Annotated in this window: 54 protein-coding genes, 3 tRNA genes and 1 other annotated feature (1 of these 58 only partly in view); of the genes, 51 read left to right on the top strand and 6 right to left on the bottom strand. The window is 44.1% G+C overall.

What is annotated here, in order from left to right; genetic code table 11:
* The first annotated feature begins 1 nt into the window (after position 1).
* From E4T82_RS03675 to E4T82_RS03610, 14 genes are all read left to right on the top strand, one after another.
* Positions 2-1459 carry an LCP family protein gene (locus E4T82_RS03675; RefSeq protein ID WP_135181522.1) on the top strand — a complete coding sequence of 486 codons (1458 nt, stop codon included), beginning with the start codon at positions 2-4 and terminating at the stop codon, positions 1457-1459.
* A gap of 199 nt (positions 1460-1658) precedes the next feature.
* Positions 1659-3464 (top strand): polysaccharide biosynthesis protein, encoded by a 1806-nt coding sequence (locus tag E4T82_RS03670; RefSeq protein ID WP_135181521.1) that lies wholly within the window; start codon positions 1659-1661, stop codon positions 3462-3464.
* A gap of 2 nt (positions 3465-3466) precedes the next feature.
* Positions 3467-4156, top strand: coding sequence for a sugar transferase (locus E4T82_RS03665; protein ID WP_135181520.1), 690 nt, complete (start codon positions 3467-3469; stop codon positions 4154-4156).
* An 8-nt stretch (positions 4157-4164) separates the two neighbouring features.
* Positions 4165-5385: a DegT/DnrJ/EryC1/StrS family aminotransferase gene (locus tag E4T82_RS03660; protein ID WP_135181519.1), complete on the top strand. Its 1221-nt coding sequence runs from the start codon at positions 4165-4167 to the stop codon at positions 5383-5385.
* Positions 5382-6233 carry a glycosyltransferase gene (locus E4T82_RS03655; RefSeq protein WP_135181518.1) on the top strand — a complete coding sequence of 284 codons (852 nt, stop codon included), beginning with the start codon at positions 5382-5384 and terminating at the stop codon, positions 6231-6233. The genes E4T82_RS03660 and E4T82_RS03655 overlap by 4 nt, the downstream gene beginning before the upstream one ends.
* 100 nt (positions 6234-6333) lie before the next feature.
* Positions 6334-7167: a LicD family protein gene (locus tag E4T82_RS03650; protein WP_135181517.1), complete on the top strand. Its 834-nt coding sequence runs from the start codon at positions 6334-6336 to the stop codon at positions 7165-7167.
* Positions 7149-8069, top strand: coding sequence for a glycosyltransferase family 2 protein (locus E4T82_RS03645; RefSeq protein ID WP_135181516.1), 921 nt, complete (start codon positions 7149-7151; stop codon positions 8067-8069). The genes E4T82_RS03650 and E4T82_RS03645 overlap by 19 nt, the downstream gene beginning before the upstream one ends.
* A 41-nt stretch (positions 8070-8110) precedes the next feature.
* Positions 8111-9421 (top strand): O-antigen polymerase, encoded by a 1311-nt coding sequence (locus E4T82_RS03640; RefSeq protein WP_135181515.1) that lies wholly within the window; start codon positions 8111-8113, stop codon positions 9419-9421.
* Positions 9408-10136 (top strand): 2-C-methyl-D-erythritol 4-phosphate cytidylyltransferase, encoded by a 729-nt coding sequence (gene ispD / locus E4T82_RS03635; RefSeq protein WP_135181514.1) that lies wholly within the window; start codon positions 9408-9410, stop codon positions 10134-10136. Before E4T82_RS03640 ends, ispD begins: the two co-directional genes overlap by 14 nt.
* A 2-nt stretch (positions 10137-10138) precedes the next feature.
* Complete coding sequence (locus E4T82_RS03630; protein WP_135181513.1) at positions 10139-11203, top strand: NAD-dependent epimerase/dehydratase family protein; 1065 nt, start codon at positions 10139-10141, stop codon at positions 11201-11203.
* Complete coding sequence (locus tag E4T82_RS03625) at positions 11193-12608, top strand: hypothetical protein (protein WP_135181512.1); 1416 nt, start codon at positions 11193-11195, stop codon at positions 12606-12608. The genes E4T82_RS03630 and E4T82_RS03625 overlap by 11 nt, the downstream gene beginning before the upstream one ends.
* 22 nt (positions 12609-12630) lie before the next feature.
* On the top strand, positions 12631-12777 hold the full coding sequence (locus tag E4T82_RS12445) for a hypothetical protein (protein WP_167753551.1): 147 nt from the start codon (positions 12631-12633) through the stop codon (positions 12775-12777).
* Positions 12778-13147: 370 nt separating this feature from the next.
* Positions 13148-13615, top strand: coding sequence for an 8-oxo-dGTP diphosphatase (locus tag E4T82_RS03615; RefSeq protein ID WP_135181511.1), 468 nt, complete (start codon positions 13148-13150; stop codon positions 13613-13615).
* 253 nt (positions 13616-13868) lie between these two features.
* Positions 13869-14678, top strand: coding sequence for a transporter substrate-binding domain-containing protein (locus E4T82_RS03610; protein ID WP_135181550.1), 810 nt, complete (start codon positions 13869-13871; stop codon positions 14676-14678).
* Positions 14679-14749: 71 nt separating this feature from the next.
* Here the strand turns inward: E4T82_RS03610 and glgB are convergent, their stop codons facing one another.
* From glgB to E4T82_RS03585, 5 genes are all read right to left on the bottom strand, one after another.
* Positions 14750-16594: a 1,4-alpha-glucan branching protein GlgB gene (gene glgB / locus E4T82_RS03605; RefSeq protein ID WP_135181510.1), complete on the bottom strand. Its 1845-nt coding sequence runs from the start codon at positions 16592-16594 to the stop codon at positions 14750-14752.
* A gap of 298 nt (positions 16595-16892) precedes the next feature.
* Complete coding sequence (gene glgA / locus E4T82_RS03600) at positions 16893-18338, bottom strand: glycogen synthase GlgA (RefSeq protein WP_135181509.1); 1446 nt, start codon at positions 18336-18338, stop codon at positions 16893-16895.
* A gap of 8 nt (positions 18339-18346) precedes the next feature.
* Positions 18347-19462 (bottom strand): glucose-1-phosphate adenylyltransferase subunit GlgD, encoded by a 1116-nt coding sequence (gene glgD / locus E4T82_RS03595; protein ID WP_135181508.1) that lies wholly within the window; start codon positions 19460-19462, stop codon positions 18347-18349.
* Positions 19463-19474: 12 nt separating this feature from the next.
* Positions 19475-20602 carry a glucose-1-phosphate adenylyltransferase gene (locus E4T82_RS03590; RefSeq protein ID WP_135181507.1) on the bottom strand — a complete coding sequence of 376 codons (1128 nt, stop codon included), beginning with the start codon at positions 20600-20602 and terminating at the stop codon, positions 19475-19477.
* Positions 20603-20755: 153 nt separating this feature from the next.
* Positions 20756-21667: a LysR family transcriptional regulator gene (locus E4T82_RS03585; RefSeq protein WP_135181506.1), complete on the bottom strand. Its 912-nt coding sequence runs from the start codon at positions 21665-21667 to the stop codon at positions 20756-20758.
* Between the two features lie 405 nt (positions 21668-22072).
* Here E4T82_RS03585 and E4T82_RS03580 point away from each other — a divergent pair, with 405 nt between their 5' ends.
* From E4T82_RS03580 to E4T82_RS03535, 10 genes are all read left to right on the top strand, one after another.
* The gene (locus E4T82_RS03580) at positions 22073-22846 is read left to right on the top strand and encodes a dihydroorotate dehydrogenase electron transfer subunit (protein WP_135181505.1); all 774 of its coding nucleotides are present in this window, start codon (positions 22073-22075) and stop codon (positions 22844-22846) included.
* 14 nt (positions 22847-22860) lie between these two features.
* Complete coding sequence (locus E4T82_RS03575) at positions 22861-23811, top strand: dihydroorotate dehydrogenase (RefSeq protein WP_135181504.1); 951 nt, start codon at positions 22861-22863, stop codon at positions 23809-23811.
* 175 nt (positions 23812-23986) lie between these two features.
* On the top strand, positions 23987-24682 hold the full coding sequence (gene pyrF, locus E4T82_RS03570) for an orotidine-5'-phosphate decarboxylase (RefSeq protein ID WP_135181503.1): 696 nt from the start codon (positions 23987-23989) through the stop codon (positions 24680-24682).
* 42 nt (positions 24683-24724) lie between these two features.
* A complete protein-coding gene (gene pyrE, locus E4T82_RS03565; RefSeq protein ID WP_135181502.1) occupies positions 24725-25354 on the top strand; it encodes an orotate phosphoribosyltransferase in 630 nt (209 codons plus the stop codon).
* A gap of 102 nt (positions 25355-25456) precedes the next feature.
* The gene (locus E4T82_RS03560; RefSeq protein ID WP_135181501.1) at positions 25457-26944 is read left to right on the top strand and encodes a glycosyltransferase family 39 protein; all 1488 of its coding nucleotides are present in this window, start codon (positions 25457-25459) and stop codon (positions 26942-26944) included.
* Entirely contained in the window at positions 26941-27876 is a 936-nt protein-coding gene (locus tag E4T82_RS03555; RefSeq protein WP_135181500.1) for a glycosyltransferase family 2 protein, read from the top strand. Before E4T82_RS03560 ends, E4T82_RS03555 begins: the two co-directional genes overlap by 4 nt.
* The gene (locus tag E4T82_RS03550) at positions 27876-28529 is read left to right on the top strand and encodes a uracil-DNA glycosylase (RefSeq protein WP_135181499.1); all 654 of its coding nucleotides are present in this window, start codon (positions 27876-27878) and stop codon (positions 28527-28529) included. The genes E4T82_RS03555 and E4T82_RS03550 overlap by 1 nt, the downstream gene beginning before the upstream one ends.
* An 8-nt stretch (positions 28530-28537) precedes the next feature.
* Positions 28538-29002, top strand: coding sequence for an NUDIX hydrolase (locus E4T82_RS03545; RefSeq protein ID WP_135181498.1), 465 nt, complete (start codon positions 28538-28540; stop codon positions 29000-29002).
* 10 nt (positions 29003-29012) lie between these two features.
* Positions 29013-30293 carry a dihydroorotase gene (locus E4T82_RS03540; protein WP_135181497.1) on the top strand — a complete coding sequence of 427 codons (1281 nt, stop codon included), beginning with the start codon at positions 29013-29015 and terminating at the stop codon, positions 30291-30293.
* A gap of 44 nt (positions 30294-30337) precedes the next feature.
* Positions 30338-31051 (top strand): class I SAM-dependent methyltransferase, encoded by a 714-nt coding sequence (locus tag E4T82_RS03535; protein ID WP_135181496.1) that lies wholly within the window; start codon positions 30338-30340, stop codon positions 31049-31051.
* Between the two features lie 101 nt (positions 31052-31152).
* Here E4T82_RS03535 and plsY read toward each other — a convergent pair whose 3' ends face one another.
* Entirely contained in the window at positions 31153-31791 is a 639-nt protein-coding gene (gene plsY / locus E4T82_RS03530) for a glycerol-3-phosphate 1-O-acyltransferase PlsY (protein ID WP_135181495.1), read from the bottom strand.
* Between the two features lie 150 nt (positions 31792-31941).
* Between plsY and parE the strand changes: the two genes are divergently transcribed.
* The 27 genes from parE to rpsP all read left to right on the top strand — a co-directional run.
* Positions 31942-33891 (top strand): DNA topoisomerase IV subunit B, encoded by a 1950-nt coding sequence (gene parE / locus E4T82_RS03525; protein ID WP_135181494.1) that lies wholly within the window; start codon positions 31942-31944, stop codon positions 33889-33891.
* A 21-nt stretch (positions 33892-33912) separates the two neighbouring features.
* On the top strand, positions 33913-34524 hold the full coding sequence (gene fic / locus E4T82_RS03520; RefSeq protein ID WP_135181493.1) for a protein adenylyltransferase Fic: 612 nt from the start codon (positions 33913-33915) through the stop codon (positions 34522-34524).
* A 76-nt stretch (positions 34525-34600) separates the two neighbouring features.
* Entirely contained in the window at positions 34601-37054 is a 2454-nt protein-coding gene (gene parC / locus E4T82_RS03515; RefSeq protein WP_135181492.1) for a DNA topoisomerase IV subunit A, read from the top strand.
* A gap of 228 nt (positions 37055-37282) precedes the next feature.
* Complete coding sequence (locus tag E4T82_RS03510) at positions 37283-38329, top strand: branched-chain amino acid aminotransferase (RefSeq protein WP_265588295.1); 1047 nt, start codon at positions 37283-37285, stop codon at positions 38327-38329.
* A 58-nt stretch (positions 38330-38387) separates the two neighbouring features.
* The gene (locus E4T82_RS03505) at positions 38388-38621 is read left to right on the top strand and encodes a DUF2969 domain-containing protein (protein ID WP_135181490.1); all 234 of its coding nucleotides are present in this window, start codon (positions 38388-38390) and stop codon (positions 38619-38621) included.
* A 51-nt stretch (positions 38622-38672) separates the two neighbouring features.
* A tRNA-Tyr gene (locus E4T82_RS03500) sits at positions 38673-38753 on the top strand.
* Positions 38754-38984: 231 nt separating this feature from the next.
* Positions 38985-39056, top strand: a tRNA-Gln gene (locus tag E4T82_RS03495).
* 122 nt (positions 39057-39178) lie between these two features.
* The gene (gene rpsA / locus E4T82_RS03490; protein WP_135181489.1) at positions 39179-40384 is read left to right on the top strand and encodes a 30S ribosomal protein S1; all 1206 of its coding nucleotides are present in this window, start codon (positions 39179-39181) and stop codon (positions 40382-40384) included.
* A 34-nt stretch (positions 40385-40418) separates the two neighbouring features.
* Positions 40419-40490, top strand: a tRNA-Arg gene (locus E4T82_RS03485).
* A gap of 65 nt (positions 40491-40555) precedes the next feature.
* A complete protein-coding gene (locus E4T82_RS03480; protein WP_135181488.1) occupies positions 40556-41584 on the top strand; it encodes a threonine aldolase family protein in 1029 nt (342 codons plus the stop codon).
* A 96-nt stretch (positions 41585-41680) separates the two neighbouring features.
* Positions 41681-42823, top strand: coding sequence for a cysteine desulfurase family protein (locus E4T82_RS03475; protein WP_135181487.1), 1143 nt, complete (start codon positions 41681-41683; stop codon positions 42821-42823).
* A gap of 11 nt (positions 42824-42834) precedes the next feature.
* Complete coding sequence (thiI, locus tag E4T82_RS03470; protein ID WP_135181486.1) at positions 42835-44049, top strand: tRNA uracil 4-sulfurtransferase ThiI; 1215 nt, start codon at positions 42835-42837, stop codon at positions 44047-44049.
* A 139-nt stretch (positions 44050-44188) separates the two neighbouring features.
* Positions 44189-44259 (top strand) — a sequence feature (ribosomal protein L21 leader region).
* Positions 44260-44295: 36 nt separating this feature from the next.
* Complete coding sequence (gene rplU / locus E4T82_RS03465; protein WP_008808969.1) at positions 44296-44610, top strand: 50S ribosomal protein L21; 315 nt, start codon at positions 44296-44298, stop codon at positions 44608-44610.
* A gap of 50 nt (positions 44611-44660) precedes the next feature.
* Positions 44661-44954 (top strand): 50S ribosomal protein L27, encoded by a 294-nt coding sequence (rpmA, locus tag E4T82_RS03460; RefSeq protein WP_135181485.1) that lies wholly within the window; start codon positions 44661-44663, stop codon positions 44952-44954.
* Positions 44955-45038: 84 nt separating this feature from the next.
* Positions 45039-45902, top strand: a complete 864-nt coding sequence (locus tag E4T82_RS03455) for a GNAT family N-acetyltransferase (RefSeq protein ID WP_135181484.1) — start codon at positions 45039-45041, stop codon at positions 45900-45902.
* Between the two features lie 329 nt (positions 45903-46231).
* Entirely contained in the window at positions 46232-47137 is a 906-nt protein-coding gene (locus E4T82_RS03450; RefSeq protein WP_135181483.1) for a LysR family transcriptional regulator, read from the top strand.
* Position 47138: 1 nt separating this feature from the next.
* Positions 47139-47603: a signal peptidase II gene (lspA, locus tag E4T82_RS03445; protein ID WP_135181482.1), complete on the top strand. Its 465-nt coding sequence runs from the start codon at positions 47139-47141 to the stop codon at positions 47601-47603.
* Positions 47587-48486: an RluA family pseudouridine synthase gene (locus tag E4T82_RS03440; protein WP_135181481.1), complete on the top strand. Its 900-nt coding sequence runs from the start codon at positions 47587-47589 to the stop codon at positions 48484-48486. The genes lspA and E4T82_RS03440 overlap by 17 nt, the downstream gene beginning before the upstream one ends.
* Positions 48487-48635: 149 nt before the next feature.
* Positions 48636-48971: a zinc ribbon domain-containing protein YjdM gene (locus tag E4T82_RS03435; protein WP_135181480.1), complete on the top strand. Its 336-nt coding sequence runs from the start codon at positions 48636-48638 to the stop codon at positions 48969-48971.
* A gap of 78 nt (positions 48972-49049) precedes the next feature.
* Entirely contained in the window at positions 49050-49694 is a 645-nt protein-coding gene (locus E4T82_RS03430; RefSeq protein ID WP_135181479.1) for a Pr6Pr family membrane protein, read from the top strand.
* 325 nt (positions 49695-50019) lie between these two features.
* Positions 50020-50550, top strand: coding sequence for a bifunctional pyr operon transcriptional regulator/uracil phosphoribosyltransferase PyrR (gene pyrR / locus E4T82_RS03425; RefSeq protein ID WP_135181478.1), 531 nt, complete (start codon positions 50020-50022; stop codon positions 50548-50550).
* Positions 50551-50561: 11 nt separating this feature from the next.
* Entirely contained in the window at positions 50562-51494 is a 933-nt protein-coding gene (locus E4T82_RS03420; RefSeq protein ID WP_135181477.1) for an aspartate carbamoyltransferase catalytic subunit, read from the top strand.
* A gap of 50 nt (positions 51495-51544) precedes the next feature.
* Complete coding sequence (locus tag E4T82_RS03415) at positions 51545-52633, top strand: carbamoyl phosphate synthase small subunit (RefSeq protein WP_135181476.1); 1089 nt, start codon at positions 51545-51547, stop codon at positions 52631-52633.
* A gap of 361 nt (positions 52634-52994) precedes the next feature.
* Positions 52995-56174, top strand: coding sequence for a carbamoyl-phosphate synthase large subunit (gene carB, locus E4T82_RS03410; protein WP_135181475.1), 3180 nt, complete (start codon positions 52995-52997; stop codon positions 56172-56174).
* Between the two features lie 23 nt (positions 56175-56197).
* Positions 56198-56512, top strand: coding sequence for a hypothetical protein (locus E4T82_RS03405; protein WP_135181474.1), 315 nt, complete (start codon positions 56198-56200; stop codon positions 56510-56512).
* A 54-nt stretch (positions 56513-56566) separates the two neighbouring features.
* The gene (locus tag E4T82_RS03400) at positions 56567-57337 is read left to right on the top strand and encodes a class I SAM-dependent methyltransferase (protein WP_135181473.1); all 771 of its coding nucleotides are present in this window, start codon (positions 56567-56569) and stop codon (positions 57335-57337) included.
* Between the two features lie 165 nt (positions 57338-57502).
* Positions 57503-57671, top strand: the 5' portion of a protein-coding gene (gene rpsP / locus E4T82_RS03395) for a 30S ribosomal protein S16 (protein WP_075104699.1). The gene runs 104 nt beyond the window's last position; the window shows 169 of its 273 coding nt (coding positions 1-169); it begins with the start codon at positions 57503-57505; its stop codon lies off the right edge, out of view.

Here is a 57671-nt window from a genome sequence, read left to right as displayed (position 1 = left end):
AATGGAACAGCGTTCGAGAAGAAGAGCAACATACAAAGAAAGACAGCAGGGTGGTAAGTTGAGTGTCGTCAATCGTGTACTCGCGCTTATTTTTACAGTTATGGCAGCGATTGTAATCTTTGCCATTTATCGGTATAATCTACTGGCTTTCCGTTATTTGAATATCATCGCAACAGCGGTTTTAGCTTTTTCTGTGCTACTCTTTGGGGGCTTGGCTATCAAAAAGAAAGCACCACGTTTTACCGTGATATTTCTGATTTTGGCTACTCTAGTGAGTGGGGCAACCTTGTTTGCGATTCGAGAGGCAACGAGTTTTTCGGATAAGCTAAATTCTACCGCTAAATACTCAGAATACGAAATGAGTGTCATGGTACTTGCAGATAGCGATATGACAGATATTAGTCAGGTAACCAATGTCCTAGCACCAACTGGGACAGACGCCGAAAATATCACGAGGTTGACAGAGAGCCTCCAACAGGAAAAGCAGGTATCTTTGACAGTAGATGAGGCACCCTCTTATTTATCAGCCTATCAATCGTTGATGAACAAAGAAGCCAAAGCAATTATTTTAAACAGTGTGTTTGAAAATATTATCGCCGATTATGATGCTTCAAAAATCAAAAAGCTCTATACCTTTAAGGTGAGCAAAAAGGTAGAAAGTATTCAAGGAACCGAAATTAGTGGTGATGCGTTTAATATCTATGTGAGTGGTATTGATACCTATGGACCCATTTCGTCCGTTTCTCGTTCAGACGTGAATATCATCATGACGGTGAACCTTAAGACCAAAAAAGTCTTGCTAACAACTACTCCACGGGATGCCTATGTTCCAATTGCAGACGGTGGAAATGGTCAGAACGATAAGTTGACCCATGCGGGTATTTATGGTGTTGAAGCCTCTATTCATACGCTTGAGAATCTCTATGATATTCAGACAAACTATTATGTGCGTTTGAATTTTACCTCTTTCCTAAAACTGATTGATGTGGTTGGGGGAGTAGATGTCACAAATGACCAAGAGTTTACAGGCTATGATGGAACCTACTTCCCAGTGGGACAAGTACACCTGACTTCTAATCAGGCCTTGGAATTTGTACGTGAACGCTACTCTTTACAAGGTGGGGACAATGACCGTGGTAAAAATCAGGAGAAGGTGATTGCGGGCTTGATCAATAAATTAAGCTCACCAGCTGTCTTGAAAAACTACAATGAGATTTTGAATGGTATTCAAGATTCTGTTCAAACCAATATGAGCCTTGAAACAATGATGACCTTAATCAATGGTCAGTTGGAATCGGGTGGAAGTTACAACGTTACCTCACAGGCCTTAACGGGAACAGGTACTATGGGCTTACCGTCTTATGCCATGCCTGATGCTACTCTTTACATGATGGAAGTGGACCAGGAAAGTTTGAATGCTGCCAAAGCAGCAATCCAAGACGTCATGGCTGGTAAGTAGGAGCTATCAGCTAGCCTATCTCTTGGATAAGGTTGCTGTCCTAACTGGTAAGAATTATCACAGAAAGAAAAGTGAATGATGTTCAAGAAATCGTTTTTGAACGTCATTCATTGAATTTTACAGGGGCTTATCCTTGTTTTTCAAGGAACCTAGGAGGAACTTGTAAGAGAACCTCGGACTGTAAGAGGGGGAATATAAATTGACACGTGGTCAAAAACGTTTTATTTTAATTGTGGTAGATGCCCTCATTATCTATGCGAGCGGCTTTATCACTCAGTTTTTCTTAGAGAATTACATTGACCTATCCTTGCAACGCATGTTGGTATTCTTGACTGCGATTTGGTTGGTCTATCTGATATGTGGCTATGCGACACATGTTTACTCTATCTTAAATCGGTTTACAGATTATATTGCCCTTTGGCAAATGACCAAAAATCTTCTGATTAGTTATACGATCTCAGTGATTGTCATTTTTAGTCAGAGAATCGTATTTAGTTATCGCTTCATTTTACTAAGCTACATTTTCTCCCTATTACTCATTGGTGCATCGCGCTTGATTTGGCGGATGACCTATGAGTTGAAGGACGTTGATTTAATGGGGGGAGCTAAGTCTATCAAGGCGAAACGAACATTGGTAGTTGGAGCAGGACAGGGGGCTGATTTATTCTTAAAAACAGCCATGCGCTCATTCAAAGATATTGATGTTATCGGAATTGTTGACAAGGATCCCGTCAAGTGGCAAACCCTCTTACACGGTGTGCGCGTACTAGGTTCAGAGGAGCAGATTCCTGAGATTGTCAAAAATTATGAAATTGATCAAATCGTGATTGCCATTCCGTCTCTCAATTTAGAAGAATACGCCCGCGTCTATGATATTTGTAAAAAAACAAGGGTGAAAGTCTATTCGATTCCGAAACAGGAAGATATTTTATCTGGTCAAGTGAGTGTCAGCAAATTACGGGAAATTGATATTGTTGATTTACTTGGTCGGCAAGAAGTGGAACTGGATCAATCCAGTCTTTACTCTAATATCCAAGGGAAAACGATTTTGGTAACGGGTGCTGGAGGTTCCATTGGTTCAGAGCTCTGTCGGCAACTGATTCGTTTCTCACCTGCTAGAATGTTGCTTCTAGGTCACGGAGAAAATTCTATCTATCTGATTCACAAAGAATTGTCAATGAGTTATCGCAACAATATTGAGATTATTCCAATCATTGCTGATATTCAAGATAGGGAGCGAATTTTCCAAATCATGGCTCAGTATCATCCGGATCGTGTTTACCATGCAGCAGCCCATAAGCATGTGCCGTTAATGGAGTACAATCCAACAGAAGCAGTCAAAAATAATATTTTCGGGACCAAGAATGTGGCAGAAGCAGCCAAGGAATATGGCGTCGAAAAATTTGTTATGATTTCAACCGATAAGGCTGTAAATCCTCCGAATATTATGGGGGCAACTAAACGGGTGGCAGAAATGATTGTGACCAGTCTCAACGAATCGGGGAAGACCCGTTTTGCGGCTGTTCGTTTTGGAAATGTTTTGGGAAGTCGTGGCAGTGTGGTTCCGCTATTTAAGGAGCAAATCGCCAAGGGCGGTCCAGTAACCGTGACGGATTTCCGCATGACCCGCTTTTTCATGACCATTCCAGAAGCTAGTCGCTTGGTAATTCAGGCGGGTGCCTTGATGAATGGGGGCGAGATTTTCATTTTAGACATGGGCGAGCCTGTCAAAATTCTGGATCTTGCTAAAAAAATTATTTCCCTTAGTGGCTATTCAGAAGAAGAAATCGGGATTGTGGAGAGTGGGATTCGACCGGGAGAAAAGTTATATGAAGAGCTTCTAGCAACGAAAGAACGCACATCCGATCAGATTTATGAGAAGATTTTTGTAGGACGTGTTACCTATAAACAACCAGAGGAAATTGAAGAATTTATTAGCAGCCTATTAGACGAGGATTTCGAAAAACTAAAAGATAGGTTGCTAGAATTTGCAAAACAGGAGTAAGGATGAACACTGAGAGGTTGAAGGAGAAGGAGGGGACGGCTGCACTGACACCCTATCGTACGATTCTTGCAAGTAAAAAAGTAGATCTCGCTTGCAAATGTGTATTTGATAGGGTATTGGCGCTTCTTTTGATTATATTCTTTTCCCCCCTATTATTGTTTTTTGTCATTTGGATACGATTAGATAGTCCAGGTTCTGTCTTTTATCGCCAAGAGCGGATTACGCAGTATGGCAGGAAATTTAAGATTTATAAATTTCGAACAATGGTTGCAGATGCCGATAAAAAAGGTAGTTTAGTAACGGTCGGAAATGACAGCCGTATTACACGAGTCGGTAGCTTGATTCGGAAGTATCGCCTAGATGAAATTCCCCAACTCTTTAATGTGTTGGCAGGCGATATGAGCTTTGTCGGTGTAAGGCCAGAAGTTGAAAGATATACCAACTGTTACACGGAGGAGATGAAAGCGACTTTGCTCTTGCCAGCCGGCATTACCTCTCCTGCCAGTATCGCTTATAAAGACGAAGATATGCTCATGGAGCACTACACTAGTCTTGGGATGACTGCAGATGAGGCCTATCTTCAGAAAGTGTTGCCCGACAAGATGAGGTATAACTTAGAGTACATTCGGACCTTTTCATTTTGGAACGATCTTCGGATTATGGTTCAGACAGTTATCAAAGTAGTAAAGTGAGAGAAGCAATGAAAAAGAAAAATATCCCCTTTTCTCCTCCTGATATTACAGAGGAAGAAATAGCAGAGGTGGCCGATAGCCTACGTTCAGGTTGGATTACAACTGGACCGAAAACCAAACGATTTGAACAAGAGTTATCAGCCTATACCCAAACCAATAAGACAGTCTGTCTCAATTCAGCGACTGCGGGCTTGGAACTTGTCTTGCGGGTACTAGGAGTGGGGCCTGGCGATGAAGTGATCGTTCCAGCCATGACCTATACGGCATCCTGCAGTGTGATTGAGCATGTCGGTGCACGGCCGGTGATTGTAGACATTCAAGCGGACCGTTTTGAAATGGATTATGATGCGGTGGAAAAAGCCATTACAGCTCACACGAAGGTCATCATTCCGGTTGAGTTAGCGGGAATCCCTTGTGATTATGACCGAATTTATGAGATTGTAGAGAGCCAGCGTTCAAGATTTGTAGCGGCAACCCCCTTACAAGAAGCCTATGGACGGATTGTTGTATTGTCAGACAGCGCCCACGCTTTTGGAGCTTCTTATAAGGGCAGAAAAATTGGCAGTGTTGCAGACTTTACTGCCTTCTCTTTCCATGCAGTTAAAAATTTGACAACGGCAGAAGGTGGAGCAGTCACTTGGGCATCTCATCCAAAGGTAGATGATGAGGAGCTGTATCGTCAATTTCAAATCTTCTCTCTCCATGGGCAAACCAAGGACGCCTTGGCTAAAACCCAGCTGGGAGCTTGGGAGTACGACATTGTGATTCCGGGTTTCAAATGCAATATGACGGATATTATGGCATCGATTGGTCTTGTTCAGTTGAGACGCTATGCGGGATTGTTGGAGCGTCGGGCAGAAATTGTGGCAGCCTACAATCAGGCATTTGAAGGAACAAGGATTCAGCCCCTCCAGCATATCCATTCAGACTATGTCTCTTCTATGCACTTGTATATTACGCATATTGAGGGAGTTACGTTAGCAGAACGGAATCAAATCATTGAGAAAATGGCAGAAGCTGGCATTGCTTGCAATGTCCACTATAAACCTCTGCCCCTTTTGACAGCTTATGCCAACATGGGGTTTGACATCCAAGATTACCCAAATGCTTACCATTATTTTGAACGGACCCTCACCCTACCTCTTCATACCCAACTAAGCGATGAGGATGTGACCTATATTACAGACAAGCTAACAGAGATTGTAGCGAGTGCGAAAGGAAGCGTATGATAGGGGAAGTAGATAAAAAGTTTAGTGTCTTACTCTCGTTATATGTCAAAGAAAACCCTCTATACTTGCAGGAGTGTCTTGAAAGTTTAGTAAGTCAAACAAGGCCGGCATCAGAGTGGGTCATTGTTGAGGATGGTCCACTTTCTCAGGAGCTCTATCAAGTATTGGATTCCTATCAAGAACGATATCCAGACTTAATCAAGCGAGTGCCTCTGGAGCAGAATGTCGGCCTAGGCTTGGCATTGCGAGAAGGAATGCTACATTGTAGCTATGAACTGGTTGCACGAATGGATACTGATGATATTGCGCGGACAGACCGATTTGAGAGGCAACTGGTTTGTTTTGAGCAAGATCCAACACTGGATATTTGCGGCAGTCATATTTTGGAATTTGATATAGACCCACAGCACCCTACTGCAGTGCGTAAGGTTCCGCTCTTACATGATGATATTGTCAACTACCAGAAAAGCCGAAGTGCCTTTAATCACATGACTGTTATGTTTAAAAAGAGCAGTGTAGTAAAAGCAGGAAATTATGAAGATGCCCCCTTAATGGAAGATGATATGTTGTGGGTTAGAATGTTTCTCTCTGGCGCTAAGGGCATGAATATAGATGATTATCTAGTGGATGTCCGAACAGGTGCTGGCATGATTGAAAGACGGGGAGGCCTTTCCTATTTGAAAAAATACCGTGCTGGTCGCAAAAAGATTTTAGAAACAGGATTTATTAGCCGATTTGATTACTATAAAACGGTGGGTATTCAGTCAATAGTAGCTCTAGTACCTCATAAAATTCGCTTTCTGATTTTCACGCAGTTATTACGTAATAAAAAGGAATTATCAGAATGATAGAGCAGAGTAAGATAGGAAGGCTATAAGTAAGAGAATAAATGAGATGTAAAGTTGGAGATGACCAACTAGTAAAGAATATAAGAAGGTATCAATACTAATGGAAGAACTAGAGTTACAGGAAGTCCAGAGAGTCGCTCTTGACCTACTAATCGAATTTGATAAGATTTGTAAAGCACATTCTTTTCGCTATTCATTAGGGGGTGGTACACTACTGGGAGCAATTCGTCATGGCGGTTTTATCCCGTGGGATGATGATATCGATCTGATGATGCCCCGTCCTGACTACGAAAAATTTATAGACTACTGCCATGATCATGATTGTGGGTTTGATTGCTTGTCTTTGAAGTATACGGATCATTATTTTGATTTATTTAGTCGATTAAGTGATAGAAGCACTCAGATTATTGATGAGACAAAAGACTTGGATCACCAGATAGGGGTTACGATTGATATTTTTCCGATTGATGGTCTAGGAGCTGATAAAAATGAAGCTCTCAAGCGTTTCAATAACAGTCGTTTGAAACGAGAGTTACTTGTTGCAGCAAAATGGAAAACCTATTTTAGAAGTAAAACACGCTCATGGTTGGTTGAACCAGTACGTTTTGGTTTATTTTTAATGAGCCGTTTTATCAACAAAGAAAAACTGTACAAAGAAGTTGATCGACTGTGTCAGCAGTATGATTTTGAAACCTCCGAGTTTGCAGCTTGTATCAGCGGTGTATATCGTGAAAAAGAGATTATGCCAACATCTACTTTTAAAAACTATACTTCTGTGAATTTTGAGGAATATGAGTTTGATAGTATCGCAGAATACGATGCATATCTAACAAAACACTATGGTGATTATATGACGTTACCATCTAAGGAAAAGAGGGTTTCACATCATAGTGCTACATTTTATTGGAGAGAAGAATGGCAAGAAAAAGAGTAGCAGTCATAATGAGTACGTATAATGGCGAAAACTACTTACGAGAGCAGATTGAAAGTTTGGTGCAACAAGAGGGCGTTGAAATCAGGATTTTTGTGCGAGATGACGGTTCTCAAGATAGGACGCCGGAGATACTAGCATCCTACAAGGAGCACCTTGCTGTGATAGAGAATGAAGGACAGAATCTTGGAGTTGGCAATAGCTTTATGGAAACTCTCTATCAAGCAGGAACGGAATATGATTATTATGCCTTTTGTGATCAGGATGATGTGTGGCTACCGAATAAGTTGCTGGAAGCAGTGGAGAGTATTGGAAACACTCCTAAGCCAACCTTGTATTGCTCCAATCAAACCTTGGTAAGGAAAGATTTAGAACCGATTGGTCTACGCCATGCACAGCCGATCAATACCAGCAGCCTTCAAATTTTAAATGATAATCCAGTAACAGGATGCACCATGGTATGGAATCGGGAACTCCAAGAGATTCTCCACCAGCCCAAAAATAGACCGTCTCGTGATGTACTCAAGGTTCGGATTCATGATGTCTGGGTGGCTATGGTAGCTAGTACCGTTGGGGATATCATCTATGATACAAGTTCCTACATCTATTATCGTCAACATGAACATAATGTTGTAGGTGTTAGAAAAGAAAATATCTATGTGAACTGGTACAAAAAGTTCCGCGATAAGTCAAAAAGAAATGGCAGAAGTCTATTAGCCAAGGAAATAGTTGAAAAATTTAGTGATAGGATAGGGGAGGGGACCCTATCTGACTTAAAAATCGTCAGTGGCTATCAGAGGAACTTTTCGGCAAAAATGGCCTTGATACGACATAGTCATCTATTTTCCTTATCGAATGAGTCTAAGTGGGCGATTAGAGCGAAAATTCTGTTGAATCTGATTTAGGTCAGAAATACGTGACGAACATACTATACTGAAGGAGAATTATGATTTATTTATTATTGATTGTTTCTTTCGCCTTACTGGGGCTTGATTTCTATCGCTGGAGAAGTTTGATAAGGCCAACCATTCTATTTCTATTATCGTTTGTACTAGCTTCAAGCATTATTATGTTCAACCAGAGAAATTGGGATGTGGTCCTGAGCGATCGTTTTATGGTGTATACGCTCACAGCTATCGGCTCCTTTTATCTCGGAACTCTCCTGATTGATTATCTTCCTTTCAGAAAGAAGTCTCCTAGACCTCTATCGACTCATTCCACGGAGGATTTATCTATTCTAGCTGAGCCTAGTAAGGTCTTGTTTGGTCTGGCTATCATCGCCATGATTGCTTATATTCTTCTTATTTTTAGAGGGATTGAGTTATCAACGGATGTCAGCTTTATGTTACGGCAAATCTATGATCGAAACGTTGAACATAATGGTTCCAATACCTTTATCGTGAACCAATTAGTGAAACTATTGACAGCCATTGCAAATATTAGTTTTTTCCAATTCTTATTAGATACCTACGTGGTAAAAACGAGAAAACATCAGTGGACGCACGGGGTGATCATCATGCTATTTTTACTCATGGCTGTTATTTCAACGGATCGAAATATCCTCCTGCGTTTCTTCATCTACTGTGCTGTTCTTTGGATCTTATTTTTTACAGCGACTAGTAAGGGAAAAATCACCCGTGCTCATTTTAAACCACTGTTAAGATTGGCCTTATATCTATTAATCACCGTTGGCATATTTTATCTTTTTGGAAAATTAAAGGGCTATAAGTCAGATTTTGGACGTGCTATCAGTCTCTACGGTGGGTCAGGTTTGTATAATTTCAATCTTTATATTGAAAAATTTATTCCTAATCATCTTCACTGGGGTGCTACTACATTTAAGTCGTTTTTGGGGATTCTAGGACGTTTGGGGTTTGTTCAATTTGTCCATAAGGGAGCATCATTTTCTGAATATATCACGTATACATCGAGTACAGGCGCTTTCTATCATTCCAATATCTATTCTGCTATGAGGCCTTTTGTAGATGATTTTGCCTATGTTGGTGTCTTAATTTTTCCTTTTGTAATGGGCATTACGTTTGAAACTCTTTACGGTTTAACCCAAAAACAGAAGTACAGTTTTTCTTGGATTTTCTACTCTTTGACAGTGTATCCGCTAGCTTACTTCACAATTGCTGAACAGTTTTTTGCTCGTATGCACTTAGGACTTGTATATGAAATCGGTTGGGTTCTTATTTTATATTGGTATATTCGTAACAGAAGAATGATGAAGGAGAAGCTACATGAGTGGAAGTAATTCAGTCGTTATATTTGCCGGTGGAACCGGTACAAGAATGAAGTTAACAACGAAGCCCAAGCAATTTTTGGAGCTACACGGCAAACCGATTATTATTCATACAATTGAACATTTTGAAAATCATCCGAAGATTGATCATATTGTGGTTGTCTGTGTAGAGGGCTGGCATGATTATTTAAGAAGTTTGTTGACGAAATTTCGCATATCAAAGGTGAGGGAGATTGTATCAGGTGGTAGCACGGGGCAATTGTCTATCTTTAATGGTTTAGAGGCTGTTCAGAAATTAGTCACCAGCGACGATGATATTGTCTTAATCCATGACGGAGTACGTCCCCTTATTGATGCGGATATTATTAGCAAGAATGTCGAAAGTGTTCGGAAATATGGCGCAACTGTTACGGTTAAGCCTGTTATTGAAACCGTGATACAGGTTGATGAACATAACTCCATTACAAATGTCGTCGATCGGGATAGCTGCCAAACAGCTGTAGCTCCTCAGACATTCTTCTTTAAAGATATTTTCCAATTACATCTACAGGCCCAGCAGGATCATCTGCTGAATATGACAGATTCTGCAACCTTAGTACGGCATTATGGGATGCCATTATATACGGTAATGGGGGGAGCAGAGAATATTAAAATAACGACCCCTTCTGATTTTTATATTTTTAAAGCGATCTATGATTCCAGAGAAAATGAACAGGTATTCGGGTAAAAATGGTTGATAAATATGTACTAACAGAGATAGAAAACCTAGTGTCTGAAAACAAAGCTCTCTTTGAACAACTGCATACAAGGAGAGTGTTTGTCACAGGGGCTACGGGTTTGATTGGTTCACAAATCGTTCTTGCCTTTCTAATGGCAAATGAGAAGTACAGTTTGGAGATACGAATAACAGTCTTGGTTCGTTCGCTAGCAAAAGCTCAGGCTATTTTTGGAGACGATATAGAAAGGCTTCAGGTAGTAATCGGAGATGTGAGAGACCGGCTCGAAGTGAAAGACCCTATTGATTATGTCATTCATGGGGCAAGTGTGACAAACTCCTTGGATTTTGTTCAAAAGCCAGTCGATACAATCTATACAGTTGTTGATGGTACTCGTAACGTATTAGAGTTGGCGAAAGAACAGACAATTAAGGGATTTGTCTTCCTATCCTCCCTAGAGGTTTACGGTTCTTTCGAGGGGCAAAAAGATGTTTCGGAGAATGATTTTGGCCATTTGAATCCAGCGAATGCGCGCAGTAGCTATTCAGAAGGGAAGCGTTTAGCTGAAAGCCTCTGTATATCGTATGCCGCGCAATATCACCTACCTGTAAAAATTGCTCGCTTGTGTCAAACCTTTGGTCCTGGAGTAGACTATCAAGATAATCGTGTCTTTGCACAATTTGCGCGTTCAGTTATCGAAAAACAAGACATTATCCTCCATACTACTGGAGGAACGGAGAGGAACTACTGTTCCATTAAAGACGCCATTGCTGGTATCTTGCACATATTGCTATTAGGGCAAAGTGGAGAAGCCTACAATGTAGCAAATGAAAACACCCTTATTTCGATTAAAGATATGGCGGAGTTGGTCGCTTCACTGGATGCTTCTGCGGCTATAAACGTAGTTGTTGATCTCCAAGATATTCAGAAGTTTGGCTATAATCCAGAGGTGAAGTTGAAATTGTTGACGAAGAAGCTGGCAGATCTGGGGTGGAAACCGACCGTTGACCTCCCTACTATGTTTGCTGGGGTGATTGAATCTATGAAATACAGTCGAGTGAAGCACGATGAACAATAAACTAAAAAATATAATCGTTAATTCGGGCTATGCTATCTTTTCCAATTTGCTCAGTATGCTGGTTTCGACCTTGGTGATTTTGGTTCTGCCAAAATTGATAGGAGTAGAGAGTTATGGCTACTGGCAGTTGTACTTATTTTATGTGAGTTACGTTGGCTTTTTTCACCTTGGCTGGATTGATGGCATTTATTTAAAGTACGGTGGGGCACATTTTGAGGAGTTAGACAAGGAAAAGTTCTACTCACAATTTGTGATGTATACGCTCTTTCAAGCCATTATCGCTCTGTTGATTGTTGCCTATGGTTCTGTTTGGGTAGAAGATAGTGATAAACAATTTATCTTTGAACAATTGGGCATTACCTTGCTATTAACCAATCTGCGCTTTTTTGTCATTTACATCTTACAGACAACCAATCGAATCAAGCAAAGTTCAGCTATTACGATTTTAGACCGCTTTCTCTATGCCCTTTTGCTGATAGGCTTCATCCTAGTAGATAGGACAGACTATCGAATGATGATCTATGTAGATGTCCTTGCAAGGCTCCTTTCATTAGTGTATGGTCTATATCTCTGTCGCTCTGTTTTATTAAAAAATATCTCCTATTTTAAATTAGATTTTTTTGAAATGATAGATAACATAAAGGTTGGAAGTAATCTCATGTTATCAAATGTGGCTAGTCTCTTGATTATTGGCCTGGTTCGGATTGGGATTGAACGGCAATGGGACATTGCAACCTTTGGGAAGGTGTCCCTCACGCTCAGTATCTCTAATCTGATGATGATTTTCATCAATGCTGTCGGTATTGTCATCTTTCCAATGTTAAAACGCTTGGAACGCTCTAAGTTACCACTTTTGTATATCAGTCTACGAAATGTACTAATGCCTCTTATGTTAGGCATTTTGCTTCTGTACTATCCCTTAAAATTGGTACTCGTCAACTGGCTCCCTCACTATTTGGAAAGTATCAAATATATGGTACTCATTTTCCCAATGGCGATTTATGAAGGGAAAATGTCCTTGCTCATCAATACCTATTTAAAGGCTCTGCGACTGGAGAAGTACATCCTCAAGGTGAATATTCAAACAGTCTGTCTCAGTTTGGGCTTGACCCTGCTTACGACGCTGGTGTTTCAAAACTTAGATTTAGCAATAGTGAGTATCGTGATTCTATTAGCGTTTAGATGTGTGGTCGCTGAAAGAGTAGTTGCCGGAGAGTTGGGGATAGAGGTTAAAAAGGACACCTATCTTGAAGTGCTATTGACAATCATCTTTAGTGTAGCAGGCTGGTTTTTACCGTCCCTGTTCGCTATTATCCTATATGTCATTTGCTATGGGGTGTATGTAGTTCTAAAAAAAGATTCCCTCTCTCATACCGTTGCGAATTTTAAGCAATTACTCTCCTAAGAAGAGATTTAAGAAGAGATTTTTGAAGAGTATGATTCTTGCTCAAGGGGGAATTTTCATGCTCACCATTGTTCCGATGTTGACGGATTGCGAAAAAGAGGGCAAGGCTATGTTCACTGGAAGGCCTGGCAAGAAGCCTATGCTCCCCTATTACCAGCAGTATTTTTAGCAGCCCGCTCGCTAGAGTATTATCGAAAATTTCCGCAAAATACCTTTGTGGCTAAGAGTGATGACAGGGGAGTAGGATTTATTTGTTGCGTAGCTTCCCAGTAAACAGATGTGGTAGAGGTAGGGGAAGTCTATGCTCTTTATGTTTTAGAAGCATACCACGTCAGCAGATTGGTTATCGTTTGATGCAGGTTGCTTTAGAAGAGTTAAAGGATTTTTCACACATTATTCTCTGAGTCTTAGCTGAAAATGAGCGAGCCATTCGCTTTTATGAGCGTATCGGTTTTCGTTTTGACGGATTCAGTACGTTCGTCTGTCTAGGCAAGGAGATGCTGGAAAAGAGAATGATGTATAGAAAGTAAGGAGGACCTATGTCGCGTAAAGAACTAGTTACGCTGACCAATATGTGTCTCATTGAAGATAGCAAGGGACGTGTCGTTGTGCAGCGCAGAGACCCAGCATTGTATCGCTGGTCGGGATTGGCATTTCCAGGAGGTCATATTGAAGCGGGAGAGAATTTTCATGACGCTGTGGTTCGAGAGGTTGAGGAAGAAACAGGCTTGACCATTGAACATCCCCAGCTGGTTGGGATCAAACATTGGCCAGATAAGGAGGGGCACCGCTACATCGTCTTTCTATACAAGGTGACAACCTTTTCAGGTCAGCTCCGATCAAGCGATGAGGGCGAAGTTTTCTGGCTTCCAAAATCAGACCTACCGCTGCTAGAGTTAGCCTATGACCTTCTTGAAGTGTTAAAAGTAATGGATGATCCGACCCTTTCAGAATTCTTTTATCGGAAAAAAGATGAAGAGGGCGGATGGGATAAGCATTTTCGATAAAAAGGAAGAGGACTTGGCAGGAATGCTGGGTCTTTTTGAGTGTTTTTGTATCTTTTTACAAAAAAACGAATAAAAATACAAAAAGATGATTGACAATTGCATAAAAATACCTTACAATAGGATTATCTTTTGAAAAAAGGAGAAAATAAGATGAAAATGATTGTAAAAGTCCGATGACGCCCTTGCAAGATGGACATAATGATAGCAAACAGAAGTGAATACCAACAATAGAAAAAGAGGAAGAAATATGAAATTGAAAAAAATGATGACAGCAGCAGTATCCCTTGTAGCAGGATTGACCTTGGTAGCGTGTGGTACAGGTGACAAGGATGCAGCAATAGCACCCTTGGACAAGATTAAAGAAAAAGGGACCTTGGTCGTTGCGACCAGTCCTGACTATGCCCCCTTTGAATTCCAGACCTTGGTAGATGGCAAGAACAAGGTTGTTGGTGCGGATATTTTAATGGCAGAGAAAATTGCTGAAAAATTAGGTGTTAAGCTAGAAGTATCTTCGATGAGCTTTGACAATGTCTTAAACAGTGTCCAAAATGGCAAGGCGGATATTGCGATTGCAGGGCTATCTGTTTCAGAAGATCGGATGAAAGTCTTTGATTTCTCAGATGCTTACTACCATGTTCAAGATGTCTTGTTGGTCAAAAAAGATGGAGCAAGTAGCTATACTTCTACTGATAGCCTAGCAGGGAAAAAAGTAGCAGTTCAAAAAGGAACCACTCAAGAAGTCTATGCCAAAGAGAATTTGAAAGATGCGAGCATTATCTCTTTAACCCAAATGGGCGAAGCCATCAATGAGTTGAAATCTGGTCAGGTCGATGCGGTCTTGCTTGATTCGCCAGTAGCCTTGGGCTATGCTTCTCAAAATAAAGATCTTGCAGTAGCAGATATCAAGTTCCCAGAGACAGATGCCAATACAAAAGCGATTGTCATGCCAAAAGATAGCGGTAGCTTGAAAGAAGAAATCGATAAAATCGTGAAAGAATTGGTTGAAACAGGTGAATACGAAAACTACTTGAAAGAAGTAGCAAACTATACAGCCGTTGAATAGAATAAAATCCCAATCCAGCATGTTGGATTGGGATTTTATCTATCAGCTGCATCTACCTCAATGGATCGATTTCAATCCTTTTTGATGTGTTCAGGATTGGTTCGTTCGAGGTAATAGGTTGTAAGGCGCGGAATGGTGATATGGGCGCTGTCCTTATCTGCTGTAATCGTAAAATCGTCTGTTGGAATGGCATTGGAAGAGAAGACCAGTCGGTAGGTTGCTCCTTCTGGTAAATCAAGCGGTAGGTCATAGATTTCTTGGTCGTTGAAATTATTGACCACGAGAATTTCTTCCTCATCGCTATAACGGCAGAAGGCGTAGCAATTGGCTTCTTCTGAAATTTTGGACCATTTAAAGCCTTTTTCGTGGGCTTGATAGTCGTATTTCCAGAAGGCATCGTGGGTACGGTAGAAGTTGGTGAGGAACTTCATCATCTGGGCAAAGGATTGGTGGATGGGGAAATCTAGCAGATTCCAGTCCATTTGCGTATACTCGTGCCATTCTCTGATATGTCCCCATTCATTTCCCATGAAGAGGAGTTTTTTGCCGGGATGGGCAAAGAAATAGCTGTAATAGGCACGCGCCAAGTGGAATTTGTCCTCATAATTGCCATTCATTTTGTTGACAATGGAGAGTTTGCCGTGGACGACTTCGTCATGTGAGAGCGGGAGGATAAACTGCTCGCTCGGATTGTAGTACATGCCAAAGGTGATTTCGTTGGAATGGTGCTTGCGGTAGATGGAGGGGCGTTCCATGTGTTTGAGGGTATCGTTCATCCAGCCCAAGTCCCACTTCATGTCAAATCCAAGTCCGCCATCTTCTAGCGCATGGGTCACCTTAGGATAGCTAGACGAATCTTCAGCAATCATCACCACACCCTTAAATTCAGTATGGATCAGCGCATTGACTCGCTTGATAAAGTCGATAGCTGTATGGTTGAGCTTGTCTTCTTCGGTCTCTCCCCGCCAATAAAGGAGGTAGGACAGCGCATCAACACGAATACCGTCAAAATGAAATTCCTGCAACCAATACCTGATATTGGAGAGGAGGAAGGAGCGGGTCACCCCTTTGCCGAGGTCGAAATTGGCTGTCCCCCACTGTTGATTTTCTCGGTCGCCCTCCATCTCATATTCATAGAGCCAGCTGCCATCAAATTGGTAGAGTCCATGGGCGTCTTTGCAGAAATGAAGTGGTACCCAGTCGAGAATGACCCCGATTCCTGCTTGGTGGCATTGATCGATGAGGTATTTCAATTCATCAGGCTTGCCATAGCGACTGGTCGGGCTGTAGTAGCCGGTCACTTGGTAGCCCCAAGAAGCATCGAGCGGATGTTCTGTAATTGGCAGGAGTTCTATATGGGTAAATTGGTGTTCCTTGACATAGTCGATGAGGAGCGGTGCGATTTCCTTATAGGAATAAAAGCGATCAGCCCTATCTTCTCCAGTTCCTTTTTGTAGCCACGAGCCCAAGTGGACTTCGTAGACAGAAAATGGTTTCTCCCTAAAATCATAGTTGACCCTGTGATACATCCAAGTGTCGTCCTTGAATTTGTAGCGGAAATTGTAGGTGCTGGAGGCAGTATTGGGGCGTAGCTGGCTAAAGAAGGCGTAGGGATCCGCCTTGTAGAGTTCTCTACTATCGTGGGTCACGATGAGGTACTTATAGACTTCAAGTGATTTTAAGCCGTCCACATAGAGGTGAAAGACGCCGTCTTGTTCAACCTGCATGGGGTGGGTCTTTTGCCAGTGGTTAAATTCACCCACCAGAAAAACAGATTGCGCATGAGGGGCAAAGACCCGAAACTCGGTACCAAGGATTTTATTGCCCTTCTTGATGGTGTGGGCGCCGAATTTTTCGTAGAGACTGGTGTGCTCACCAGTATGTAAATAATATAAATCAAGATCTGTGAAGGTCATACTTCCTCCTTCTCTAAAAGGGGAGTGGGACAGAAATCGGTAATTCGTAAGAGTTCGATTTCGTTGTCCTCGCTCTCTAGTTTCTAGGCTCGGATATCAACAGTCACTCCCCTGACTGTTGATACCCCGCAAGGTTGACTACGTTTGTAGAATGTTAGTTTATCAACGTTTTACAAACCAGATAACTACTGCGCTAATCTGTTAAACCTATGAAACGGAAAGAGGTAAGGGACGTTTGTCCCAACCGCTTTTGGTATTGGTTTGTCAGTTTGTCTCTCACAACATCCACTGACTCGTATTAGTAGGTAATTTCGTTGTAGAGATCAATATAGCGTTTTGCAGAAGCTGTCCAGCTGACATCTGCAGTCATAGCTTGTCTAATCAATTGCTGCCAATCTTCTGGGCGGTTATAGTAGGTATCAAGGGCCAAATCATAGACTTGTTTCATATTGTAGGCATCCTTGCCCCAGAAGCTAAAGGCTGTTCCTTCCTTGGTGACGATGTTGTAAGGAAGTACGGTGTCGCGCAGTCCTCCTGTTTCCCGCACCAGCGGAATAGTACCGTAGTGCATGGAAATCAGCTGACTGATGCCACATGGCTCAAACATGGACGGCATGAGAAAGAGATCACTAGCCGCATAAATCTGATGTGCCAAGGGCTCATTGTAACCTTGGTAGAAAGCGAATTTATCTGGGTGAGCATTCTTGAAATAGTGAAAGGCATGTTCAATGTCTGCTTCCCCATTTCCTAGAATGACAAATTGGACATGGGCCTGTAAGAGCTGGTTGAGGACCTCGGTCAAGAGATAGAAGCCTTTTTGCCAGGTCAAGCGTGACACGATTCCAACGAGCATCACATGTTCATCCTGTGCCAGACCAAACTGGGCTTGGAGGGCTAGTTTATTGGCCTTTTTTTGGTGAAGTGTGTCAAGTCCATAATTGTGTGCTAGGCAGTTGTCTGTCTGGCTATTCCATGTGTCGTAGTCAATTCCATTGACAATACCGAGTAAGTCATGGCGACGCAATTCCAAGACATGCTCCATGTGTTCGCCAAATTCTTCGGTCAGAATTTCCTGTGCATAGGTTTCAGAGACCGTCGTCACTTTGTCAGCGTAGAGGATGCCCAGTTTCATAAAGCTGATGCAATCATCGTGGAAGCGTGCAATTCCATCTACATAGTAGCTATAGTCCATTCCTAAGGCAGACCAGAGGGCTTGTTTGTTGAAAATCCCTTGGAAGGCGAGATTATGAATGGTAAAGACATGCTTGATAGCACGGAATTCCTCACGATAGCTGTAGAAGGTCCGGCAGAGGAAAGGAATCGCAGCTGTATGCCAGTCGTGGCTATGAATGATGTCAGGGAAGTAGTTTAGGGCTTCTAACAAGCGGCAGGTTGCATGCTGGAAGAAACCAAAGCGCATGGCATCGTCATCGTAACCGTACAAGTCCTTGCGTTCGAAGTAGTCACGGTGTTCAATGAAGTAAAAGGTTACCCCGTCAATGACTTGTTGGTAGACATTGGCCATGGATTGAATATCGCCTGATCGGACATCAAAGCTAGAAACATAGTCAAAATCGGCGTGATGATTGACAGCGATTTTGAGATAGAGTGGCAGAACCACCCGCACGTCCATTCCTTGTTTTACCAGTTCTTTGGGGAGGGAGCCGATAACATCTGCCAATCCTCCAGTTTTAATAAAGGGAAGCCCTTCTGAGGCGACAAAGAGAACAGATTTTTTGGACATAGTTCCTCCTAAATAATTTGATAGGCTTTTAAATAAGCGGGTGCAGTAGCACTTCCTTTAATATCAACTGGGTGAGCAATCGTAGTTGCTTTATCGATAATGGCATTTTCAATGTTGGCACCGCTTTTAATGGTGACACCGTTTAAAATGATGGAATTTTTAATGACTACACCTTCTTCGATGACCACATCCCGGTCAATGACCGAATTTTCCACTTGACCATTGATGCTGCCGCCGTTTGAAATCAAGCAACGTTTGACTTCAGCAAGCGGTCCGTAAAGACATGGCGAGCTGTCGCTGGTCTGAGTATGAATCGGCCAATTGTTCTTGAAGAGAAGTTTGCGGGTATCTGGGTCAATCAAGTCAAGCTGGGTTTGGAAATAGGCTTCAACTGTATTGATGCAGGCTACAAAATCGCGGTGGGCATAGCCGACAATACGGTATTGGTCGACCACATCACGGAGAATATCTTTGAGCCAGTAGAGGGCAGAAACCTTGTTGGCCCGCTTAATTAACTCAAGGAAAACGGTCCGTTTCATGAAGTAGGCTTCAAGAGAGACAGGGCGATTCTTGTATTTACCGTGGTTTTCTTCAAACTCCACAATGCGTTTGTCATCGCCAAACTTGAGCGTCTGGCAGCCGATAAAGTTTTCTTTGGCATTGGTGACATTTTTATACAGGACGGTGATGTCTGCCTTGGTTTCCAAATGTTCATCCAACACCTTGGAATAATCTTGGCTGTAGATGAAGTAGGACGGTGCAATCAAGACATAGTCTTTGTGTGAATTTTCAATATAGTGAATATTGTCTGAAAAGGCCTTGATGTCGTGCTGGTAAATGGAGTTTGGGTCTGTGACGCTGTTTAACAAGCGCAGTTTGCCGCGTTTGCTATTGATATTGTAGTGTTTACCTGTTCCGACGTGCTGGATGGTAGAGCGCATTTTAGCAGGCATATAGACTTGGAAATCACTGATACCAGAATTGGACATGTTGGAAAGGACAAAGTCAATCAAGCGGTAGCGTCCTAAAAATCCAAAGGCTTGAATCCCACGATGACTCATGATATCTCCAAAATGGACATTGGTTCCTTCAATATTTACAATTCCTAATGTATTTCTTAGCATGGTAATCCTTTCTTACTTGCTTACGTTTTTATCGATTAAGAGGATGGCATCAGCAGTTCCTGCTAATTTTGTTCTTTCTGCAATCTTGACGTTTTCTGCAACGATGACATAGTCTAATTGCACATTATCGCCAATGACGGCTCCTGGAAGCAGGACAGAATTTTTCACGGAAGCACCGCGGTTGACCACGACATCTGTCGAGACAACAGAATGTTCAATGTTGCCCTCAATAATCGCACCTTTGTCGATATAGGCGCTACAGACAGTCGCATGGCTACCGATGACTTGGGCAGGAGAGCCCGAGTCTTCAGAGTAAATGCGCCAAGAGGAATCAGATAGGTCTAGATCATCTGCATGATCAATCAAGTCCATGTTGGATTCCCAAAGACTGTTGACGGTTCCCACGTCTTTCCAGTAGCCACGGAATGGGTGAGCATAGAGACGTTTGCCATCTGCAAGGTATTTTGGAATAATGTCATGGCCAAAGTCATGGGATGAGGTATCGCTCTTGTCGTCTTCAAGGAGATATTTCCGTAGGGTTTTCCAAGTGAAGATATAGATGCCCATAGACGCTAGATTGCTCTTTGGTTGGGCTGGTTTTTCTTCAAACTCTTCGATGCGGTAGTCACTGTCGGTATTCATGATACCAAAGCGGGATGCTTCTTTCATCGGTACTTCGATAACGGCAATGGTTGCATCGGCCTCGTTTTGAATATGAGTATCCAGCAATTTATCGTAATTCATCTTGTAGATGTGGTCACCTGATAAGATGAGGACATATTCTGGGTCATGAAGGTCAACAAAGTCGATATTTTGGGTGATAGCGTCAGCAGTTCCTTTATAGAGACCGAATCCTTCAATTTTTTCACTTGGAGGAAGCACAAAGACACCTGAACCTTGCACATCCAAGCCCCAACGCTGTGACTGGGCAACGTAGGAATTGAGTAGGACAGGCTCGTACTGGGTCAAAACACCAACAATGTCAATCCCTGAGTTTGCACAGTTACTGAGTGGAAAGTCAATAATGCGGTATTTTCCACCGAATGCAACCGCAGGTTTTGCAACCTTTTTGGTCAACCCTTCCAAGCGTGTCCCACGTCCGCCAGCAAGAATCATTGCTACTAATTTATTTTGTGCCAAAATAGATCACTCCTTATATATATGATACGACTATTATAGCACAAATAAAAACATAATGGAAGCGTTTTCCGAAAGAAAGACTGATTTGCTTTCACTTTTTCTTGCACTACGCTTTCACTATGTTTAAAAAGTTTTTTTGCAACTTGTCTCTGCCTAGTTAGCATCAAATTTGACTTCATCTAGCAGGTAGTTGATAAATTTTTCACCCATTTCAGAGAGAATGGTTTTTTCATGCTGGATATAGACCAACTCAATCTCATCATCGTAGTCCAGCGGAATCGACACGATGTTGTCTCCGTTTAAGTTGGAGTTCAAAATACCTGTGGCAATGGTGTAGCCATTTAGTCCGATCAGGAGATTAAAGAGGGTAGCGCGGTCAGACACGACGATTGATTTTTTGTGGTGCTCCTGTGAGAGAATTTCCTCTGAAAAATAGAAGGAGTTGTGAATTCCTTGTTCGTAGCTTAGGTAAGGAAAATCAGCCAAGTCGTCTAATGTGATCAGTGACTTTTGAGCCAGAGGATTGGTCTTGCTAACAAAGACGTGGGGTCTTGCCGTAAAGAGATGGGTGTGGCTCAAGCGGTGGTCATCGAACATCTTGAGTAAGACATCGCGGTTAAAATTGTTGAGAAAGAGAACGCCTATTTCGGAGCGGAAGTTTTTGACATCGTCGATGATTTCCCAAGTCCGTGTTTCCCGCAGGAACAGTTCGTAATCTTCCATGTCGGTCTCTTTTAGGAGGGACACAAAGGCGTTGACGACAAAGGCATAGTGCTGCGAAGACACGCTAAAGAGCTGACGTTTGGCACCGGGATTTTTATAACGTTCTTCCAGAAGTTCCGTTTGCTCAACGACCTGACGGGCATAGGAGAGAAATTCCATCCCGTCTCTGGTGAGCGTAATACCCTTGGGATTGCGGTAGAAAATCTCAATGTCCATCTCTTTTTCCAAATCGCGGACGGCATTTGATAAGCTAGGTTGGGTGATAAACAACTGCTTGGCAGCTTCATTCATACTGCCTGTTTCAGCAATTTTAATAATATAGTGTAATTGTTGGATTCTCATATTTCTATTGTATCATGATTTGACAAAAAAGGGCGAAAAATGTATAATGCGGAAAGAACAAAACCTTTAATTGAGTCCAGAGAGGCAAAAAAGGCGAGATATTAAGAACCTGTATTCACAGCTCAACCACTCTATTCAGGGCTTATTTAACGCTACTCATCGTTGCTTTTTTTCAAAATACAGTCAGTATTCCTTCAAAAAAGCGCCTTGATTATCGTAAAATAAGCTCCCGATTAGAATGACTTCGCTTATAAATACAGGTTCTAAGGGGCTAGGCGATTTTAGGCTATCTGGCACCCTGCCGTCATCAGCTATGACAGCAGGGGCGGGTATGCGGGATTGCTAGAGCGCTTATTCTTTTCGTGTAACCTTGCCTGTGGCGGGGTTATTTTTGTAGGAGGAAGCATGATTTTAAAAGAAATGATGACTGTTGTGCGCCAAGACTGTTTGGCTCCCAACATCTTTTCACTCGTCCTCAAAGGAGAGATGGTGGCGGAGATGAAGTCGGGTCAATTCGTCCATCTGAAAGTGCCAGACAAGTCCATGGTCTTGCGCAGGCCGATTTCGATTTCTGAGATAGATGTCAAAAAGTGTGAGGCCCGCTTGATTTACCGTGTGGAAGGTCAGGGAACTGATGCCTTTTCTAAGCTCCAAGCAGGAGACGAAATCGATGTTATGGGTCCGCTTGGCAATGGCTTTCCACTCGCACATGTCGAGGCAAATCAGACCATTCTCATCATCGGAGGCGGGATTGGCGTTCCTCCCTTGGTGGAGCTTGCAAAACAAGCCCATCAGCGCGGTGCGAGGGTAGTGTCCGTGATTGGTTTTACTGACCGTCAGGCAGTCATCTTAGAGGGCGAATTAAAACGCTACGGAGAAGTCTTTGTTACAACGGATAACGGCACCTATGGACAAAAAGGCTATGTGTCAACGGTGGTGGATCAACTGTCCCAGCCTTTTGATGCAATTTATGCCTGCGGGGCGCCTGCTATGATGACTTATGTCAATCAGCGGTTTGAACATCACCCGCATGCCTATCTATCGCTAGAAGCCCGTATGGCGTGTGGCATGGGTGCCTGCTATGCCTGTGTTGTCCGTCCTAAAGGGAGTAAGGAACATGAGAATCAGCGTGTCTGCAAGGAAGGCCCCGTCTTTGCGACAGGTAGTCTTGTATTATGAGAAAGGAGTATGAGATGACAGCAGCTCGCCTAAGCGTCTCCTTGCCGGGACTTGACTTAAAAAATCCCATTATTCCAGCTTCAGGCTGCTTTGGCTTTGGGCAGGAATACGCGAATTATTTTGATTTGAATCGTCTGGGATCGATTATGATTAAGGCGACGACCCAGCATCCACGATTTGGTAATCCAACGCCTCGTGTGGCAGAAACACCGTCCGGCATGCTCAATGCCATTGGCTTGCAGAACCCTGGTGTGGATGCGGTGCTGGCAGATAAATTGCCGTGGTTGGAGCAGCATTTCCCAGATTTGCCCATTATTGCCAATGTCGCTGGCTTTTCAAATGAAGAATACGCCTACGTGGCAGGGAAAATTTCTCAAGCTAAAAATGTCCATGCGATTGAACTCAATATTTCCTGTCCCAATGTTGACCATGGCAATCATGGTCTCTTGACTGGTCAGGTGCCCGAATTGGCCTATGAGGCCGTACGAGCGGCGGTAAAAACTTCAAGCGTGCCTGTCTATGTGAAATTGACACCGAGCGTGTCAGACATCACTCTGCTGGCCAAGGCGGCAGAAGATGCAGGAGCGAGTGGCTTGACCATGATTAATACCTTGGTCGGTATGCGATTTAACTTGAAAAATCGCCAACCGATTATTGCAAATGGCACAGGTGGCATGTCAGGTCCTGCGGTCTTTCCAGTTGCGCTCAAATTGATTCGTCAAGTAGCGCAGGCAACCGACTTGCCAATCATCGGTATGGGTGGGATTGATTCGGCAGAAAAGGCTCTCGAGATGATGATTGCAGGCGCGTCAGCTGTTGGTGTTGGTACAGCTAATTTCACAGACCCATTTGCCTGTCCGACGATCATCGACGACCTATCAGAAACTATGGATAAATATGGAATAACAACCTTGGAAAACCTGCGTAGGGACATTCGACAGGAATTGTGCTCATCGTCATGGTAGCAGTTGACAATCGTTAGATAAATGAGTAAAATAAGGATATGAAAATTGGATTAACCCCTTTAACTCAGTCCAGAGAGGCTAGAAAGGTGTTCATGGTAAAAGTAGGAATCGACCCTTCTTTTCGTGCAACCTTGTCTAGTTAGGCAAGGTTATTTTTGTAGAAAGGAACAATTGAATGAGAGAAGAACGACCAATCATTGCCCTTGATTTTCCAAATTTTGAGCAGGTTAAAGCCTTTTTAGGGCTGTTTCCTAGCGATGAAACCTTATACGTCAAGGTGGGGATGGAGTTGTACTATGCAGTGGGTCCTGAAATGCTCGCCTATATCAAGCGTTTGGGGCATAGCATTTTCCTAGATTTGAAACTGCATGATATTCCAAATACGGTGGAGTCCGCCATGCGGGTCTTGGCAGGCTTTGGAGTGACTATGACCAATGTCCACGCAGCAGGTGGTGTGGAGATGATGAAAGCAGCTAAACGTGGATTGGGAGATAGTGCCAAGCTCATTGCAGTGACCCAGCTGACTTCTACCTCGGAAGAGCAAATGCGAGACTACCAAAACATTCAAAGTAGTCTGAAAGAGTCTGTGTTACACTATGCGCAAAAAACCTATGAAGCGGGTTTGGACGGTGTTGTCTGCTCTGCCCAAGAAGCCATAGCCATCAAACAAGTGACTTCTGATGACTTTATCTGTTTGACACCTGGCATTCGTCCGCAGGGTGCGGTAGCAGGAGATCAAAAGCGGGTAGTCAGTCCAGCAGATGCTTACCGAATCGGAAGTGACTATATCGTTGTAGGGCGTCCGATTACGCAGGCAGAAGACCCTGTTGCGGCTTACAGAGAAATCTACAAAGAGTGGAATCAACTATAATATTCGTCAACTATTATCACAGAAGAATAAAAGGAGTATCTGATGACATTATCAAGAGAAATTGCAGCACACTTGCTCGATATTAAGGCGGTCTATCTTCAGCCAGAAGAGCCCTTCACATGGGCATCAGGAATTCAATCACCGATTTATACAGACAACCGTATTACGCTTTCCTATCCAGATACGCGTACCTTGATTGAAGACGGCTTTGTGGAGAAAATCAAAGAGTCTTTCCCAGAAGTAGAGGTGATTGCAGGAACCGCGACGGCGGGGATTCCGCACGGTGCGATTATTGCAGACCGTATGAAGTTGCCTTTTGCCTATATCCGTAGTAAACCAAAGGACCATGGGGCTGGGAATCAGGTAGAAGGTCGTATTGTCAAGGGGCAAAAGATGGTCGTGATTGAGGACTTGATTTCGACAGGTGGCTCTGTGCTAGATGCAGTGGCAGCAGCAGAGCGTGAGGGAGCAGATGTCCTTGGTGTGGTAGCGATTTTCACTTATGAATTACCAAAGGCAGCTGCCAACTTTGAACAGGCTGGTGTGAAACTAGTGACCTTGTCAAATTACAGTGAACTCATCAAGGTGGCCAAAGTGCAAGGCTATATCAATGCAGATGGTCTGACCTTGTTGAAAAAGTTTAAAGAAAACCAAGAAACGTGGCAGGACTAGGCTAGTCTTGCGAAAAAGAGTGAGGAACGAGCAGCGAGCGAGGCTTCCCCTCTTTTTTTGTAAGAATAGAAATCTTTTGGCGAACGTGCTATAATAGGCTGTATGTATCAGTTATTTTTTAAGTTTATTCAAAAAAGTATGTGGCTGATTACCCTGTTTTGGTTAGTGGTAGTTGCCCAGGAATTAGGACATTTTCCAAGACTTTTTCTCTATAGCTTAGCCATCGTACTTGTGTTGCTCGTGCAGCAGAAAGAGGCGCTTGTAAAGGCCTATCGTTTTGCGATGGCGCATAAGAAGGGGCTGGTCTTTATAGCGATGGGCTTTCAACTCGTGGTGATTGTATCAGCCAACTTACTAGTCAGACGGGATGCAGCTGTGGTCATTACAGGGGCTTTAGAGATGATAGGGAAAGAGTCTATTTCCAACTATCTGACACGTAATCCCAATAATCTGTCCATGTTCTTGTATGCGCGCAGCCTCTATCATCTGTTCGGCTTTTCAGCACTCTGGGTCTTGCAGTTTCTAGGAATGATGTACATCAATGGAACAGCCTATATTCTCTACCGAACAGGTCGTGATTTTTTTAGCCAGCAGGTGGCAGATAGCCTATTTACGCTCTATCTCTTGTTGCTAGGATTTTCGCCCTATGTGATTCAAACCTATACGGATATTACCGCTCTTCCCTTTTTGGCAGATCAGCTCTACCTGATGATTGCCTTGTTAAAAGAAGAGCAGAAAGTCAATCAACATCTCTGCTTGCTCGGCTTGGTCACTGCGCTTGCAACAGTTTTTCGACCAACAGCGCTAATCATTGTCATTGCTTTTGCGATGGTCTTGTTTCTGAAAGGAAAATGGAAGAAATGTATCCACTATATGGCAGTCTTTGTTGCTAGTTTTGGCTTGGTATTTGCTGGGTTAATGGTTTCCATCTATCATCAGCAAGAAGTCACGATTATCCGAGATGAGACCTTGGCAAAGAGCTTGACGACCTTTATCAATCTAGGCTTGACCTATTCGGGAACAGACCAAGAAGATATGAAAGAAGGTCTATTGCTCTATGTTGATCCTGACAAGCGAGAGGAGTATAACAATGGCATGTTTGCCACAGAAAATGAACTCAGGGAAATCAAACGCAGACTAAGAAGCTATACAGCGCTGACATTTGCCCAGCATATCGAATACAAGCTGGCCATGACCTTATACGATGGCTCGCTTAACTGGCTTTACCGAGAGCCTGAGGATGAAAAAACGCCACTCGTTTCTCCGCTGTATACCTATACAGAAAAGAATGCATTTGCTGAGGCGGTTCGTCAAACGATTATCCAGTATGATGGGAAATATTATCACTATTATCAAGTGGTTAAGCAGGTTGTCTGGTTGCTTGTAGCGGTCGGATTATTTGCAGCGGTTAGGCGCTATCATGCAGATGATAGGCTGAATTTTTTAAGCCTTGCCATCTTTGGCGGTCTCTTATTTCTCATGATTTTTGAGGGCGGAAAGACTCGCTATCTCCTGCAATTTTTCCCGCAAATCTTGCTCCTATCAAGCCTCGGCTTAGTAACGATTTACCAAAAGGAAAGGAAACTATGATTTCAGTCATCGTCCCTTGCTTCAATGAAGAAGAAGCAATCCCCCTCTTTTATCAAAAAATGGAAGAGATTCGTGAGCAGATGGAGGAAACCTTTGAATACCTCTTCATCAACGATGGCTCAAAGGATCGGACCTTGGAGGTTTTACGAAACTTAGCCAGTCAAGATGAGGCAGTTCAGTATCTCTCTTTTTCTCGGAATTTCGGTAAAGAAGCAGCCCTCTACGCAGGTCTAAAGGAAGCAAAGGGAGATTTAGTAACGGTCATGGATGTGGACTTGCAAGATCCGCCTGAAATGCTTATCGAAATGAGGGCCATGTTAGAAATCAATGCGGACTTGGACTGTGTGGGAACGCGTCGTGTAACCAGAGACGGGGAGCCTCCCGTTCGGAGCTTCTTTGCAACCCTCTTTTACAAAGTGATGAATAAGATTAGTCAGGTTGAAGTGGTCGATGGAGCGCGTGATTTTCGTCTCATGCGTCGCCACATGGTGGACGGTATCTTGGAAGTCTCCGAATACAATCGTTTTTCAAAGGGGATTTTTGCTTGGGTTGGCTTTGAAACGGAGTACCTGCCCTATGAAAATGTCGAGCGTGTAGCTGGTGAGACGAGCTGGTCTTTCTGGAAATTATTGTCCTATTCCATTGAAGGGATTATCAATTTTTCAGAAGTTCCCTTGAATATTGCCTCCTATCTAGGTTTTTTAACCTTTCTCTTTTCGCTCTTACTAATGGGCGTCATCGTCTTTAAAACGCTCGTATTTGGTGATCCAACGATTGGCTGGCCCTCAACCATTTGTATTATTTTATTTTTAGGGGGCTTGCAGTTGATGACGATTGGTATTCTAGGAAAATATATATCAAAGGTATTTTTAGAAACCAAGAAACGTCCGATTTATCTCGTGAAAGAAAGAAGTAAGAAAAAGGTGGACTAATGGAACATTCAGCTTGGCATGATTTGATAAAACAACAGCTCCCGCAGGGCTACTTTGGAAAGATCAATCAATTTTTGGACTACGTGTATGGACAAGGTGTGGTCTATCCTCCGAGAGAAAAGGTCTTTAACGCTATTCAGACTACAGCTTTGGAAGATGTGAAGGTTGTCATTTTAGGACAAGACCCCTATCATGGACCCAAGCAGGCACAGGGCTTGAGTTTCTCTGTTCCCAATGACCTACCAGCACCGCCGTCCCTGCAAAACATCTTGAAAGAATTAGCAGATGATATGGGACAAAAAGGGGAGCATGATTTGACACCATGGGCAGAACAAGGTGTCTTACTGCTCAATGCCAGTCTGACAGTTCCTGCAGGCCAAGCCAACGGGCATGCAGGTCAAATCTGGGAACCCTTTACGGACGCCATTATCAAGGTAGTCAATCAGAAAGAAAGCCCTGTTGTCTTTATTCTCTGGGGGTCTTATGCCCGAAAGAAAAAAGATTTCATAACCAATGCTCACCACTTAGTGATTGAGTCGGCGCATCCCAGTCCCTTGTCAGCCTATCGTGGATTTTTCGGTAGTCGGCCTTTCTCACGGACCAATCACTTCTTAGAAAGCAAGGGGCTAGTCCCCATTAACTGGCTCTTGTAGGAGGAAACATGGTAAAATTAGCAACGATTTGTTATTTAGATAATGGAAAAGAATTGCTCCTCTTGTACCGTAATAAAAAAGAACATGATGTCCACGCTGGGAAATGGATTGGTGTGGGTGGCAAGCTCGAAAAAGGTGAGACACCGCAGGAATGTGCGGTACGGGAAATTTTTGAGGAAACGGGGTTACAGGCAAAACCAGTGTTGCGGGGAATTATCACTTTTCCTGAGTTTACCCCAGATCATGATTGGTATACCTATGTCTTTACAGCAACAGAGTTTGAGGGAGACCTTATTGATTGTGACGAAGGTACACTTGAATGGGTGCCTTACGAAGACGTGCTATCAAAGCCCACTTGGGAGGGGGATCACACCTTTATCTCATGGCTCTTAGAAGGTAAGCCCTTCTTTTCTGCCAAGTTTAGCTACAAGGATGATGAGCTGGTGGACAGCCACGTGGATTTTTATGAATAAGGAGGAGAAGATGTTACTTATCCAAAACGGTCGGGTCATGGACCCGAAAACAGGCTTTGATCATATCTGCGATGTTTTGGTTGAGGGCCAGAAAATCGTTCAGATTGCAGACAAGATTGAAGTGCAAGCTGACCAAGTCATCGATGCGACAGGCATGGTGGTGGCACCTGGGCTGATTGATATTCATGTGCATTTTAGAGAACCAGGGCAGACCCATAAGGAGGACATTCACACAGGAGCCTTGTCAGCAGCGGCAGGAGGTTTCACACGGGTGGTGATGATGGCCAATACCAGTCCAACTATTTCAAGGGTTGAAATCTTGGAGGAGGTCTTGGCATCCGCTGAACGCGAAGCGGTCCATATCCACTCTGTTGCAACGATTACGGAGAATTTTGACGGACAACATCTGACGGATTTTAAACAGTTACAGGCGGCTGGTGCTGTTGGTTTTTCAGATGACGGGATTCCCTTAACCAGCAGTAAAGTGGTAAGAGAAGCTATGGAAGAAGCCAAGAAATTAGGGACCTTCATTAGTCTCCACGAAGAAGACCCAGAGTTAAATGGCATTCTTGGGCTCAACGAAGAGATCGCCCGCAAGCATTTTCATGTCTGTGGAGCAACAGGGGTGGCTGAGTATAGCATGATGGCGCGTGATGTCATGATTGCCTATGCGACTGAGGCACACGTTCATATCCAGCATTTGTCCAAGGAGGAAAGTGTCAAAGTAGTCGAATTTGCTCAGCAATTAGGGGCTCAGGTCACAGCAGAAGTCGCGCCGCAACATTTTTCTAAGACGGAAAATCTGCTCCTGACCCAAGGAAGCAATGCCAAGATGAACCCTCCCTTGCGCTTGGAGTCAGACCGCTTGGCTGTCATTGAAGGCTTGAAATCTGGAGTTATTGGGATTATCGCAACGGATCATGCCCCGCATCATCGGGAGGAGAAAGAGGTAGCAGATATTACTCAGGCGCCCTCTGGTATGACAGGTCTTGAAACCTCGCTTTCCCTCGGCTTGACCTATCTGGTAGCAGCGGGGCATTTGACCTTAATGGAACTCTTAGAAAAAATGACGATCAATCCTGCCCAACTCTACCAGTTTGACGCAGGTTACCTAGCGGAAAATGGACCGGCTGACATCACGATTTTTGCGCCGGATGAAGTCCGAAGCGTCACGCCGACCTTCCAATCAAAAGCCAGCAATTCTCCTTTTGTCGGTGAAGAATTAAAGGGGCAAATCCACTACACCATTTGCGACGGGGAGATTGTGTATCGTATGGAACAAGAACAGTGATGTAGGTAGAGCGATTAAAAATCCTACTATGCAGGGAGGAATTGATGAACATTGAAGCGTATCAAGCACATATTGCCCAACCTTGGGGACAGATTTATTATCAGATTTTATTTGAACAATTAAAATCGGTGAAGGCTAGAACAATTCTCGACTTTGGAAGCGGATTTGGTCACGTAGCCCAATTTCTAGCAAGAGAAAATCAGGTGTTAGCGATTGAGCCAAACGAGGATCTGATTCGTGCGCGGGTATCAGATACAGCCTTTCCTTATGAGCAACGGCAAGGGAGTTTAGAGGTTTTAGAGAGTCTGGCTCCTGCCTCCTTTGATATGATTGTGTGCCACAATGTTTTGGAATACGTAGAACATCCAACTCTATATCTTGAGGCTTTTTGTAGGCTGCTTAAGCCTAGTGGACAGCTTTCTCTCGTTAAGCACAATGATGTGGGACGGATTATGCAGACGGTTGTTTTTGAGTGTGATATTCCCAAGACTATGGGATTGTTAGCAGGGGAACGCTATCAGAGCCATAGCATGGGTGAAGCGAAGTTCTATGAGATAAATGAAGTGCTGACAAGAGATCATTTTGTATTGGAGCATTATCAAGGGATTCGCACTTTCTATGGCTTGCAGCCAAATTGTGTCAAAACTGAGCAAAACTGGTTAGCAGAGATGATGCAGTTAGAAGTAGCGGTGTGCGACCAATCCCCTTATCGAGATATCGCAGCCTTTCAGCACTTGTGGTTGAGAAAAAAGGGCTAATGTTGCAAGATTTTGAAACGCTGATGCTTTATTATATATAGAAACAAGACTAGGAATTTTCCTAGCCTTGTTTGTTATCGTGGTTATAAGAATGAGCGGGGTTATGGTTTTTGCTTTGTCAGATTTAAGCCCCAAGGCACCAAGTTTTCCTCTTTTTTGAGAATCCGCTCGATATTTTCCTTGTGCCGCACAATGACAAAGGAGCCTAAGAAGAGGATAATCAGAGTAAAGACGAGATCGTAGCTAGGAATGAGAAAGCCAAGACTTGGAAAGAGCAGGGCGCCTACCATACCGAGGATTGCCCCGATAACGCTGGATAGGGACACCATGGAGGTGAGATAGAGTGTCAGAGCAAATACGACTATCAGATAGAGACAAAAGAGTGGTGCAAATCCCATGAGCATGCCAGCTGATGTCGCAACTGCCTTGCCTCCCTTGAATTGGGCAAAGATAGGAAAAGTATGCCCCAGTACCGCAATCAAGCCAAAGACAACAGGTGATAGCCCTTCAGCATGAAGCCAAATCGGAAGCAACACCGCCAAGGTACCCTTTAGGAAGTCCAGCACAAAGACCGCAATGCCGGCTGGTTTTCCCAACACACGGAAGGTGTTGGTTGTGCCGATATTTCCTGAGCCGTATGCACGGATATTTTTATGGAAGAAAATGTGACCAATCCACAGGCCAGACGGGATCGACCCTAGTAAATAAGCAATTAGTAAAAGTAATATCGTTTTCATCATATCCCCATTATACCATGAAATCGCTCCAGCACCTATTTAAGCGCCCAAAATATCATGGAGGAAAATGTGACAGCAGGAAAATAGTCACCATTTGCAAAAATAGCTAAAAACTTGTAAGATAGTAAGGATGAACAACACAGGAGGTTCCTTGTGGCAAAAAAGGAAATCAACATTCATAATTATAATGACGACGCTATTCAGGTCTTAGAAGGGCTGGATGCCGTTCGGAAACGCCCCGGTATGTATATTGGCTCCACCGACGGGGCAGGACTTCATCACTTGGTCTGGGAAATCGTGGACAATGCGGTCGATGAAGCCTTATCAGGATTCGGGGATAGGATTGATGTCACCGTTCATCAAGACGGCAGTCTCAGTGTTGCCGACCATGGGCGGGGAATGCCAGTCGGCATGCACGCCATGGGAATTCCTACGGTAGAGGTTATTTTCACTGTCCTTCACGCGGGGGGGAAATTCGGCCAAGGTGGCTATAAAACGTCAGGGGGTCTGCACGGGGTAGGGTCTTCGGTTGTAAATGCCCTTTCCAGCTGGTTGGAAGTCGAGATTACCCGAGAGGGAACTGTTTATCGACAGCGTTTTGAAAATGGCGGTAAACCCGTAACCAGTCTTGAAAAAGTGGGAACAGCTCCCAAGTCGAAATCAGGGACCAAGGTTCGCTTCATGCCGGACAGTAGTATCTTTTCAACGACTGATTTCAAGTATCATACCATTGCGGAGCGCTTGAACGAGTCGGCCTTTCTGCTGAAACAGGTAACCCTGACCTTGACGGATGAGCGGACAGGAGAAGAAAGCCAGTTCCATTATGAAAACGGGGTTCAGGACTTTGTTAGCTATCTGAATGAGGATAAGGAGACCTTGACTCCCGTCTTGTATTTTGACGGTGAAGAGGGCGGATTCCAAGTAGAAGTGGCGCTCCAGTACAACGACGGTTACTCAGACAACATCCTCTCCTTTGTCAACAATGTCCGCACCAAGGACGGGGGAACCCACGAAACAGGACTGAAAGTGGCCATTACCAAGGCCATGAATGACTATGCTCGAAAGACAGGTCTGCTCAAGGAAAAGGATAAAAACTTGGAGGGGTCAGACTATCGTGAGGGGTTAGCCGCCGTCTTGTCTATCCTCGTTCCGGAGGAGCATTTGCAGTTTGAAGGTCAGACCAAGGACAAGCTAGGTAGTCCTCTTGCCCGTCCAGCGGTCGATAGCATTGTTTCGGATAAATTGACCTTCTTCCTCCTAGAAAATGGTGAGTTGGCTTCTAATCTGATTCGCAAGGCGATTCGTGCGAGAGATGCGAGGGAAGCGGCACGCAAGGCGCGCGATGAGAGTCGAAATGGCAAGAAAAACAAGAAAGATAAGGGCCTACTATCAGGGAAATTAACCCCTGCCCAGTCTAAGAATGCTGCTAAAAATGAGCTTTATCTAGTCGAGGGGGATTCAGCGGGCGGCTCTGCCAAGCAAGGACGGGACCGCAAATTCCAAGCTATTTTGCCCCTCCGAGGCAAGGTCATCAATACCGCAAAAGCTAAAATGGCTGATATTCTCAAAAATGAAGAAATCAACACCATGATTTATACGATTGGTGCGGGTGTTGGTTCGGACTTTAGCCTAGAAGATGTCAACTATGATAAGATTATCATCATGACCGATGCGGATACGGACGGTGCCCACATTCAGACCCTTCTTTTAACTTTCTTCTATCGTTATATGCGTCCGCTGGTAGAGGCTGGTAAGGTCTATATCGCCCTTCCCCCTCTTTATAAGATGAGTCGAGGCAAGGGCAAGCAGGAAAAGATTGCTTACGCTTGGTCAGATAACGAATTGGAGCAGCTCCGCAGGGAGTTTGGCAAGGGAGCTATGCTGCAACGCTACAAAGGGTTGGGAGAGATGAATGCAGACCAGCTCTGGGAAACCACCATGAATCCTGAAACACGCACCCTCATTCGGGTGACCATTGAGGACCTGGCCCGTGCTGAGCGCCGCGTCTCTGTCCTTATGGGCGACAAGGTTGAACCCCGCCGCAAATGGATTGAGGACAACGTCCGCTTTACCTTGGAAGAAGCGACGGTGTTTAGCAAATAGGTTCAAGGAAATGAGGCAATAATGGTTTTAGAAAATAAACTAGGTTTAATGGATTCTTTAGCATTAGCCAAACAAGAAGAAAGAATGAGCAAAATTCGAGCGAAACAATTATTTGATGACAAACTGTTGTCTGGTCAAGTAGCGAGGAGTTTTGAGACGCTTGCTTTTATTCACCGCTTTCTTTTTGAAGAAATCTATGACTTTGCTGGTAAGGTACGGACGGTCAATCTAGCAAAAGGAAGTTTTCGGTTTGCTCCAGTTATGTATCTGGAGACATCACTAGCTCATATCGATCAGATGCCACAGTCCACTTTTGAAGAGATTGTAGAGAAATACGTGGAGATGAATGTTGCGCATCCCTTTCGTGAGGGGAATGGTCGCAGTATGCGGATATGGTTAGACCAGATGTTAAAAGTTGAACTGGGACAGGTGATTGATTGGTCAAAGGTGGGTAAGGAAGATTATTTACTAGCCATGGAAAGAAGCCCTATTCGGGATATAGAAATCAAGTATATTTTGAAACAAGCCTTAACCGATGAGGTGAGCAATCGAGAACTGTATATGAAAGGGATAGACCATAGTTATTACTATGAAGGCTATACCCTCTATCAAGCCGAAGAATTATCATGCTAATCCTACAAACGATAAATACCTTTTATATTAAAGAAAGGAATTGAATATGCCCTAAGGGCTTTATATCTTAAATCTTATGAGTACAATTCAAAACATGTCCCTTGAGGACATTATGGGAGAGCGTTTTGGGCGCTATTCCAAATACATTATTCAGGAGCGGGCCTTGCCCGACATTCGTGACGGTTTGAAACCTGTGCAGCGGCGGATTCTTTATTCGATGAATAAAGACGGGAACACGCATGATAAGGGCTACCGCAAGTCTGCCAAATCTGTCGGAAATATCATGGGGAATTTCCACCCGCATGGGGATTCGTCCATTTACGATGCCATGGTTCGCATGAGTCAGGACTGGAAAAATCGTGAGATTCTGGTGGAGATGCATGGGAACAACGGTTCTATGGACGGTGACCCGCCTGCGGCTATGCGGTATACCGAAGCACGCTTGTCTGAAATGGCAGGTTTCCTGCTAGAGGATATCGATAAGAAAACTGTTCCCTTTGCTTGGAACTTTGACGATACGGAAAAAGAACCGACAGTGCTACCTGCTGCCTTTCCCAACCTACTGGTCAATGGGGCGACGGGGATTTCGGCAGGTTATGCAACGGATATTCCGCCCCACAATCTTTCGGAAGTCATTGATGCGGTCATCTACATGATTGATCATCCGACGGCTAAGGTCGACAAGCTCATGGAATTTTTACCGGGGCCCGATTTCCCGACAGGAGCTATTATCCAAGGACGTGATGAAATCAAAAAGGCCTACGAAACGGGAAAAGGACGTGTGGTTGTACGGTCTAAGACGGAAATCGAGCAGCTAAAAGGTGGCAAGGAACAGATTGTTGTCACAGAAATTCCTTATGAAATCAACAAGTCTGTCCTAGTTAAAAAGATTGATGATGTGCGGGTCAATAACAAGGTGGCAGGGATTGCAGAAGTCCGTGATGAGTCAGACCGAACGGGCTTGCGGATTGCCATTGAACTCAAAAAAGATGCCAATCGGGATTTGATTTTAAATTACCTCTTTAAATACACGGATTTGCAGGTGAATTATAATTTCAACATGGTGGCTATTGATCATTTCACCCCACGTCAGGTCGGCATTGTACCGATTTTGAACAGCTATATTGCCCACCGCAAAGAGGTCATCCTAGCTCGCAGTCGTTTTGACAAGGCAAAGGCTGAAAAACGCCTCCATATTGTCGAGGGCTTGATTCGGGTCATCTCTATTTTAGATGAGGTCATTGCCTTGATTCGTGCCAGTGAAAACAAGGCAGATGCCAAGGAAAATCTCCAAATCAGCTATGAGTTTACCGAGGAGCAGGCAGAAGCGATTGTGACCCTGCAACTCTACCGCCTGACCAATACGGATGTGGTGGTTCTTGAGGAAGAAGAAGCAGAACTCCGCGAGAAAATTGCCTATTTAGCAGCGATTATCGGAGATGAACGAACCATGTATAACCTCATGAAGAAAGAACTCCGTGAGGTCAAAAAGAAATTTGGCAATCCCCGCCTCAGTGAATTGCAAGACACAGCTAAGACCATTGAAATTGATACAGCAAGCCTCGTAGTGGAGGAAGAAACCTACGTTAGCATTACCAAGGCAGGCTATATCAAACGCACTAGTCCTCGTTCCTTTGCGGCTTCTACACTGGAGGAAATCGGGAAGCGCGATGACGATCGGCTGGTCTTTGTCAGTGCAGCCAAGACGACCCAGCAGCTCTTGATTTTCACCAATCTAGGAAATGTCATTTATCGTCCTGTCCATGAATTGTCAGACATCAAGTGGAAGGAAATTGGGGAGCACTTTAGCCAGACCATTTCCAACTTTGAAGTTAGAGAAGAAATCATCTATGCGGAATTGGTAGATAGTATTGAAGCAGGTGTCTATCTAGTGGCTACGAAAATGGGGCAAATAAAGCGTGTTGAGCGCAAGGAGTTCAGCCCTTGGCGGACCTATAAGTCCAAATCCCTCAAATTTGCCAAATTGAAACATGACGATGATCAGGTGGTTTTGATAACCCCTGTCCAGCTAGCAGATGTCATGCTCATCACCAAGAATGGTTATGCCCTTCGCTTTACGAGTGAAGAGGTGCCGGTTGTTGGTGCCAAGGCAGCCGGGGTGAAAGCTGTTAATTTAAAGGCTGATGATACGGTAGCTGCCGCCTTTCTCGTGTCCAGCAAGGGCTTTTACCTCTTGACCCAGCGTGGGGCATTGAAAAAAGTAGCAGTGGATGACATTCCAGCAACCAGTCGTGCCAACCGAGGCTTGCAGGTCTTACGTGAATTAAAAGCCAAACCACACCGCGTCTTTAGTGCAGGAATGGTACAAGGGGAGGAGGCAATTGATTTTGACTTGTTCCACCAAGGAGAAAGTGCAGATGAGCGCCAAATCTTGAAAGTCATCTCGACCTCTGGTCAGGTATACGAGGTCAATCTTGTAACCCTCTCTTTCTCAGAACGGACTAGCAATGGGAGCTTTATTTCAGATACGATTTCAGATGAAGAAGTCAGCGATGCCTATATGATATAAAAATCAGCCTTGTGCTGATTTTTATGGTGAATGGAATAAAGGTTAGGACATCGTTAAGTCGCTTTGATGAACACCATCTATCTGTAGCTCCTTGCCTTGTCCTATTCCTTTCTCAATCCACTGTAGTTAGATTAAATTATCTGAAAATTGAAAACAGATCTTGAAAATATCGAAAAAAGGAGTACAATAGTAGGTACATCGTTTTGATTTTCAAAGAGTATCCTCATTATGAAAAAGGAGAAGTTTATGAACGTATCACTTGACTGGGAGAACCTTGGTTTTTCCTATATGAAATTACCCTATCGTTACCTAGCAACCTATACAGATGGAAAATGGAATGAGGGAGGATTGACAGAAGATGCCACGCTTCATCTATCTGAATCTTCCCCTGCCCTGCATTATGGGCAGCAAGCTTTTGAGGGCTTGAAAGCTTATCGAACCAAGGAGGGGGCAATCCAACTCTTTCGCCCCGATCAGAATGCTGAACGGTTGCAACGGACTGCTGATCGCCTCTTGATGCCACAGGTACCAACGGAGATGTTTGTGGAGGCTTGCCAGGCAGTGGCGCGGGCAAATAGCGACTACATTCCACCCTATGGGACAGGAGGAACCCTTTATCTTCGTCCGCTCTTGATTGGAATTGGGGATATTATCGGTGTCAAGCCGGCGGAAGAATATATCTTTACAGTCTTTGCCATGCCAGTTGGGAATTATTTTAAGGGAGGGCTTGCGCCGACCAACTTCCTTATCCAAGATAAGTATGACCGTGCTGCACCTCATGGGACGGGGGCTGCTAAGGTTGGTGGGAACTATGCCGCCTCGCTCCTACCGGGTCAATATGCCAAGAAAAAAGGCTTTTCCGATGTGATTTATCTGGACCCAGCAACCCATACTAAGATTGAGGAAGTCGGCTCTGCCAATTTCTTTGGGATCACGAAAAACAATGAATTTGTCACTCCGCTCAGTCCCTCTATTCTGCCCTCTATTACCAAGTATTCCTTACTCTACCTAGCGGAACATCGGTTGGGGATGAAAGCAGTGGAGCGGGAAGTCTTTGTGGAAGAACTGCCTGACTTTGTCGAAGCTGGAGCCTGTGGGACCGCAGCTGTCATTTCTCCAATCGGTGGTGTCCAGCGTGGGGATGAGTTCCATGTCTTTTACAGCGAGACAGAAGTTGGACCGGTTACACGTAGCTTGTATGACGAATTGACAGGCATCCAATTTGGTGATATTGAAGCGCCGACAGGCTGGATTGTAAAAGTGGATGAAAACTAGGGTTTGCGCTTGCAAGCTCTATTTTTTTCGTGTAAAATGGGGAGAGTGAGGTTTAATTATGAGTAAAAAAGATCGAAAAATTGAAATCCAACTGGCAGAAAGTAGTGTTCAAGTTAACGGAGAGACATTTCCGGGCTACACTCTGACGATTGGGAAAAAAATCATTGGTGAAATTGCAGAACTGGCTGAACAGCATTTTGCTGTCGTAAAAAATGGAAATACCGAAAGTTTTTATAAAAAGCTCGAAAAAGCTGTCGCAAATGTCATTGAAAATTACAATTTGCACCATTAACCTCTTGTAATGGTCGCTATTTTATGATAGAATAGGGGCTGTTAGTGTTGAGGAGAGATAGCGAAGAGGCTAAACGCGGCGGACTGTAAATCCGCTCCTTCGGGTTCGGGGGTTCGAATCCCTCTCTCTCCATGTATCTAAGGGACAAAGACTGTGGAAATTTCAGGTTCTGTTCCATTAGATTAAGATAGGAGTGCCTTAACAATCCTGTAAGTATGAAAATAGGAAGTGATGCAGTGTCTTTAGACGCAAATCGGTTGTCACACCTGTATCCAGTTAAAAACTGGAACAGCTACCTATCTCTTTCGCTGGGATTGAGCACGAGTTCAGTTTTAGATAAGCTGGATGATTTGTATTTATTTTTGGGGTATAGCCAAGCGGTAAGGCAAGGGACTTTGACTCCCTCATGCGTTGGTTCGAATCCAGCTACCCCAGTCAAGGTATTAGGAACGACTCCTAATTCGTCAAAGATGCTCTTTTGTTAGTCCTTGCGTGTGCCTTAATAAAATATATTTTATGTTGAGTCGAGAGACTTGATTGTCGGAGGTTTTTATATAATGAACGAATTTGAAGATTTGTTGAACAGTGTAAGTGAAGTTGCACCGGGTGATGTGGTAACTGCAGAAGTATTGACAGTTGATGCTGGTCAAGCGAATGTAGCTATTTCTGGAACTGGTGTTGAGGGTGTCCTAACTCTTCGTGAGTTGACAAACGACCGTGAAGCTGACATCAACGAACTTGTTAAAGTTGGTGAAACACTTGAATTGCTTGTACTTCGCCAAGTAGTTGGTAAAGATACAGACACTGTTACTTATCTTGTATCTAAAAAACGTTTAGAAGCACGCAAAGCATGGGATAAACTTGTTGGACGTGAAGACGAGGTTGTGACGGTAAAAGCAACTCGCGCGGTAAAAGGTGGACTTTCAGTTGAATTTGAAGGTTTGCGTGGATTCATTCCAGCTTCTATGATTGACACTCGTTTTACTCGCAATACAGAGCGTTTTGTTGGTCAAGAATTTGAAGCGAAAATCAAAGAAGTGGATCCAGCGGAAAACCGTTTCATCTTGTCACGTCGTGATGTTGTAGAAGCAGTAGCTGCTGCTGCTCGTCAAGAAGTATTTGGCAAATTGACGGTTGGTGAAAACGTAACAGGTAAAGTGGCTCGTATCACAAGTTTCGGTGCTTTCATCGATCTTGGTGGTGTAGACGGACTTGTTCACTTGACTGAATTGGCACATGAACGCAACGTATCACCTAAATCTGTCGTAACAGTTGGTGAAGAAGTAGAAGTGAAAGTGCTTGCGATTGATGAAGAAGAAGGTCGTGTATCCCTTTCATTGAAAGCAACAACCCCTGGACCATGGGATGGCGTTGAGCAAAAACTAGCTGCTGGTGATGTCATTGAAGGTAAAGTGAAGCGTTTGACTGACTTTGGTGCGTTTGTAGAAGTATTGCCAGGAATTGACGGACTTGTTCACATCTCACAAATTTCACACAAACGTGTTGAAAATCCTAAAGATGCCTTAACAGTAGGTCAAGATGTAACTGTTAAAGTTCTTGAAGTAAATGCTGCTGATGAGCGTGTATCTCTTTCTATCAAGGCTTTAGAAGAGCGTCCAGCTCAAGCTGAAGGTGAAGGAAAAGCTGAAAAACGTGAATCACGTCCACGTCGTCCAAAACGCCAAGAAAAACGTGATTTTGAACTTCCAGAAACTCAAACTGGATTCTCAATGGCTGACCTTTTCGGTGACATTGAGTTGTAATTGACTGACTTGCTCACAGCAAGTCTTTCTCTTGCCGTCCTTAGTGTAATGGATATCACGTAAGATTCCGGTTCTTGAGATGGGGGTTCGATTCCCTCAGGACGGATTGTCTAACAGATAAAGCCTTGGAAGACAAGGCTTTTTAGCTTATGGAGGGAAAAGGGAGAGACCATGCTACATTTTGAAAACGACTATAACAAGGGTGCACATCCTGCGCTCTTAGAGGCTCTAGTAGCTCTAAACGATGTAGGCTTGTCTGGCTATGGTACAGATGAGTACAGCCAGAGTGCAGTGGATAAAATTCGCCAAGCGACCGCTTGTCCACAGGCAGAAGTCACCTTTTTGACAGGAGGTACTCAGGCAAATCAAGTGGTGATTGCGGCGCTACTAGCTTCCTATGAGGGAGTCATTGCGGCGGACACAGGTCATATTGCCGTGCATGAGGCAGGTGCGATTGAATATTCTGGGCATAAGGTGTTGACCTTGCCTCATCAAGACGGAAAACTAGAAGCGACTGCTGTCCGACAGTTCTTGGAGACCTTCTATGCGGATGCCAATCATGAGCATATGGTCTTTCCGGGAATGGTCTACATCTCACATCCAACAGAATACGGAACCCTGTATAGCAAGCAGGAACTATCCGAGTTAGCAAGGGTATGCAGGGACTATCAGATTCCGCTTTTCTTAGACGGGGCGCGTCTAGGCTATGCCTTGGCTGCCCGCGCGACAGACCTTGATTTACAAACCATTGCGGAGTTGACAGATGTCTTTTATATCGGCGGAACCAAAATGGGGGCGCTCATAGGGGAAGCAGTCGTTTTCACCAAGCAGAATCAACCCAAGCATTTTATTTCCATTGTGAAACAGCACGGTGCTCTGCTCGCAAAGGGGCGGTTGACGGGAATCCAGTTTGACCGTTTCTTTACAGACGACTTGTACCTAGAGTTAGGAAAACATGCGATTGAAATGGCAGAGCAGCTCATCGCATTGCTGGAAGAAAAAGGCTATCGCTTTTATCTCCAATCTCCTACTAACCAGCAATTTTTGCTGGTGACAGCTGAGGACTTGGAAAAGTTGGATAAGGCAGAGGTCTGCTATGGCTTTTGGGAAAAGTATGATGAAACCTATACTATCATCCGCCTCGCAACCAGTTGGTCGACCAGTCAAGCAGATATGGATGCCTTGGCTGAGGTCTTGTAGGATTGATAGCGAAGAGCTCTGTCATCACAGAGTTTTTTCTATCTCTCAAGTCCTAAAATTTGATATAATGGGAAGATAGATGAAAAGAGGAACACGATGATTTATTTAGATAATGCAGCAACGACTCGTCCTTATCCCCAAGTGCTGACAACCTATACAGAAGTTGCTAGCAAGATTTGGGGAAATCCGTCCAGTTTGCATCGTCTCGGTAGTCAAGCAAGTCGAATCTTGCAGGCTTCTAGGAAACAAATTGCCGATTTGTTAGGGGTTATGCCAGAGGAGATTTTTTTCACCTCTGGTGGGACTGAGGGAGATAACTGGGTTATCAAGGGGCTTGCCTTTGAGAAGGCACCATTTGGCAGGCATGTGATTGTGTCAGCCGTTGAACACCCCGCTGTTAAGGAATCAGCGATTTGGCTGACCACACAAGGGTTTGAAGTGGATTTTGCCCCCGTTGACAAAGAGGGCTTTGTCGATGTTAAAAAATTAGCAGCTTTGCTGCGTCCGGATACAATCTTGGTATCCGTCATGGCGGTCAATAATGAGATAGGGGCGATTCAGCCCATTCAGGCTATTTCGGACCTGCTAAGAGATAAGCCGACCATTTCTTTCCACGTGGACGGGGTTCAGGCTCTGGCTAAAATTCCTACAGCTGACTATCTGACAGACCGTGTTGATTTTGCAACCTTTTCCAGCCATAAAGTCCATGGTGTTCGGGGTGTTGGCTTCGTCTATGTCAAAAACGGCAAGAAAATTACCCCGCTCCTAACAGGTGGTGGTCAGGAAGAGAACAAGCGCTCAACGACTGAAAATCTAGCAGGAATTGCAGCGACCGCTAAGGCGCTTCGACTGGCAATGGAGCAACAAGCGGTATTTGCCGAGAAAACCAGCCAGATGAAGCAGGTTTTACGCCAAGGACTAAGGCAGTACAAGGACATCACTATTTTTTCAGGTCAAGAGCGATTTGCCCCTCATATTTTAACTTTTGGCTTAAAAGGTGTTCGAGGGGAGGTTTTGGTTCATGCCTTTGAGGAGTATGACATCTATATTTCAACGACGTCAGCCTGTTCATCCAAGGCAGGAAAACCAGCAGGAACCCTGTTATCCATGGGAGTTCAACCTCAGATAGCCACGACAGCTGTCCGTATGAGTTTGGACTTGGAGAATGACATGAGTCAAATGGAGCAGGTATTGACGACTTTTAAGCTCATCTATGAACAAACGCAAAAAGTAAGATAGGAAGAGAAAGCATGCAGTATTCAGAAATTATGATTCGTTACGGTGAATTGTCTACAAAAGGCAAGAATCGGATGCGATTTATCACGAAACTTAGACGGAATATCGAGGATGTCTTGTCCATTTATCCGGCGGTAACAGTTATGGCAGACCGTGATCGGGCTCATGTCTACCTTCACGGAACGGATTATAAGCCAGTAGCCGAAAGTCTCAAGCAGATTTTTGGGATACAAACCTTTTCCCCTTCCTATAAGATTAAGAAATCCGTTCCAGCCTTGATTGCAGCAGTGCAGGAAATCATGACCGACATCTACCAAGAAGGCATGACCTTCAAGGTGTCCAGCAAGCGAAGTGACCATGACTTTGAATTGGACAGTCGTGAGCTTAATCAAACCTTGGGAAATGCTGTTTTTGAGGCCATTCCAACCGTTCAGGCGAAAATGAAGGCACCCGACATTGAGCTGCGGGTGGAGATTCGTACAGAAGCAGCCTATATCTCCTACGAAACGATTCGTGGAGCAGGAGGTCTACCTGTTGGAACATCTGGAAAAGGCATGCTCATGCTGTCGGGTGGAATTGACTCACCGGTAGCAGGCTATCTAGCACTGAAACGTGGTGTGGACATTGAGGCAGTACACTTTGCTAGCCCTCCCTACACCAGCTCCGGTGCACTGAAAAAGGCACAGGATTTGATACGGAAGTTGACCAAGTTCGGTGGCAATATCCAGTTTATCGAGGTACCGTTTACAGAAATCCAAGAGGAGATTAAGGCAAAAGCCCCTGAAGCCTATCTGATGACCCTAACCCGCCGCTTTATGATGCGGATTACCGATCGCATTCGTGAAGAACGCAATGGTCTCGTCATTATCAATGGTGAAAGTTTGGGGCAGGTGGCTAGCCAGACCTTGGAAAGCATGCAGGCCATTAACGCGGTGACCAATACGCCTGTCATTCGTCCTGTTGTGACCATGGATAAGTTAGAAATTATTGACATTGCTGAGAAAATTGATACCTTTGAGATTTCAATTCAACCCTTTGAGGACTGCTGTACCATTTTTGCGCCAGACCGTCCGAAAACCAATCCGAAGATCAAAAATGTCGAGCAGTACGAAAGTCGCCTAGACATAGACGGATTAGTGGAGCGAGCCGTTCGTGGCATTATGGTGACCGAAATCACCCCACAAGCAGAACAAGACGAAGTGGATGACTTGATTCAAGATTTGTTGTAGGAAGCAATCAATTGACAAAGAGATGCGAGTATAAAAATAATTACAATAATTACGATTAATTACGATTATTTGATTTTTGGAGTATAAATACTTGTCAAATCCTAGTAAGAGTGATAGAATAAGAATGTTGACTTATGCACAGCCTGTGCAACCGCTCGAACATCGTTTAAGAGGTTTTTCCCACGATGCTAGGCGAGTCTTCACAAAAAACTCGGGAGAATCCCACATTATCATAGGAGGTGCATAATGAGCACATACGCAATCATTAAAACTGGCGGAAAACAAGTTAAAGTTGAAGTTGGTCAAGCAATCTACGTTGAAAAATTGAACGTTGAAGCTGGTCAAGACGTTACATTTAACGAAGTTGTTCTTGTTGGTGGTGAAAAGACTGTTGTCGGAACTCCACTTGTAGCAGGTGCTACTGTTGTTGGAACTGTTGAAAAACAAGGAAAACAAAAGAAAGTTGTTACTTTCAAATACAAACCTAAAAAGGGTAGCCACCGTAAACAAGGTCATCGTCAACCTTATACAAAAGTTGTTATCAACGCGATTAATGCTTAATCTAGCTTAGCGAAACAACACTCATCACAGAATATTGGAGGAATAACATTATGTTAAACTTGAATCTTGCTAACTTGCAACTATTCGCCCACAAAAAAGGTGGAGGTTCAACGTCAAACGGTCGTGACTCTCAAGCAAAACGTCTTGGAGCGAAAGCTGCTGACGGTCAAACTGTATCAGGTGGTTCTATCATTTACCGCCAACGTGGTACAAAAATTCATCCAGGAGCGAACGTAGGTCGTGGAGGAGATGACACACTTTATGCTAAAGTAGAAGGCGTAGTACGTTTTGAACGTAAAGGACGCGATAAAAAACAAGTATCTGTTTACCCAATCGCGAAATAATAAGGAATACCTTATTACTAGCTTTAGAAAGCTTACTTGAGGACTTGCCTTCGGGCAGGTTCTTTTTGTTCAGGAGGATGTGATATGAGGATTACGAAAAGGAATTGTTTATCAGATGAAGAAATGAAGCAGGTCTTGGACTTGCTAGAGACCTGTCATAAATATGATGGGACAGCTAGTATCCCTTATTTGGCGAATGACTACAATGTTGATCCAGATATGCCTTGCATCTTTCTAGCCTATGAAGAAGAGGCATTATTGGGCTGTCTCTATGTTTATGCGGACAAACGAGAGGATGTAAGTGTATCGCTCTTTGTTTTGCCGTCAGCTAGAAAACAGGGAATTGCAAGGGCCTTGGAAGCAGCATTTTTCCAAGTTGTCAAAGAGTATCAACTGTCAGGGATTTCCTATGAGACAGAGCGAATCTTTATCAAGAAAAATCCATGGTTGCTATCTCAGTTTAACTTGGTCGAAGAAGACTGTACAGAACTGTGGTTACGGCGAGAGCGAAATCCCTATGAGCTGGAGAGTCGTGATGACTGTAAAGTTGTCTTAGCTGAAAAGGAGATGATTGGAGCCATTGCCAAGGTTCAAGCTGAAGCCTTTCAGAACAGCATCGATTATAGTGAACAATATGCACGTGCTAGCCTTGAAGGAGACGACACCTTGTTATATGTACTGACGAAAGACAAGGAAGTCCTTGCTTCGGTCACAATCGATATGGCATCTGATTATAACCATATTTTTAGCTTGGGAGTAGCACCTGTTTATCAAGGACAGGGACTGGGGAGTTACTTAATGAAACAGGTCATTTGTCAGTTGCTTTCTCAAAATGATAAAGCATTTCAGATTGTCGTTGAAAAAGAAAACACAGTAGCTACCACTCTGTATCGCAAACTCGGCTTCACAGATGTCACAGAGGTCGTCTACCTGACTACTGAGACCTAGAACCGCATACAGAAGAACAGAAGAAAAAGCCTTGTGGAGCTATCAATAAACAAATCATGTTGATGAAAAGATTTTTTGGTTTGATTAGAAATAAGGTTCATTAGTTTCTTAGGGCTTACACAAGATAGCGAGCTATGCTACAATAAAGTCAAGGGAAGACAAGTAAATTGAACTACTCACTTGTCTAAAATTTTAAAAGAATGCCTGTTACCAAAGCCAGCTTTCGCTGTTTTTTATATGCCTTCCATCAGGAATTTGTACGACTTGTGATATCCCATTTGCCATGGATTATGGTATAATGAAGAAGATTTTACAAAGGAAGTGGCAGAATGAATATTCAACAATTACGCTATGTTGTGGCGATTGCAAATAGCGGAACCTTTCGAGAAGCAGCGGAAAAAATGTTTGTATCGCAGCCTAGCTTGTCCATTTCTGTGCGCGATTTGGAAAAAGAATTAGGCTTTAAGATTTTTAGCCGCACCAGCTCTGGAACCTTTTTGACCAGGCGTGGAATGGAGTTTTATGACAAGGCTCAAAGTTTGGTCAAGGGATTTGATAGTTTTGAAAATCTCTATTTGCAGGCAGATGATGGCGAAGTGGAATTTTCGATTTCTAGTCAGCACTATGATTTTCTGCCTCCCCTCATCACAGAATTTTCGCAGCAATTTCCAGAATATCCCAAGTTTCGCTTGTTTGAATCAACCACCGTGCAGATTTTAGACGAAGTAGCACAGGGACATAGTGAGCTGGGAATCATCTATCTCAACAACCGCAATACCAAGGGCATTATGCAAAAGCTGGATAAATTACGCTTGGAAGTGGTGGATTTGATTCCTTTTCAGACTCATATCTACATTCGCAAAGGACATCCCTTGGCGCAAAAATCCGAGATTGAATTAGCAGATTTGGCGGGCTTACCAACGGTGCGTTTCACGCAGGAAAAAGATGAATATCTCTATTATTCTGAGAATTTCTTTGATACATCGGATTCTTCTGTGACCTTTGACGTCACAGATCGCGCAACCTTAAACGGGATTTTAGAGCGGACAGACGCCTATGCGACGGGGTCGGGTTTCTTAGACAGCGAAAGTGTGCACGGGATTACCGTCATTCCATTTAAGGAAGGAAAGGGCAATCGCATGGTCTACGTCAAGCGGGAAGATAGCGAGCTGAGCCAGTGTGCGCAAGACTTTATTCAAGTGATGGAAAGCTATTTTGCCAAGAAGAAAGGATAGTATGAGAAAAATTGGATTTCCACTAGGGATAGTGGCCTTGATTATCTTGGACCAATGGGTCAAGGTGTGGACAGTGGCCAATATCGCCCTAAATGAACAGCGAGCCTTTATCCCCAAGTTGGTCAATATCTATTACCTGCGCAATTACGGAGCAGCCTACTCCATTCTCCAGAACCAACAATGGTTCTTCGTTGTTGTGACCTTGGTTGTGATGACGGCTGCGATTTGGTATTTTATCAAGCATATCAAGGGGAGTTTGTGGCTCTTATCCAGTCTGTCGCTCGTGATTGCAGGAGGACTGGGAAATTTTATCGATCGGATTCGTCTGGGCTATGTAGTCGACATGTTTCATCTTGATTTTATTGATTTTCCTGTCTTCAATGTCGCAGACATGTATCTGACCGTAGGAGTTGCTGTCCTGTTTATTTGCATCATGAAAGAAGAGAAAAATGGAAGTAAGAGTTGAAACCGGCGGTCTTCGCCTCGATAAGGTCTTGGCTGACTTGACTCCCTTATCGCGCTCGATCGCAAATGAGCAGATAAAGGCTGGATTGGTGCTGGTTAATAGCCAGATAAAAAAAGCTAAATATACCGTGCAGGCAGGGGATTGTATCCAGTATGAGCTACCAGAAGTAGCAGAAGTCGACTATGTGGCAGAAGACATTCCGCTTGAGATTGTGTATGAGGATGCAGATGTCGCGGTTGTCAATAAGCCGCAGGGCATGGTGGTGCATCCATCTGCGGGTCATACCTCGGGTACTTTGGTCAATGCCCTCTTGTATCATGTCAAGGATTTGTCAGGGATTAACGGTGTGATGCGCCCGGGAATCGTCCATCGGATCGATAAGGATACCTCAGGCCTGTTGATGGTTGCAAAACATGATGAAGCCCATCAGAAACTGGCAGAAGAACTAAAAGCCAAGAAATCCTTACGCAAATACATGTCAATTGTGCATGGCAATCTGCCCAATGACCGCGGTGTGATTGAAGCGCCTATCGGACGTTCTGAAAAGGACCGCAAGAAACAGGCGGTGACCGCAAAGGGCAAGGAAGCTCTGACACGTTTTCAGGTCTTGGAGCGCTTCGGAGACTATACCTTGGTCGAATTGACCCTTGAAACAGGGCGGACACATCAGATTCGTGTCCACATGGCCTATATCGGTCACCCAGTAGCAGGCGATGAGGTGTATGGACCGCGCAAGACCTTAAAAGGTCATGGTCAATTTTTACATGCTAAGACGCTCGGCTTTACCCACCCACGGACAGGGGAGGTCGTGACCTTTACGGCAGAAGCGCCAGCTATTTTCCGTGAGACCTTGGAGAAGCTGAGAAAAACGAATACTCTATAAAATGAACATCTGATTTTCGCGAGCGGAGCGAGCCTCATCAGGAAGTCGCTACCAAGAAAAGTAGCATAGCTGATTTTTAACAAGTAGAGCTTGCTCAATTTGTGCTAGCATGCTATACTAGGTAGGTTAATAAAAGAAGAGGAGTTATTATGGAAACTTTACCAAATTGTCCAAAATGCCAATCAGAATATGTCTATGAAGACGGCGTTTTACTCGTCTGCCCAGAATGCGCTTACGAATGGAATCCAGCAGATGTTGTCGAAGAAGAGGGGCCTGTTGCGATAGATGCAAACGGCAATCGTTTGGCAGATGGCGATACCGTCACCCTAATGAAAGACTTGAAAGTCAAAGGGGCACCCAAAGACCTCAAGCAAGGTACCCGTGTCAAAAACATTCGGATCGTGGAGGGTGACCACAACATCGATTGTAAGATTGATGGATTTGGTGCGATGAAATTAAAATCGGAATTTGTAAAGAAAATCTAAACGAACAGATTTTTACAAGAATTGGGAGTAGGGGACATTCGAGTCCTCGCTCCCTCTTATTCTTTTAGGAGGAATGACTTGAAAGGTCAAAGTAATTATTTTTATTCACGTTGCTTGCTAGCGGTATTAGCTATTATCGGAACAACGCTTGAGATTGTAAAGTATGGGATTGGGATGTTGCTCTACTATACGGTGCAATCCAATCTCTTGGTCTCGCTCTTTGCGACTTATATGGTCTATGCTCTCTATCAGGGGAAAGACTTGCAAAGTCGAGGGTTTCTGCGCTTGAAAGCAGCCGTTACCATGTCGATCATGATTACCTGTGTGATTTATCATTTCATGCTGGCGCCTCTAGCGACTGATTTTTGGCGGGTGGAAAATCTCCTCTGCCACTACATTGTGCCTCTTTATTTCCTTCTGGATACCTTATTCATCGATCGACAAAGGCAGTACAAGTGGTTCGACCCGATTTGGTGGACAGCTCTGCCCGTTGCCTACCTAGCTTTTGCGCTTGTCAATGGTCTAATCATTAAGCTGCCGATTCCAGATGCCAAAGATAGTCCGTTTGCCTATTTCTTTTTGAATGTGCCCAAATACGGCTGGAAGTATGTCCTAACTTATGCTGCAACGATTTTCGTCGCTTATCTGCTGGCCGGTTATGGACTGTTCCTAGTCAAAGCGATTAAATTACCAGCTTTATCGAGAAAGCAGCAGACGACTTAACAATTGTGGCAATAGAAAAATAGAAAATACAATGGTCATTTTCTATATAGTATTTGTCTTTTCAGAAAAATTCTGTTATACTAGTTGAAATAAATCCTTTAAGGACTGTTCCGTGAAACAGGCAAGGAGTACAGTTAAAAACAGGTTGGATGAGAAGTTCCGAGGTGGGTCTTCATCGGTCTTGAGCCGCAAGTTACACTGCCATTAGGCAAGGCGTAAGACGATGTATGCTACAGGTTTCGGGCTATCACGACCCTTATTTTCTGGAATCTCCTTGTGTCAAGGAGATTTTTTTGTGCCATTGGGCAAGAGAAAGGGGTTACTCATGAAAACCAAAGAAATAGTTGATGATATGACCATGAAACGTGCCATTACGCGGATTACCTATGAGATTATCGAGCGCAATAAAAATTTGGACAATATCGTCTTAGCAGGGATTAAGACGCGCGGGGTGTATATCGCAAAGCGCATCCAAGAGCGGTTGAAACAGCTAGAAGGAATTGAAGTTCCACTCGGGGAACTTGATACCAAACCTTTCCGTGATGACATGAAAGTCGAAGAAGACACGACTGTGATGACAGCAGATGTCAATGACCGTGATGTCATTTTGGTTGATGATGTCCTCTATACAGGGCGCACCATTCGGGCAGCGATTGATAATATCGTCTCTCTTGGTCGTCCTGCGCGAGTGAGCCTTGCTGTTTTGATTGACCGAGGGCACCGTGAGTTGCCAATTCGGGCGGATTATGTCGGAAAAAACATTCCGACCAGTCGGACGGAAGAAATCATTGTACACATGGTCGAGGCAGATGGAAATGATTCGGTCTTGTTGCTCGATACAAATGAGGTAAAATAAGAGGTAGAGAGATGGCAATCATCGATGGAAGGGTGTCACTCCCGCATGTAGTGACCATGGAAAGTCTCTCAAGTCAAGAAGTGATGGGGCTGATTCAGCGCGGTCTGGCTTTTAAAAAGGGCGAGGCAAGGGTAGCTATTTCACAAGAAGCCTATGTATCGAATCTCTTTTTTGAAGATTCGACACGGACCCATAAGTCCTTTGAAATGGCAGAATTGCGCTTAGGTCTCAACATGATTGATTTTGATGCCAAGACCAGTTCGGTCAATAAGGGGGAGACCCTCTATGATACGATTTTGACCATGAGTGCCTTGGGCGTGGACATCTGTGTTATCAGGCATTCAGAAGTAGATTATTATCAGGCACTCATAGACAGTCCAACCATTACGGCCTCGATTGTCAACGGGGGCGATGGTTCGGGGCAGCACCCGAGTCAGTCCTTGTTGGATTTGATGACCATTTATGAAGAATTTGGCTACTTTGAGGGCTTGAAGATTATGATTGCAGGGGATTTAACCCACTCACGAGTCGCTAAGTCCAACATGCAGATTTTGAAACGCTTAGGAGCGACCTTGTTTTTTGCAGGACCTCGCGAATGGTATGCGGAAGAATTTGATGCCTATGGTCAGCATATTTCACTCGATGAGATTGTCCCTCAGGCAGATGTCTTGATGTTCTTGCGCGTGCAACATGAGCGCCATGACGGCAATGAGAGTTTCTCAAAAGAAGACTATCACCGCTTGTATGGTTTAACGCAAGAACGCTATGAGTGCATGAAAGAATCTGCTATCATCATGCACCCAGCCCCAGTCAATCGGGATGTGGAAATTGCAGACGCTTTGGTCGAAGCACCCAAATCACGCATTGTCCGCCAGATGCAAAATGGGGTATTTGTCAGAATGGCGATTTTAGAAGCGGTATTACATGCAAGAGCTAATCAGTAATAACTAACAACGTTAACAGGCTCCAGAGAGAGCAGACGAGGAGGAAAACGATGGCAACAAGATTGTTAATTTTAGAAGATGGAACGATTTTTGAGGGCGAAGCCTTCGGAGCAGATATTGATGTGACGGGAGAGATTGTCTTTAACACGGGGATGACAGGTTACCAGGAGTCCATTACGGACCAGTCCTACAACGGGCAGATCTTGACTTTCACCTATCCCTTGGTGGGAAATTACGGGGTCAATCGAGATGATTATGAGTCTATTACTCCGACCTGTAAGGGGGTTGTTGTTCGTGAATGGGCACGGCGTGCTAATAACTGGCGCAATCAAATGACCTTGGATGAGTTTTTAAAGGCCAAGAAAATTCCGGGAATCGCAGGGGTTGACACGCGTGCGCTCACCAAGATTATCCGTCAGCATGGGACCATGAGAGCGACCTTGGCAGACAAGGGAGACTCGGTCGATCACCTGTCCGATCAATTGCGAGCAACAGTATTGCCAACCAATAATATCGCACAAGTTTCAACCAAGACAGCCTATCCTGCACCAGGGATTGGGCGCAATATTGTTCTAGTTGACTTCGGTTTGAAGCATTCTATTTTGCGGGAACTTTCAAAGCGGGACTGCAACATTACCGTAGTGCCATTTGATACGACCGCTGAGGCGATTTTGAACCTCTCTCCAGACGGTGTCATGCTATCGAACGGCCCTGGTGATCCAGATGATGTACCAGAAGCCTTGGAGATGATTCGTGGCATTCAAGGGAAAATCCCGATTTTTGGAATCTGTATGGGACATCAGTTGTTGGCCAAAGCCAATGGAGCAAGTACCTACAAGATGAAATTTGGTCATCGTGGCTTTAACCATGCCGTGCGGGAAATTGCAACGGGGCGTGTCGATTTTACCTCCCAAAATCACGGCTTTGCAGTGTCCCGTGAGGACTTGCCAGACTGTTTGATGATTACCCATGAAGAAATCAACGACAAATCGGTCGAAGGTGTTCGCCACCGTTATCAACCAGCCTTTTCTGTTCAATTCCACCCAGATGCGGCACCTGGGCCACATGATGCGAGCTACTTATTTGACGATTTCATGGAATTGATCGATGCCTTTCAAGCAGAGATAGGTAAGAAATGATTCGTACTCTATAAAAATTGAAGGCTGACAAGGCAATGAAGCCGAAGCTAGTTGAAATAGTTGAGAACTATTTCAGGTTGGAAATAAGAAAAGTAACTACTTTTCTCAAAAGTCCAGCAAGGCGAGGTAACGATGTCAGAGTTTGATTTTTGACGAGTATCAATGGCAGCTAGAGAGTTGATGAAAAGAAAGGAGAAGATACAGGTTTTACTGAGCAAATGGGGTCAGAAATGGCTGAAATTGCTGAAGTGAACACGCCTACGAGACTGCGGAAAAAGATAAAGTTCGCTAGACGCCTGTGCGTCTGCGCCAACTTTCCTATTTTCCTTTGCCTCGCTTTACGGCGTTTGTATCATAAATTATGCCAAAACGTAGTGATATTAAGAAGATTATGGTGATTGGGTCTGGTCCGATTATTATTGGTCAGGCGGCTGAGTTTGATTATGCGGGGACACAGGCTTGCCTTGCTTTGAAGGAAGAGGGGTATAGTGTTGTCTTGGTCAATTCAAATCCAGCGACGATTATGACGGATAAGGAAATTGCAGACAAGGTCTACATTGAGCCGATTACCTTTGAATTTGTGTCTCGGATTTTACGAAAAGAAAGACCAGATGCGCTTTTGCCAACGCTCGGTGGTCAGACAGGGCTCAATATGGCCATGGAATTGTCCAAAGCAGGTATTTTAGATGAACTTGGAGTTGAACTTCTTGGAACTAAATTGTCGGCCATTGACCAAGCAGAAGACCGTGATTTGTTTAAGCAATTGATGGAAGATTTGGGGCAGCCAATCCCTGAATCGGAGATTGTCAATACCGTCGAAGAAGCTATCACCTTTGCTAGCACTATCGGCTATCCAGTCATTGTCCGTCCTGCCTTTACCCTTGGGGGAACAGGTGGAGGTATGTGTGCCAATGAAGAAGAACTCCGTGAAATTGCAGAAAACGGTTTGAAATTGTCTCCCGTAACCCAGTGTTTGATTGAGCGGTCGATTGCAGGTTTTAAGGAAATCGAATACGAAGTAATGCGCGATAGTGCAGACAATGCCCTGGTCGTGTGTAACATGGAAAACTTTGACCCTGTGGGGATTCATACGGGGGATTCCATCGTATTTGCCCCTACTCAAACCCTATCAGATATTGAAAACCAAATGTTGCGCGATGCCAGCTTGAGCATTATCCGCGCTCTTAAGATTGAAGGGGGCTGTAATGTCCAGTTGGCCCTTGATCCACATAGCTTCAAATACTATGTCATCGAGGTCAATCCGCGTGTGTCTCGCTCATCTGCCCTTGCTTCAAAAGCGACAGGGTACCCGATTGCCAAACTCGCTGCCAAGATTGCAGTTGGCTTGACCTTGGATGAGATGATAAACCCTGTAACAGGATCTACCTATGCCATGTTTGAGCCTGCGCTGGACTATGTGGTTGCCAAAATCCCGCGTTTCCCATTTGATAAATTTGAAAAGGGTGAGCGTCGTTTGGGAACCCAGATGAAGGCAACTGGTGAAGTTATGGCGATTGGGCGCACTATTGAAGAAAGTCTCTTGAAAGCCTGCCGTTCGCTTGAAATCGGTGTCCATCACAACGAAATGAGTGAATTGGCAGAGGTGACCGATGATGCGCTGATTGAAAAAATTGTCAAAGCACAAGATGACCGTCTCTTTTACGTGTCTGAAGCACTGCGTCGTGGCTTTACCGTTGAAGAAATTGCCAATCTGACCAAAATTGATGTCTTTTTCTTGGATAAATTGCTCCATATCATCGAGTTAGAAACAGCATTAGTAGCCAATGTTGGAAATGCAGGTGTTCTGAAAACGGCCAAGCAAAATGGATTTGCAGACCGCAAGATTGCCGAATTGTGGCAGCAAAGCCCAGAGCAAGTCCGCCAGTTCCGCTTGGAACAAGGGATTGTTCCAGTTTATAAGATGGTCGATACCTGTGCGGCTGAATTTGAAAGTGTAACACCGTATTTCTACTCGACCTATGAGTGGGAAAATGAATCTATTCGTTCGGAGAGAGAATCCGTTCTCGTCTTGGGATCAGGTCCGATTCGGATTGGTCAAGGGGTCGAGTTTGACTATGCGACAGTTCATTCGGTGAAAGCCATTCAGGCAGCAGGCTATGAAGCCATTATCATGAACTCAAATCCAGAGACAGTATCGACGGATTTCTCTGTATCAGACAAGCTCTATTTTGAGCCTCTAACGTTTGAAGATGTCATGAACGTGATAGAATTGGAGCAGCCGATTGGTGTCATTGTCCAGTTCGGTGGACAGACTGCGATTAACTTGGCAGAGCCATTGTCCAAGGCAGGTGTGCGGATTATCGGTACCCAAGTAGCAGACTTAGACCGTGCAGAAGACCGTGATTTGTTTGAAAAAGCCTTGAAAGACCTTGGAATTCCACAACCACCGGGGCAAACTGCAACCAACGAGGAAGAAGCCGTAGCGGCAGCCCGCAGGATTGGTTTTCCTGTTCTGGTGCGTCCGTCCTATGTCCTTGGTGGTCGCGCTATGGAAATCGTTGAAAATGAGACGGATTTGCGTAGCTACATGCGGACAGCTGTGAAAGCAAGCCCTGAACACCCAGTTCTTGTCGATTCTTATATTGTCGGACGGGAGTGTGAGGTGGATGCCATTTCTGACGGTAAAGATGTCCTCATTCCGGGGATTATGGAGCATATCGAACGTGCGGGTGTCCACTCAGGAGACTCAATGGCAGTCTATCCTCCCCAGACCTTATCAAAAGATATTCAAGCGACCATTGCAGACTACACTAAGCGCCTAGCCATTGGGCTTAACTGTATCGGAATGATGAATATTCAGTTTGTCATCAAGGATGAAACAGTCTATGTTATTGAGGTCAATCCACGGGCCAGTCGTACCGTTCCTTTCTTGTCCAAGGTGACAGATATTCCAATGGCGCAGGTGGCGACCAAGCTCATCTTAGGTCAAACCTTGGCAGAGTTGGGGTATGAGGACGGCTTGTATCTAGAGTCAGCCAATGTCCATGTCAAGGCACCAGTTTTCTCCTTTACAAAACTTGCCAAGGTGGATAGCCTCTTAGGTCCTGAAATGAAATCAACTGGTGAGGTAATGGGAACAGATCGAACCCTTGAAAAAGCACTCTATAAGGCTTTTGAAGCCAGCCATTTCCATTTGGAAGAATTTGGGAATGTGGTCTTTACCATTGCTGATGAGACCAAGGAAGAAGCACTTGGCCTAGCGAAACGCTTTGAAGCGATTGGATACGGTATTTTTGCGACAGAAGGAACAAGTGACTTCTTCCGAGCAAATGGGGTAGAATCCATTGCTGTTAATAAATTAGGTGAAGATGAAGAAAACGATATTCCTGCTCTTGTCTGCAGGGGGCAGGTGCAGGCGATTATCAATACAGTAGGAACCAAGCGTGTGGCAGAAGGGGACGGACAAATTATCCGAAGTTCTGCTATTGAGACAGGAACTCCTCTCTTTACGGCTCTTGATACAGCAGAAGCCATGCTACAAGTGCTCGAAAGCCGTAGCTTTACGACAAATGCGATTTAAGTTTTTATCCATAAGGAATGTAAATGAAAGTGAATTTAGTAAGTCCTACTGGACAAGTGAAGCAAGTCTCTGTTGGATTTTCGTGGACAGCTCTCCTATTTGAATTCCTTGCCCCAGTATTCCGTCAGGACTGGAAGTGGGCAGGTATCATGTTTGGTGTGAGAATTGTGGTTATCATTATTTCTCACGCCTTAGATATTTATGTTTTCGGTCTTGGAGTAAGGATTGTTTGGGGATTCCTCTATAACAAACTCTACATCAAAGAACGCCTTGCAACGGGCTGGACACCAGCAACAGACTTGGATGCAGAAGTCATTCGCACAAAAGTAACTATATAACAACTGGAAAAAGATGATTTCGACAGAAGTCATCTTTTTTGGTATACTGGCAGTATGGAATGGATTGTAACAACAAGCTTCGGTATGGATAAAGAATTGGTGGCGCGTGCAAAAGCCCTTGCACGCTTGTTTGGTGTGGCTTATGTGGAGCGCAGGAAAGATTCAGTCAAGAAATTACAAGAGCGTTACGGTCATGTCTTGGTCCTCTATCAGGATAAACTGGTCTTTGAACAGTTGGGAGGCGAGCGCCTCTTTTTCCACCCAGATACAGCCCTTTTACGTATCAAATCTGGGCGGGACCCCTTGCTAGAACTTATCGGTGAGGGGCCAAAAAGGATTTGCGACTGTACCATGGGGCTTGCTTCTGACAGCATCGTCATGGCAAGCGCAGGTCATCAGGTGACAGCAATCGAATCGTCTCGCCTGATTGCCTTTCTTGTCAGCCAGGGCTTGCAGGAGTTGGATACAGGAAATGAGGCAGTTAACTCCGCCATGCGCTCGATTGAGGTTATCGAAATGGACAGCCTATCCTTTTTACGCCGGCAACCCAGTCAGTCTTTTGACATTGTCTATTTTGACCCCATGTTTTCTGAAACGATTCGTGAATCACAGAACTTAGCAGGTCTTGCAGGACTTGCCAATCCGTCACGCTTAACAGAAGAACTTTTAGAAGAAGCCAAGCGAGTAGCCAGAAAAAAGATTATTCTCAAGGCCCATTTCAGAGATAGGATTTTTGAAGACCTCGGTTTTTCGCGCCTAGTACGTCCTAATCAGAAATTCCACTATGGTATTTGGCGTAAACCAAAAAGTGAGGAGATACAATAGGGAAACGAGTCAGAGAGTAAGTAGCAGTATAGTGCTACCTATAAAAAAATCATCAGATGTCAAGTTTTTTTCTTGACACCCTTTAATAATCTGATATAATAGAACATGTGATAAATAGTATAGCTATTTCACCGATTATTATAAAAGAAAAGAGATTCATAGAAAATGGCAGTAAAAATCCGTTTAACTCGTATGGGTTCTAAGAAAAAACCTTTCTACCGTATTAACGTAGCAGATTCACGTGCACCGCGTGACGGACGTTTCATCGAAACAGTTGGAACTTACAACCCACTTGTTGCTGAAAACCAAGTAACTTTGAAAGAAGACCGCGTTC

The organism is Streptococcus cuniculi (assembly GCF_004570575.1).
Taxonomy (GTDB): domain Bacteria; phylum Bacillota; class Bacilli; order Lactobacillales; family Streptococcaceae; genus Streptococcus; species Streptococcus cuniculi_A.
Note: the sequence above shows the minus strand (reverse complement) of the source record. Positions and strands in the feature narration are given on the sequence as shown.

Coding starts and splice junctions, on each gene's coding strand:
- E4T82_RS03675 (WP_135181522.1), top strand. CDS start 2: ATGGAACAGCGTTCGAGAAGAAGAGCAACATACAAAGAAAGACAGCAG.
- E4T82_RS03665 (WP_135181520.1), top strand. CDS start 3,467: ATGAACACTGAGAGGTTGAAGGAGAAGGAGGGGACGGCTGCACTGACA.
- E4T82_RS03660 (WP_135181519.1), top strand. CDS start 4,165: ATGAAAAAGAAAAATATCCCCTTTTCTCCTCCTGATATTACAGAGGAA.
- E4T82_RS03655 (WP_135181518.1), top strand. CDS start 5,382: ATGATAGGGGAAGTAGATAAAAAGTTTAGTGTCTTACTCTCGTTATAT.
- E4T82_RS03650 (WP_135181517.1), top strand. CDS start 6,334: ATGGAAGAACTAGAGTTACAGGAAGTCCAGAGAGTCGCTCTTGACCTA.
- E4T82_RS03645 (WP_135181516.1), top strand. CDS start 7,149: ATGGCAAGAAAAAGAGTAGCAGTCATAATGAGTACGTATAATGGCGAA.
- E4T82_RS03640 (WP_135181515.1), top strand. CDS start 8,111: ATGATTTATTTATTATTGATTGTTTCTTTCGCCTTACTGGGGCTTGAT.
- ispD (WP_135181514.1), top strand. CDS start 9,408: ATGAGTGGAAGTAATTCAGTCGTTATATTTGCCGGTGGAACCGGTACA.
- E4T82_RS03630 (WP_135181513.1), top strand. CDS start 10,139: ATGGTTGATAAATATGTACTAACAGAGATAGAAAACCTAGTGTCTGAA.
- E4T82_RS03625 (WP_135181512.1), top strand. CDS start 11,193: ATGAACAATAAACTAAAAAATATAATCGTTAATTCGGGCTATGCTATC.
- E4T82_RS03615 (WP_135181511.1), top strand. CDS start 13,148: ATGTCGCGTAAAGAACTAGTTACGCTGACCAATATGTGTCTCATTGAA.
- glgB (WP_135181510.1), bottom strand. CDS start 16,594: ATGACCTTCACAGATCTTGATTTATATTATTTACATACTGGTGAGCAC.
- glgA (WP_135181509.1), bottom strand. CDS start 18,338: ATGTCCAAAAAATCTGTTCTCTTTGTCGCCTCAGAAGGGCTTCCCTTT.
- glgD (WP_135181508.1), bottom strand. CDS start 19,462: ATGCTAAGAAATACATTAGGAATTGTAAATATTGAAGGAACCAATGTC.
- E4T82_RS03585 (WP_135181506.1), bottom strand. CDS start 21,667: ATGAGAATCCAACAATTACACTATATTATTAAAATTGCTGAAACAGGC.
- E4T82_RS03580 (WP_135181505.1), top strand. CDS start 22,073: ATGATTTTAAAAGAAATGATGACTGTTGTGCGCCAAGACTGTTTGGCT.
- E4T82_RS03575 (WP_135181504.1), top strand. CDS start 22,861: ATGACAGCAGCTCGCCTAAGCGTCTCCTTGCCGGGACTTGACTTAAAA.
- pyrF (WP_135181503.1), top strand. CDS start 23,987: ATGAGAGAAGAACGACCAATCATTGCCCTTGATTTTCCAAATTTTGAG.
- pyrE (WP_135181502.1), top strand. CDS start 24,725: ATGACATTATCAAGAGAAATTGCAGCACACTTGCTCGATATTAAGGCG.
- E4T82_RS03560 (WP_135181501.1), top strand. CDS start 25,457: ATGTATCAGTTATTTTTTAAGTTTATTCAAAAAAGTATGTGGCTGATT.
- E4T82_RS03555 (WP_135181500.1), top strand. CDS start 26,941: ATGATTTCAGTCATCGTCCCTTGCTTCAATGAAGAAGAAGCAATCCCC.
- E4T82_RS03550 (WP_135181499.1), top strand. CDS start 27,876: ATGGAACATTCAGCTTGGCATGATTTGATAAAACAACAGCTCCCGCAG.
- E4T82_RS03545 (WP_135181498.1), top strand. CDS start 28,538: ATGGTAAAATTAGCAACGATTTGTTATTTAGATAATGGAAAAGAATTG.
- E4T82_RS03540 (WP_135181497.1), top strand. CDS start 29,013: ATGTTACTTATCCAAAACGGTCGGGTCATGGACCCGAAAACAGGCTTT.
- E4T82_RS03535 (WP_135181496.1), top strand. CDS start 30,338: ATGAACATTGAAGCGTATCAAGCACATATTGCCCAACCTTGGGGACAG.
- plsY (WP_135181495.1), bottom strand. CDS start 31,791: ATGATGAAAACGATATTACTTTTACTAATTGCTTATTTACTAGGGTCG.
- fic (WP_135181493.1), top strand. CDS start 33,913: ATGGTTTTAGAAAATAAACTAGGTTTAATGGATTCTTTAGCATTAGCC.
- parC (WP_135181492.1), top strand. CDS start 34,601: ATGAGTACAATTCAAAACATGTCCCTTGAGGACATTATGGGAGAGCGT.
- E4T82_RS03510 (WP_265588295.1), top strand. CDS start 37,283: ATGAAAAAGGAGAAGTTTATGAACGTATCACTTGACTGGGAGAACCTT.
- E4T82_RS03505 (WP_135181490.1), top strand. CDS start 38,388: ATGAGTAAAAAAGATCGAAAAATTGAAATCCAACTGGCAGAAAGTAGT.
- rpsA (WP_135181489.1), top strand. CDS start 39,179: ATGAACGAATTTGAAGATTTGTTGAACAGTGTAAGTGAAGTTGCACCG.
- E4T82_RS03480 (WP_135181488.1), top strand. CDS start 40,556: ATGCTACATTTTGAAAACGACTATAACAAGGGTGCACATCCTGCGCTC.
- E4T82_RS03475 (WP_135181487.1), top strand. CDS start 41,681: ATGATTTATTTAGATAATGCAGCAACGACTCGTCCTTATCCCCAAGTG.
- thiI (WP_135181486.1), top strand. CDS start 42,835: ATGCAGTATTCAGAAATTATGATTCGTTACGGTGAATTGTCTACAAAA.
- rplU (WP_008808969.1), top strand. CDS start 44,296: ATGAGCACATACGCAATCATTAAAACTGGCGGAAAACAAGTTAAAGTT.
- rpmA (WP_135181485.1), top strand. CDS start 44,661: ATGTTAAACTTGAATCTTGCTAACTTGCAACTATTCGCCCACAAAAAA.
- E4T82_RS03455 (WP_135181484.1), top strand. CDS start 45,039: ATGAGGATTACGAAAAGGAATTGTTTATCAGATGAAGAAATGAAGCAG.
- E4T82_RS03450 (WP_135181483.1), top strand. CDS start 46,232: ATGAATATTCAACAATTACGCTATGTTGTGGCGATTGCAAATAGCGGA.
- lspA (WP_135181482.1), top strand. CDS start 47,139: ATGAGAAAAATTGGATTTCCACTAGGGATAGTGGCCTTGATTATCTTG.
- E4T82_RS03440 (WP_135181481.1), top strand. CDS start 47,587: ATGGAAGTAAGAGTTGAAACCGGCGGTCTTCGCCTCGATAAGGTCTTG.
- E4T82_RS03435 (WP_135181480.1), top strand. CDS start 48,636: ATGGAAACTTTACCAAATTGTCCAAAATGCCAATCAGAATATGTCTAT.
- pyrR (WP_135181478.1), top strand. CDS start 50,020: ATGAAAACCAAAGAAATAGTTGATGATATGACCATGAAACGTGCCATT.
- E4T82_RS03420 (WP_135181477.1), top strand. CDS start 50,562: ATGGCAATCATCGATGGAAGGGTGTCACTCCCGCATGTAGTGACCATG.
- E4T82_RS03415 (WP_135181476.1), top strand. CDS start 51,545: ATGGCAACAAGATTGTTAATTTTAGAAGATGGAACGATTTTTGAGGGC.
- carB (WP_135181475.1), top strand. CDS start 52,995: ATGCCAAAACGTAGTGATATTAAGAAGATTATGGTGATTGGGTCTGGT.
- E4T82_RS03405 (WP_135181474.1), top strand. CDS start 56,198: ATGAAAGTGAATTTAGTAAGTCCTACTGGACAAGTGAAGCAAGTCTCT.
- E4T82_RS03400 (WP_135181473.1), top strand. CDS start 56,567: ATGGAATGGATTGTAACAACAAGCTTCGGTATGGATAAAGAATTGGTG.